Raw genomic sequence first — 57,671 nt, 5'->3', positions numbered from 1 at the left:
AGTACAGAACCAGACCGGCCGGGAACCACAGGAAGAAGATGGTGAAGATAATTGGCATAAACTGCATCACCCGCGCCTGCATCGGATCTGGCGGTGTTGGGTTAAGCTTCATCTGAATAAACATCGAAGCACCCATGATCAGTGGCAGGATAAAGTAAGGATCCATCACCGACATATCTTCAATCCACAGGAAGAACGGCGCCTGACGCAGCTCTACCGATTCCATCAGTACCCAATACAGAGCGATAAATACCGGCATCTGTACCAGGATCGGTAAACAACCACCCAGCGGATTGATCTTCTCTTCTTTATAGAGCTTCATCATTTCCTGGCCGAGCTTTTCACGGTTATCACCGTACTTCTCTTTAATTTCCTGCATCTTCGGCGCCACTTTACGCATGTTCGCCATCGAACGGTACGAGGTCGCCGACAGTTTAAAGAACGCCAGTTTGATCAGGATGGTCAGGAAGATAATCGCCACACCCCAGTTACCAACAAAGCCGTGGATAAAATCGAGTAACCAGAACAACGGCTGTGCCACCCACCATAACCAGCCGTAGTCGATGGTCAGATCCAGATGTTCGGCAATGTCGGCCAGGCGATCCTGAATTTTCGGACCGACATACAGGGAAGCACCCACTTCACCCACCGAGCCCGGTGCCACGGTGGTTGCACCACTGTAGAAACCAAACACATTATTGCCTTTCACCACACGGCCGTTATAGGTGTGTGGCTGATCCTGAGCCGGAATCCAGGCCGCCAGGAAGTAATGCTGCAACATCGCCGCCCAGCCACCTTGCTGCACGGACTTGTAAGGGCCGTCCTGCAGGTCGTCAAAACCGACTTTTTCGTAACGGTTTTCTTTGGTGGTTAACGCCGCACCCAGGTAAGACTGCATGCCCATGCTGTTACCGGCAGACGGATCAGCGGAATTATCTCGCTTCAGCTGAGCGTAGAACACACCCTGCCAGTTCTCGGCGGAGGTATTACGGATGCGGAAGTTCACATCCATCAGATAATCACCACGACGGAAGGTAAATACTTTTTCCACCACGGCTTTATCTGTGGTGGTGGTTAACACCACCTGCAGACTGTCGCTGCCATCCGCCAGCTGATATTGCGTTTTTTCCGCGCGATATAACGCCGGGCCGCTGGCATCCACACCGTCTTTACCCAATAAGCCGCTCTGGGCCACGTAGGTGCGGCGGCTGTTGTTTTCCATCATCACAAAAGGCACATCCTTCTGTTCGATAGATGCCGGGTAAGCCGGTAACAATACCTGTACCACTTCACCACCACGTGGATCGATGGTGACCTGCAGCACATCGGTGTTTACCTGGATCAGTTCGGTGCCCGGTTTCGCCACATCAATGGCATCCGGTGCCACTTCCGGGGTATCGACCATTGGCTGATCACCGCTGTCAGCGGTTGTCGCCGGCGAACTGGCGACGGCAGCAGTCAGCGGCGCATCCTGAGTATCGGATACAGCGGCAATCGGGGTGTTCACCTGGGTTTTCTGACCGTAGTCATCGTTCCAGGCAAGAATCAGAAAATAAGTACTAATGGCTAAGCCAATAAATATAACCGTACGGCGGATATCCATGATCAGGCTTTCCGTTGACAACAGTTGGATTGAGGGTTGGGTAAATCGGGTACCGGGTCCACACCGTGAGAGCCCAAGGGGTGGCACCGGGATAATCGCTGCAAGGCTAACTTACCACCACGCAAAGCACCATAGCGACGAATGGCTTCATCAGCATAAGCGGAACAGGTGGGATAATAGCGGCAACGACTGGGAAATAGCGGACTGATTGCGTAGCGATAAACAGCAACACCGGCCAACATCATACGGGCGATAGGATTAACGCCGTTTTTTGCGTTTGCCGTTGGGTGCTCTGCCATGGGTAGGACGCTTCAATCTGAACCAAAGGGCGTCAATCATCTCACGTATCTGCTGGTTGTCCAGCTCAGTGATACCGGAACGGGCCAGAATAACAAAGTCAGCAGCTGGCAGCTGATGCTGATGTAACCGGAACGACTCGCGAACAAGTCGTTTCACCCGGTTACGCTGCACCGCATGCTTTATCTGCTTTTTTGCTAAAACAAAGCCAATTCGCGGATGATCCTGCCCATTAGCTGATGCAAGCACCAGCATGTGGGGAGTGCTCCCGCGCAACTCTGTATGATCGAATACCCGCTTGAACTCGGCTGGTTTTAATAACCGCAGACGCCGGGAAAACTCAAACTCAGACATCAATCGTCAGTTTTCGGGAGCGAATGGTCGATCAAGCAGTCAGTACGTGACGGCCTTTAGCACGACGACGCGCCAGGACCTGACGACCATTTTTAGTAGCCATACGAGCACGGAAACCGTGAGTACGTTTGCGCTTTAATACGCTTGGTTGGAAAGTACGTTTCATAACACCGTCACTCTGTTAAGTGAATAGTCAAATTTTTAAGGGCGGCAATTGTATGAGAAAGAACCATCAATAGCAATGGCGAATTTTTGTTCAGTTTTTTTACTCTGTTCTGAATAAAAAAATATGAATGAATAGGTATTGAAGAAAAGAAGAGAAGTAGTTCGTTATTTTTATTTTATAGTCCGTCAAAATCTGTGGAAAACACAAAAAAATCCTTTAAAAACAATGGATTGAAGAAAAGACAAGTCAGGTATTAATTGCGTTTAACCGGGGTATTAACTGGGCAAAGCCGGTGTATGGAATGTTGCTTTACACACAGCCCGGAAAAAGCGCAGCAGGTTGTCCCCACTCATCCGCACCTTGTTAGTGCCGTTATCCACAAGGTTCGCCGCTCATACGAGAAATTAATTGTCTGATCTGTGGATAACCCGGCTGCGCTTGGGTACACTATGCGGCTCGCTTAAATATCGTTTGTTATGAGGTAGCCGTGACAGGTTTGTGGCAAGAGTGCCTGGGTCAGTTACAACATGAATTACCCGCACAGCAATACAACACATGGATACGCCCTTTGGTTGCCAGTACTGACGACAATGGTCAGCTCAGCCTGAGTGCTCCCAATCGCTTTGTAAAAGACTGGGTAAAAGATAAGTATCTGCAACGTATCCAGGAAATTCTTTCTGAGCTGAACGGTGGCCGCATTACCCACGCTGATGTGGTGGTGGGCGAATCGCGGCCGATGTTTCAGCGGCCGGCGGCTGCACCTGCCCGAGCGCGTCAGCCTGTGGCAGAAGCGCCGCCAGCGGAAGAGCTGACGTTTGCCCGGCCAACCGAAGATGCCGGCTTTAATGCGCAGGATTTTTCCCAGGTTGATAGTACCCCGTCAATGGCCGATAACGCGCCACGCCAGGGAGAACTGCTGGCGGCAGAACCAGGCGCTGAGTTTGCTCAGCCGGGTTTTAATAACGCTGGTTTTTCCCCTTTTAATGCGGATATGCGGGCACCGGCTCAGCGGCCAGCGGCCAAGCCGAAGCGTGAAGTTCAGGTAGAAGGGGGGCTGCAACATCAGAGCTTCCTGAATAACAACTTTACCTTTCAGAGTTTTGTGGAAGGTAAGTCCAACCAGCTGGCCCATGCGGCGGCGCGTCAGGTGGCAGAAAATGCCGGTGGCTCGTACAACCCACTGTTTATATATGGTGGCGTGGGCTTAGGTAAAACTCACTTAATGCACGCTGTGGGTAACTACCTGCAAAGTAAAAATCCGAATGCCAAGGTGTTATACGTGCATTCGGAGCGCTTTGTGCAGGACATGGTAAAGGCGCTGCAGCTGAATGCGATTAACGAATTCAAACGTTTTTATCGTGGTCTGGATGCCTTATTAATCGATGACATCCAGTTTTTTGCCGGTAAAGAGCGCTCCCAGGAAGAATTTTTCCACACCTTTAATGCCTTATTAGAAGGTGGTCAGCAGATGATTCTGACCTGTGACCGCTATCCGAAAGAGATTAATGGTCTGGAAGAGCGGCTGAAAAGCCGTTTTGGCTGGGGCTTAACGGTGGCGGTGGAGCCGCCGGAGCTGGAAACCCGGGTGGCGATCTTAATGAAGAAGGCAGAGCAGAGTAATGTTCACCTGCCGGATGATGCCGCGTTTTTTATCGCTCAGAAGATCCGCTCTAACGTGCGTGAGCTGGAAGGGGCGCTAAAACGGGTGATCGCCAACTCACATTTCACTGGCAGTGATATCACGCTGCCGTTTATCAAAGAATCCTTAAAAGACCTGTTGGCTCTGCAGGATAAACAAGTCAGTATCGACAATATTCAGCGAATTGTGGCTGAGTATTACAAACTGAAGTTGTCTGATTTATTATCTAAGCGCCGCACGCGTTCCATCGCCCGCCCCCGCCAGGTAGCGATGGCTTTGAGCAAAGAACTGACCAATCACAGCCTGCCGGAAATCGGTGCTGCGTTTGGTGGCCGAGACCACACGACAGTTTTGCACGCATGCCGTAAAATCAAAGAGTTACAGGAAACGACTGCAGACGTTCGTGAAGATTACAAGAACTTACTGCGTTCACTGACAACTTAGGGTCTGTTGACCCGAATAATACCCGGGCCTGCTGAGAGCCAGTTTTATCTCAGAACAAGGTGAGAGGAATGACATTTAGCTAGCTAAATGAATGACGAACAACGTAGTTAATGAGGAAAACTGTCCTCAGCCCGAAGGGTTATGGTTAAAAACCCTTCATGCTATGTTGCTAATCTCTCGCTTAACCCGTTAGGCAACGTGATTAGGCGCCTTGCCTGAAAGATTTTTAACCGATAACAAGCCGAGTTTGATTCGAGTCAACAGGCCCCTGATCTGAGTGGAGAACCATGAAATTCGTTATCTCTAGGGAAGCCCTTCTGCGCCCATTGCAACTGGTAGCCGGCGTGGTGGAAAAACGCCAGACTTTACCGGTACTGTCCAACGTGTTGTTGGAAGTTCAGGGTCAGCAACTGTCACTGACGGGCACAGATCTGGAAGTTGAACTGGTGGGTCGTGTGACGCTTGACGAAGTTGGTCAGGAAGGAGAAATCACGGTCCCGGCGAAAAAGCTGATGGATATCTGCCGCTCGTTACCAGACGGTGCAGAAATCACCATCGAGCAGGACGACCAGCGCGTTAATGTACGTTCCGGCCGCTCCCGTTTTACCTTGTCGACTCTGCCTTCGACGGAATTCCCGAACGTCGACAACATCTCTGGTGAACAACATTTTGTCCTGGAGCAAAGCAAACTGCGCCGTGTTATCGACCGCACCAGCTTTGCCATGGCGCAGCAGGACGTTCGTTATTACCTCAATGGTATGTTGTTTGAGGTAACGGCCAATGGTCTGCGTACTGTGTCTACCGACGGCCACCGCCTGGCCACCGCTCATGTGGAAATTGCCGGCCCGGATAGCGCGCAGCAGATTATTCTGCCGCGTAAAGGTGTACTGGAACTGGCCAAGTTATTAACCGATGGTGAAGCCAGTGTGTCGCTGGCGCTGAGTGCCAACCACCTGCGTGCCACCACTGAAAACTTCACTTTCACCTCCAAACTGGTGGACGGTAAGTTCCCGGATTATGGTCGTGTGATTCCGAAAAACGGCAGCAACGTTATGTTGGCGGATCGTCAGGAATTACGTTCGGTATTTGCTCGTACCGCCATTCTGTCGAACGAGAAGTACCGCGGTGTACGCCTGGTGCTGGAGCCTGAGCTGCTGAAAGTGTTCGCTAATAACCCGGAACAGGAAGAAGCGGAAGAATCGGTTGGTGTGGATTACAACGGCGATTCTCTGGAAATGGGCTTTAACGTCTCTTACCTGCAGGACGTCATGAGCGTACTGGATACTCAGCAGGTGAAAATGACATTGTCCGACGCTAACTCTTCCGCATTGCTGGAAGAGCCGGAAGGTGGTGATGCGATGTACGTTGTAATGCCTATGAGACTATAGATGTCCATCCGGCAACTTAAAGTCAGCGGCGTGCGCAACCTGCAGCCGCTGGAAATAACGCCCCATGCGGGCGTTAATTTTATTTACGGCGACAATGGTTGCGGTAAAACCAGTATTCTTGAAGCCATCGCCCTGATGGCGTCCGGGAAATCCTTCCGCACGACTAAAATCCAGCATGTGTTAAACCACGAAGCCGACCGTATCGAGATGTTTCTCGAAGTGGATGATGAAGAGCGGGGTGTCTGCACCATGGACAGCCTGCGGTTAAAAAACGGCGACACTCTGCTGAAGCTGAATGGCTCTGTGCTGACCTCTCAGGCCGAAGCCGCACACTGGCTGCCGGTTCAGATTATCGATCCCAATACCTTTAAGTTGTTATCCGGCTCTCCGGAAGAGCGTCGCCAGTTTATCGACTGGGGTGTGTTCCACGTGGAACACAAATTTATGGAACAGTGGAAAACCTTCCGTAAACAGCTGAAACAACGCAACGCGGTGCTGAAACAAAAAGAGCTGGAATGGTTACCAACCTGGACAGCGGGTTTTATTGAAAGTGCTGAGGTCATCGACCAGCATCGTCAGGCCTATCTGAAACGCTTCAAACCGGAATTTGAAAAAATTCTTAGTCAGCTGGATGAATCCATTGATGTGCAGCTGGCTTATTATCGTGGCTGGGATAAAGACACTCCTCTGGTCGATGTGCTGGAGAAACAGCAGGAGCGTGATTTAGTCATCGGTTATACCCAATCAGGGCCACACAGAGCGGAGTTACGCATTAAGGTAGGCAAACTGCCGGCGGCGGAGATTTTGTCCCGTGGGCAGCAAAAGACGGTGGTTTCCGCACTGAAGATTGCCCAGGGTGCGTTGTTCCAGCAGGAAAGCCAGCGTCGTACTATTTATCTGGTGGATGACCTGGCGTCTGAGCTGGATGAAAAACACCGTCATGCGTTATGCAAATTGCTGGAAAGCCTCGACTGCCAGGTCTTTATCACCAGCATCGATAAAGAGAAACTCACCGACGTTTGGCAACCCAGCGCCAGTAAAATGTTCCACGTGGAACAGGGTGTGATTGTTGAGGAGTAAACGCTCCTCACGCCGCCTTATGCCTGCCTGAAACCTGCTTTAGATAAGCACACTCCCTGCAAATTTGTTACAATACAGTGCATTTCTTGTGTCTGATTTCTATGGCCGAAAATAGCGATCAGAAGACTTAAAAGAACAGAGGAATACCAATGTCAGAGCAGAGTTACGACTCGTCGAGTATTAAGGTCCTGAAAGGCCTGGATGCCGTACGGAAACGCCCCGGTATGTATATCGGTGACACCGACGATGGCACCGGCCTGCACCACATGGTATTTGAAGTGGTGGATAACTCCATCGACGAAGCCCTGGCAGGTCATTGTGATACCGTAACCGCCGTTATCCACCCGGATAACTCGGTATCGGTTTCCGATAACGGCCGTGGTATTCCTACCGAACTGCACCCGGAAGAGGGGCGTTCGGCTGCTGAAGTGATTCTGACCGTATTACACGCAGGCGGTAAGTTCGACGACAACTCCTATAAAGTCTCCGGTGGTTTGCACGGTGTAGGCGTGTCGGTGGTGAATGCGTTGTCAGAAAAGCTGAAGCTGACCATTCGCCGCGGCGGCAAAATCTACGAGCAGGAATACACCCACGGTGAACCGGATTATCCGCTGAAAGAAGTGGGTGTTTCCGAAACGACCGGTACTATGGTGACTTTCCTGCCATCCAAGGAAACCTTCACCAAAACCGAATTTTCTTACGATTACCTGGCCAAGCGCCTGCGTGAGCTATCTTTCCTGAACTCCGGTGTAAAAATTCACCTGAAAGACGAGCGTGTCGCTGATAAAGAAGACATCTTCGAATTTGAAGGTGGCCTGAAGTCGTTCGTTGAATTCCTCAATGAAGGTAAAAACGCCATTAATGAAGTGTTCCACTTCAATTCCGAACGTGAAGACGGTATGTCGGTGGAAGTGGCAATGCAGTGGAACGACAGCTTCCAGGAAAGCATTCATTGTTACACCAACAATATCCCTCAGCGTGATGGTGGTACTCACTTAGCCGGCTTCCGTGCGGCGCTGACCCGCTCTCTGAACGGTTATATCACCGCTGAAGGCCTCGACAAGAAGAACAAGGTTTCGACCACCGGTGACGACGCTCGTGAAGGCCTGACCGCCATTATCTCGGTTAAGGTACCGGACCCTAAGTTCAGCTCCCAGACCAAAGACAAACTGGTTTCCTCTGAAGTGAAACCCGCGGTTGAGCAGGAAATGGGGCGCTTGTTTAAAGAATACCTGGATGAGAATCCGCAGGCCGCCAAAGAGCTGGTTGGCAAAATGATCGATGCTGCCCGTGCCCGTGAAGCGGCCCGTAAAGCGCGTGAGATGACCCGTCGTAAAGGCGCACTGGATATCGCTGGTTTGCCCGGCAAACTGGCCGACTGTCAGGAAAAAGACCCGGCATTGTCTGAAGTGTACCTGGTGGAGGGTGACTCGGCCGGCGGTTCCGCCAAGCAGGGCCGAGACCGTCGTACCCAGGCGATTCTGCCGCTGAAAGGTAAAATCCTGAACGTTGAAAAAGCCCGTTTCGATAAGATGTTATCGTCTGCCGAAGTCGGCACCCTGATTACCGCTCTGGGGTGTGGCATTGGCCGCGAAGAATTTAACCCCGACAAGCTGCGTTACCACTCCATCATCATCATGACTGATGCCGACGTCGACGGTGCGCACATCCGTACGCTGCTGTTGACCTTCTTCTTCCGTCAGATGCCGGAAATCATCGAACGTGGCCATGTGTATATTGCTCAGCCGCCGCTGTACAAAATCAAACGTGGCAAGCAAGAGCAATACATTAAAGATGAAGCGGCACTGGAGAGTTACCTGACTCATGTGGCGCTGGAAAAATCGGCCTTGTACCCAAGCGCGGATGCGCCGGCTATTACCGATGAAGCCTTTGCCACACTGGTTGAAGAGTACCGCGCGGCACAGGACACGGTTGATCGTATGAGCAACCTTGTTCCACGTGAAGCACTGCATTACATGATCTCCATGCCACGCTTAACCGTGGACGATCTGAGCGATGCCGCTAAGGTTGAAGCCTGGGCGACACAGCTGAGCGAAAATTTGCCGGATGCCGGTCGCAGTGGCTCTCACTTTGAGGTGAAATCCGTTACCGACAACGAGCGTGGCACCAGCCTGGTGGCGATCAATGTGATCACCCACGGTATGGCAAAAGAATACCTGCTGGATCAGGAATTCTTCGCCGGTTCCGGTTACCAGAAACTGGCTTCCATGAGCGAAAAGCTGACTGCCACCCTGGATGACGGTGCTTATATCCAGCGCGGTGAAGGTGAACGCAACCGCCATGAAATCGAAGATTTCTGGGACGCGGTACAGTGGCTGCTGAACGAAGCGAAAAAAGGCTTCGGTATCCAGCGCTACAAAGGTCTGGGTGAGATGAACCCGGATCAGCTGTGGGAAACCACCATGGATCCGGAAGCGCGTCGTATGTTGCAGGTCAGCATCGAAGACGCCATCGGCGCTGATAAGATGTTTACCACCCTGATGGGGGATGACGTTGAACCACGTCGGGCGTTTATTGAAGCCAACGCGTTGAATGTATCGAACTTGGATTTCTGATTCAGGGCGGTATTTCTTAAGCGAAAGCTGAGTATTAAAAGGGAGCCAATGGCTCCCTTTTTAATACAATTTGGAGGTAACTATTTCCGAGAAAAGGAAATATATTGACTAGCAATGGGATCGAGAGCTATATTCTAATTCGGCCTCGAACAGCGCCTACCCAAATAGTTAGAGGGTAGCCGTGGTTCGAGGCTTTTTTGTTTGTGGAGATAAAATGAAGAAAATTGCATTCTTAGTTGATGGTGGTTATTTCATTCGGAGAGTTAAATACTTCCATCGAACGTATTTCAATAGCCATCAGCTAACAGTGCGAAATTGTAATGACCTTCTGTACCAACTGGTACAAGGACACCAGACTGAGTTAAATCGAAACGAGCTCTATCGGATTTATTATTACGATGCCCCACCTTTGGATAAGCAACTACGTTATCCGCTGCCTCTCGCTGGTCAGCAGACGCCTCCTACTCGAAATTGTAAAAGTGAAGAAAGTTATAAATTTCAAACTCAGCTTCACAAGACTTTGGCTAAAAGCAGAAAGCTGGCATTGAGAATGGGAAAACTCTCTAATCATGGGGAGTGGCAAATAAACAGCTTGGTTTTAAAAGATTTACTCAAAGGTGATCGTAATTTTGAAGATTTAACGAATGATGATTTTCACTATCAGTGCCAGCAAAAAGCGGTTGATACAAAAATTGGTGTGGACATCACAACAATTACTTTGAATAAACATGCTGATACGATTGTTCTTATCGCGAGTGATGCAGACTTTGTTCCTGCTGCAAAGTTGGCTCGAACCCATGGTGTCGATGTCGTGCTTGACCCTCTATGGGGAAATGTAGATGCAGATTTAGAGACTCATATTGATGGAAAAAAGTCTTTTGATATAGTCAGTAAATTGAAATCTGTTATCGGTAGCGAGCCAGACTCTCCACCTAGCTGGTGGCAAAATAGCTAAGCGTTTAGTGGCGAATTTGGCCATCAGTCATATCCCACTCCTTTGAGTTATGCGATTTCGGCCAGCTCATCCAGAGCTTCAGTGCGTTTGGCATCGGTTGCATGTTTGTAGGCGATCACATCTTTTTCCAACACTCGCCGATGTGTTCCAACCTTAGTAAAACCGATCTCACCATTTTCCAGCAATTGCACCAGATGCGGACGGCTGACATTCAGTAAATTGGCTACTTCCTAAGTGCTGAGTTCAGCATGAACTGGCATCACGTTAACCGCATTACTCTGGGAAATTTCGCCCAGAATATTCAGCAACAGATCCAGTGCCGGGCCAGGAAGGATAAGTTCATCCTTTCCCTGAGCCCTTATGAAATTCAGCTCACATCCCACCACCACCAAATCACCAGCCGCTGTACTGTCTCTTAATTACAAAACTGTCTCTTAACCAGAACAGTCTGCTCGGGTACAGTGCAGGCTGTCTTATCGTCTGTTTTTGTTGTGGAGCTGTTATGGCCTTAGAGTTGTTCCTGGCGTTTCTCGCCGCCGCTATCCTGATTTCGCTATCACCCGGTGCCGGTGCAGTAAATACCATGAGTACCGGGTTGCGTTACGGTGTAAAAGGGGCGTTGCCGGCGATTATGGGGTTACAGCTGGGTTACGGCTTACAGGTGGTGTTGGTGGGGGTTGGCTTAGGCGCGTTGTTGTCGCAGTCGCAACTGGCGTTCGAGCTGATCAAGTGGTTTGGTGTGTTGTATCTGGTGTACCTCGGTTATCAGAAGTGGACCCAGGCAACGCTCAATCTGGAAGTGCAGGCCGGTGTGAATGAAAGCCGCAGCCGCCAGTTCTGGCAGGCGGCGTTTGTGAATCTGACCAACCCGAAAGCGACGGTCTTTCTGCTGGCATTGTTCCCGCAGTTTGTTGATCCTCTGGCCGCGAATCAGGCGTTGCAGTACAGCATCATGGGCAGCACGCTGATTGTGGTCGATATCCTGGTGATGGTGGGCTACGCCAGCCTGGCCTCGGTGCTGTCGCGCTGGATGAAAAGCGAACGTCACCAGAAACTGCAAAACCGCATCTTTGGCGCTATGTTCGTCGCGGCAGCGGGCCTGATGGCCAGTTACAGCCATAAAACGGCCTGATTTTTATCTCTTTTTCAGAAAGCACGGCAATGACCCCTCCTGCAATTCATTCCTACGGTGCCAGCGCCTGGCGTCTGGCCAGCCGCCACAATCAGTTGTTTCACAGCGCTGATGATCGTTACCTGTTGTGTTATGCCAGCGCCTGGCAGTTTGTCGAGCTGATCGACCTCAGCACTGGCCAGCCGGCGGCGCAGCAATATCCCTACGACGAGCGCTGTAAGCACCGGCAAACCTTTGATCCACACAGCGGCGAACCCCATCCTCATCGCTTTATGGCCTTTGCCGAAGCCAATAATCAGCTGGCTGTGGTACAGGCCGAGCGGCTGACGCTGGCGCCGCTAAACCAGCTGCATCAGGGCCGCAGTTGTGAGCTGCTTGCCCCGGCCTGTGCGCTGGCGATCAGTGCTTGTGGCAGCCGTATCGCGGTGGCGCTGGAGAACGGCTTATTGCTGTTGTTCGACCAGGCGCTGAACGAGGTACAGCGTCATCAGCTGGAGTTACCTGCGCTGCAACTGAGTTTTAATCCACACGCCGGGCAGCTGGCCATATATGCCGCAGCCGGGCGCAGTCAGCGTATCTGGCTGCTGGAGGAACCGTCGCAACTGACGCGGCTGAGTGGTGCGCGGGGTTCGTTGGCGGGCTGGTGCTGGTATCAGCATGAATTACTGCTGGCTTGTGGTAAGCAACTGTACCGCTGGCAATCCGGCTCCTCCCGGTTACAGCTCTGGTATCAGGCCGACAGCGCTGTTGGCCTGATTGGTGCCGATCAGCAGCGGCTGATTTTTACCCAACAACAGCAATTAGTGGCGCTCGACTGGCATACGGCTGAGCCGCTGTGGCAACGGGATTACGATCCGGCGGTGGGTGTGGCGTTGCAGAGCGGCCGCCTGGCTTATGTCGAAAACGGCTTGTTGCAGGTGCTGGATATCGTCAGCCAACAGCAGCTGGCCTGCTTCCGTTCTCCGGCCCGGGCGTTTGATGAGTTGTCGCTCAGCCACGATGGTCGCTCTCTGTGTGCTTCCAGCTGGGATCGGGCTTTGTATCGCTGGTCGCTGGAGCAGGGCGATTCCAGTCATCCGCTGGCCGCGGCGGATTCGCTGCAGCAGTGGTATCCGCTGGCGGATTCTCAGCAGTGGCTGACGCAGCATCCACAACAGTTGTTGTTATGGCAGGCCGGTCAGCGCTATCCGCTGCGCCAGTTGCCACTGGCGGATTGCCGTTTGCTGGTTGTCGATGACACACAGCAACAATTCTGGGCTGTGGAGGGTGAGCAGCTGGGCTGTTATTCGCTGACAGACGGTACGTTACTGCGCAGGCTGACAGTCACCTTGCCGCCCGGTGACCCGGCTTGTCTGTTATTGGCGGATGAGCAGCGGCTGCTGTATATCTCAGCCTGCGATTTCCTCAAACACGGTCAGCTGTTGCTGATACAGCGTGACAGCGGCGAGCGGTTAAACCAGCTGGCGCTGCCGCCGGATATCGTTGCCGCCTGTCTGGCGGAGCAACAGTTATGGCTGCAAAGCGCTAATGGTGATCGTTATCGCGTCTGTCTGCAGAGCCTGCAGCTGATTCAGGCGTCGCATTATCAGCGCCACTACGATGCGACCATGCAGCCGGGTGTGGTGACGGTGAATTCGTTGTCGCCGTGCCACCGTTTACTGCTGGAATATGGCGATCTGCAACCGGCTGCCGAACAGTCGTGTGGGTTGTGTTGGTTGCGGGTGGTGGATCTGCACAATAACCAGCAGTTAGTGCTGGAAAAGCAGTACCCGAGTGAGATTCTGCTGGCTTGTTTCAGCGCCGATGAAAGCCGGGTGCTGACCGTCCATAAGGATGCTGCTGGCGGTTATCAGTTGTGTATCACCGGGTTGAACGATGTTTGCACCGCTGAACTCTCAGACCTGCCACTGGCACAAGGGCCTCAGCCGCTCGGTTATCTGGCACCACGGCCTGATTTTATCCGCCCGCTGGCGCACAACCAGGCTGTGATCGTCGGCTTTGATGACGGCCGCTTTGTGCAGCTTGATCTGAATCTGTGACGTGACGCGCAGGTCGCTGGCGTGCTTTATTGTAGTGTTATTGATTAACCTAACTATTGAATTCTTTATCAGATAAAAGTTTATGACAACCCCTTCTGTATCCGTATACGGCGCCAGCGGATGGCGCCTGGCTAACGACCGCAGCCAGATTTTTCACAGTGACGACGATCGTTATCTGATTTCTTTTGAAGATCGCTGGCGCCAGCGGATCGAGGTGATTGATCTGCAAACCGGTCTGCCGCTGGCGGCTCAGTACCCGGGAAAAGTACGGGCGTTTGCCCAGCGTGATAACCAGCTGGTGATTATCAACGACAATCAGCTGACGCTGACCTGCCTGTCACAGCTGGATCAGGGTCACAGTGTGTTGTTAGATACCGACACCTGTGCGGTAGCGATCAGCCCGGATGGCAGCCGGATCGCCGTGGGGTTAAAAAATAAACAGCTGCTAGTGCTGGATAACGAGCTGAATCAGTGCCATCAGAGTGAGCTGGAGGTGCCGGCGGCATTATTACGCTTCAGCCCGGACGGCAGTCAGCTGGCGATTTATGCCACGCAGGATAAAACCCAGCGCCTGTGGTTGCAGGATTGTGATACTAACCAGCTGACTCAGCTGAAGGGCAGTCGGGGTGCCATTAAGGCGCTGTGTTGGGCTGCTGAAGCGGATTCGGCCGATACCTTAGTGGCGGCCAGCGGCAAGGTGTTGTATCGCTGGCCGGCTGGTGTTGTGAAAGCCGTGCCGCTGTATAAAAGTGACGCTGACATGACCTTGCTGGGCGTTCACAGCGGCCGGGCAGTGATTAAACTGGCAAATGACATTGTGGTGTTAGATGCCAGCGCCGGCGACGAAGTGTGGCGCTGGCAATGGGATAACGTGGTGGTCGCCAGTATGACCGCCGGCCATGTGGCGTATGGCGAAAACCGTGAACTGTGTGTACGCGACATCGTAACCGGGGAGCAGCGCCTGAGTGTTGCTTCACCGGATGAGTGGTTTCAGTTTGTTTCGCTCAGTCACGATGGTGGCAGCGTGTGTTGCAGTGACTGGAATCACGCGCTGTACCGCTGGCAGCTGGCTGATGGTATGGCAAGTCACCCGCTGGCACCATTCAGTAAGGCACAGCAGCTGATACCGCTGACCGCTGCCGGCCAGTGGCTGACGTTAAACAGCAATCAGGCATTTGTCTGGCAGCAGGATCAGCCAACAGCGCTGCAGCGTTATTTTGTCCCCGGAGCCGATGTCATCGCGCTGGATGAAGAGGCCGGTGAACTCTGGCACTGTGGTTTCCGCCTCAGCTGTGTGTCGTTGGCATCGGGTAAACGCATTAAGAAGTTAGCCACCGGCCTGCCCGGTGATGCGGCCTGTTTGTGTGTGATTGATACCCGCCGGCTGTTGTATATCTCCGCCAGTGGCCGCCGCCATTATGGTCATCTGGTGCAGCTGGACCGGGATAGTGGTGAGGTTCTCAGTGATCACAAAATTGACTTCACTGTGATTGCCGCTGAGCTGATCGACGGCGCGGTGTTACTGCAGAGTCGCGGTGGTGACCGTTATCGCTACGACCTGGCCAGTCATGAAGTCACGCCACTGAGCCATTACTCAATGCGTTACAGCTGTGGTTTACATCCATTACATGACCCGGTGGTCTCGGTTTCTCCCAGCCATTCGCTGATCCTCGAATACGGTGATATCGATGACGCGCCGAGCCGGCAGAAGGGTGGCAACTTTATGCTGGCGGTGACGGATGCCAATCATCCGGAAGAAACCCTGCTGGTGAAAGAATATCCGCTGGAAATTGATTGTGCCGCCCTCAGTGCCGATCAGAGTCAGGTGCTGACCTGCCATAAAACGCCGCAAGGCGGCTATTGCCTGACCCTGACGGCGCTGACCGGCGGCGCGGCGGAACAACATATTGAACTGCCGCTGCAACAGGATCACCTGTTATTAGGGAACGCGGCGCCAAAAGTGACCAAGCTCCACTCGTTGGCGGACCAGAGTGTGGTGGTTGGCTTTTCGGACGGTCAGCTGCTGCGGGTGGTGCCGCGATAACGGCCAATGCCGCATTCAGGCTGTGACTGCCCTGACATTGGTCAGGCAATTGCTGTGTGGTTGTGATACCTTGCGCGCCGTTCTGTCCGGGCGGTCAGTTATTGTACGGCGCGCGGGTGTGTCCAACTCCGGAGAATTAAAATGAATGCAGTAATTATTGCCGTGGTGCTGATGCTGGCGCTGAGCCTGGCACGGATGCATGTCATGCTGTCGATGATTGTCGCAGCGTTTGTAGGTGGCTGGATTGGTGGTCTGGATATGCAGACCACGCTGAAAGCCTTTAACAGCGGCATTGGTGGTGGTGCGGGGATCGCACTGAGTTACGCCTTGCTGGGTGGTTTTGCCGTGGCCATTTCGTTATCGGGTTTGCCCCATCTGCTGGCGGATAAAATCCTCAGCCGGATTGGCAAAAGTGACGAACAGACCAGTCACTGGCTCGGCCAGGGGCTGTTGTTTCTGCTGATGTTGGTGGCCATTTCTTCCCAGAACCTGATTCCGATCCATATCGCCTTTATTCCGATTCTGATTCCGCCACTGTTATTAGTGATGACTCGCTTACAGATGGACCGCCGAATGGTCGCCTGTGTTTTAACCTTTGGTCTGGTGACGCCGTATATGTTCCTGCCGGTGGGTTTTGGTGGCATCTACCTGAACGAAATTCTGCTCGGTAAAGTGGCCGCTGCCGGGCTGGATGTCGAAGGTCTGTCGGTGGTGAAAGCCATGGCGATTCCGGCACTGGGTATGGTGGCAGGCTTGTTGATTGCGGTGTTATTCAGCTACCGCGGTAAGCGCAGTTACGATATGCAGGCGGTTGAACGAACCGAACATACCGAGCAGGGCTACAACGCCAAATCACTGTGGGTTGCCGGTGCGGCGATTGTTGCGGCGTTTGTCACCCAGCTGTACACCGATTCGATGGTACTGGGGGCGATGGCCGGCTTTTTATTGTTCTCCGCCACCGGTGTGATTCGCTGGCACGAGTCTGACGGTGTGCTGGTTGATGGTATGAAAATGATGGCGTCGATCGGTTTTATCATGATTGCGGCATCGGGTTTTTCCGAGGTATTAAAAACCACCGGCCATATCGATACTCTGGTGAATGGCGCTTCCGACTGGCTGGCCGGCAATAAAGCGCTGGCAGCATTGATGTTGCTGGTGGTGGGTCTGTTGTTGACCATGGGCATTGGTTCTTCGTTTTCCACCATTCCGATTATTGCGGCCATTTATGTGCCGTTATGCCTGCAGATGGGCTTCAGCCCGCTGGCGATTATTGCCCTGGTTGGTACTGCCGGAGCTCTGGGCGATGCCGGTTCACCGGCGTCGGATTCCACCCTGGGGCCAACCGCAGGTCTGAATGCGGATGGCCAGCATAACCATATGCGTGACACTGTGATCCCGACCTTTCTGCACTTTAACCTGCCGTTATTAGCGGCCGGTTGGGTTGCAGCGATGGTGCTGTAACGTCAGATATTCTGGTTTGCTGTTGCCGGGCTGGTAATACTGAACGTCCGGTTATTAGAGGTACTGGGGTACCAGTACCTCGTTCTGGCCCGCAATGCCATGTGGCCCGTGCGGCAGCACTTTTATACTGCCGTACTTCAATAAAAATAAAAAACAGGCATACCATGAAAAAATCACTATCCAAGCGGTTAGCGGCCGGACTGCTGGCGGCCTCCTCGGTTATCGCACTCAATGCGCAGGCGATGTCACAACAACCTGAACCATCTGGCTACACCGAGACCCAACACCCGATCATGCTGGTACAGGGTATTTTGGCGTTTGATTCCATCGCCGGTGTTGAATACTGGTACAAGATCGCGGAAAAACTGGAGAGCGAAGGTGCGACTGTGTTCCGTGCGCATATCAATGCCTTTAACGATTCAATCGATCGCGGCGAACAGTTAATTACCGAGCTGGAAACCATTCGTGCCAGTCATCCCGGTATCGAAAAATTTAATCTGGTGGCACACAGCCAGGGTGGACTGACGTCGCGTTATGTGATGAATGTGCGCCCGGATCTGGTGGCATCCGTGACTACCATGGGTTCTCCTCATACCGGTGCGCCAATCGCCGATCTGCTGAACAATGCTTTTCCGCAGGACTCGCTGCTGGGCGGGGTATACGAAACCGTGGTCGATGCTGCAGGCAGCCTGATTGATGCCTTATCCGGTGACGATGTTGGCAAGGGCGATGCCCGGGCGCTGACCGCTGAATTTACCACCGCCGGTGCCGCGGCGTTTAACGCTCAGTTTCCGGCGGGTCTGCCGCAGAGTTACTGTGGAGAAGGGCCAGCGTCGGTCACCCTGAATGGTCATGATATCCGGCTGTATTCCTGGGCCGGCAGCGATCCGTTTACCAACGCTGCTGATCCGCTGGATTACCTGTTCGGCAGTACCAGTCTGCTGTTTCTCGGCGGTAAAAGCGACGGCATTACCGGCCAGTGTGCCAGCCATTTTGGTCAGGTGATTCGTGATGATTACAAAATGAACCATGGCGATCTGATCAATCAGGTGTTGGGGCTGCACTCGCTGTTCAGTACCGATCCGCTGTCTCTGTATCGCAGCCATGCGAATCGTCTGAAGCAGGCCGGGCTGTAACTGCAGTTATGCCCTGGCGTGTAAGCTTCAGTCTGGCCGCGGCCACATTGGTGGTCGCGGCGGCCGGTTACTTATGGCATGAGCCGGAGGTCGAGGTGCAGCCCGAGGTGCAGACGATGCGCTCTTCGGTTGTGGTATCTGACGTATTGACGGCTCAGCCGGCCGCTGCGGGCTCGACATTACTGAAGCCCGTCTTACCGCAACCAGCATCGCTGCAAGGCAGCAGCCATGGCGTGCGATTGCTGAGTCTGGGCGGTGAGTTAGTACTCACATCCGGGCTGCGGGATCTGTTCGACTATTACCTGTCGACACTGGGCGAGTTATCGCTGCATGATATTCGCCTTCTGGTTGAGCAGGCACTGGCACAGCAGCTGGCCAGCGCGCCACTGGCCCAGGCGCTGCAGATATACGACAACTATTTGCGTTACCGTGAAGCGTTGCAGTCATTTGACGATGAATATATGGCAGACCGGGAGGCATCGAAAGCGCAGCAGCTCATGCAACTGCAACAACGCCAACAGGCGTTGATCCTGTTGCAGGACCAGATGCTTGGGGCTGAGGTTGCACAAGTCCTGTTTGCTCAGGATCGTCAGCTTGATAATTACACTCTGGAGAAAGCACGGCTGCTGCAAGCCGATATTAGCGCCGAGCAACGCGCTCAGGCTCTGGCGAATCTGCAGGCCAGCTTGCCCGCTGAGGTCGTTGAGCACCAGCAGCGCAATCTGCGGCAGAGTGCTTTGATGGCAATCGGTGAGGCGCAGCTGACGCCGGACGAACGGTATCAACGCCGGGCGGAGGTGGCCGGAGAAGCGGTGGCGCAACGACTGGCGCAACTTGATGCCGAACAGTTGCACTGGCAGCAGCGTCTCGATGAGGCGGCGCTGGCGCTGGCTGAGATGCAGCAAGCCGGGCTTTCAGGGAACGATTATCAGCAGGCGTTTGACCAGTTGCTACAACAGCAATTCAGCGCGGCCGAGCGCTTGCGTGCACGGGTGTTACTCAACCGTCGGCACAACCATTAGAAACGTTTGCCACTGCTGTTGGCATCGACTTTACGGCCGCTGAATTTCTGCTGTGAAATGCGTTCGACTGTGGCGTTGATCCATTCTTCGGCCCACTGATTAACTTCCGCGGTGCTGAGGTCGCTGGTTTCAATCACCGGGCTGATCACCACCCGGATGGTACCGGGCTTTTTCACCCAGTGGTCATTGGGCCAGAATTCACCGGAGTTATGAGCGATGGCCAGCACCGGGGCTTTGGCTTTACTGGCCAGCATCGCTGCACCTTTGGAAAAATCTTTACGCTGCCCCGGCGGAATACGGGTGCCTTCCGGAAACACCAGTACATGGACCCCATCCTGCAGCCGTTCACTGCCTTGCTGAATCACCTGCTTCAGGGCATTGGACTTCTGGTTACGGTCGATAAAAATCGGATGGATCAGATTTAACGCCCAGCCAAAAAACGGCAGATACAGCAGCTCTTTTTTGACCACCTGAACGTGTGGGGCAATGGCGGTGGGCAGAAAAAACGTTTCCCAGGTGCTTTGGTGTTTACTCAGTAATACGTAACCGCGGCCGTCTTGCGGGATGTTTTCACCACCTTCCAGCTGCCATTTCACACCACAAATCAGCCGCGCTGACCAGACCGCGACGTAGCAATAAAATACCAGCACAAAATAGTTGCGGGCTTTCAGTGGCAGGAAAATCCCCACGATAAAACTGAGCAGGCACCAGAACACAGTAAAGCCAGCCAGCCAGCAGTAGAACAACAGGGTTCTTAACGGGTTCAGTATCGAAGCTGCTTGCATAGGGATTCCGCTGACTGTCTGGTTATTCTTCAGACAGGGTTTATACCACTTTGGTCAGGGGAATCCGTTGCCGCAGATTCTTAGCAGTGTTTCCTGAAAGCAGTTCAGGCCAGAATAAAATCCACAAACGCCGATAAGTCGGCAAAGACGTTGCTGTTTTTCAGCGCGTCATCGGCTGCTAACTTAGGCAGCGTTTTTTCACCCTTACCGGTCTTGACCAGTGCCACCTGGCAGCCTGCCGCCGCACCCGCCTGTAAATCCCGTAATGAGTCGCCCACCATCCACGCACCAGCAGCCGAAACATGCAATGCTTTCTCAATCTGATGGATTAAGCCAGGCAGGGGCTTGCGGCAATCACAATGGTCGTCCGGGCCATGGGGGCACCAGGCGATATGAGCGAATTCTCCTCCTTCAGCTTTTACCAATGCCGCCATTTTATCGTGCATGGCATCAAGATCAGCCTGCGAAAAATACCCTCGCGCCAGGCCACTCTGGTTGGTCGCTACCGCCACCTGAAAGCCCGCTTTACACAGGCGTGCGATGGCTTGGGCACTGCCAGGTATCGGAATCCATTCATCGACGGATTTTACGTAGTCGTCGGAGTCCTGATTAATAACGCCGTCGCGGTCGAGGATGATTAGTTTGTTCATAGAATTTTTTCTGAAAAAAAAGCCTCTGGCAGAGATCTGGCAGAGGCTTGGTATTAATGACTAGCGATTAACCCTGCTGCAACAACGAAATATCCGCAATGGCAATAAACAAGCCCTGCAGTTGTTTCAGCAGTGCCAGACGGTTGTTTTTAACCGCTTCGTCATCGGCCATGACCATGACGTTATCAAAGAAGGCATCGACTGCATCACGTAAGCCGGCCAGTGAAGCCAGCGCTTCTTGGTATTGAGCATCCGCTAACAATGGCTGAACTTGCGTTTGTTTTTCCGCGATCTGAGCGGCCAGTACTTTTTCAGCGTCTTCGCTTAACAGATCAGCATCAACTTCAGCGACAACAGACTCGCCGCCATTCTTCGCCAGAATATTGGATACCCGCTTATTGGCTGCTGCCAGTGCCTGTGCTTCTTCCATCGCTGAGAAGCTGTTAACCGCCTGCACACGGTTATTAATATCCAGCGCGTTGCTTAACCCTAACGTACGCACCGACTGGAATACTTCCACAGCAATGCCTTCGTCTTTATACCAGGCCGAGAAACGCTCCAGCATATAGTCGATCAGTGTGGCTTTGGTTTCGGCTTTCGGGGCGGTTTCCCAATCGGCCGCAATTGCCCAGTCGATTAACTGGCCTAAATCGATATTGATTTGTTTTTCCACCAGAATACGCAGCACACCCAGAGATGCACGGCGTAAAGCAAACGGATCTTTCGAGCCGGTTGGGATCTGACCTAAACCAAACAGGCCAACCAGGCTGTCGATACGATCGGCCAGTGCCACACACACACCAGCCTGAGTGGCCGGCAGTTCGTCGCCGGCGAAGGCTGGCATATATTGCTCCTGCATCGCTGCGGCAACATCGGCGTGTTCGCCATCGTGCTGAGCGTAATAGGTGCCGGCGATGCCCTGCAGATCGGTGAACTCATACACCATGTCGGTTAATAAGTCGGTTTTACACAGTTTGGCCGCACGTTGTGCCAGAGCGTTGTCGGCACCGATGGCGGTCGCAATGTTATCCGCCAGCGCACCGATACGGTCGGTTTTGTCTTTCAGCGTCCCCAGTTTGTTGACCCAAACCATGCTGGCCAGTTTGTCGTAACGGCTTTCCAGCGATTGTTTGCGGTCGGTATCCCAGAAGAACGCGGCGTCTGCCAGACGTGGACGAATAACCTTTTCGTTACCTTCGATCACCTGTTGCGGATCTTTCGATTCGATATTGGTCAGGGTGATAAAGTTGGGCAACAGCTGGCCGTTGTTATCTTCCACATGAAAATATTTTTGGTGTTCTTTCATGGAAGACACCAGGGCTTCACTGGGTACACGCAGGAAGTCGTCATCGAACTTACCCGCCAGTGCCGTTGGCCATTCGTTCAGGCCGGTCACTTCGTCCAGCAGATCTTCGTCAATGATTGCAACGCCACCCAGCTCTTCGCCTTTGGCCGCGACCTGTTGGCGAATGATGTTTTTGCGCTCCTGGTAGTCTGCGATCACAAACGCATCGCGCATCGCCTGCTGGTAGTCGCCGCTGCTACTGATGGTGATGTTTCTGTTGGCGTGGAAGCGGTGGCCGCGTGACTGGTTGCCGGCTTTGGCACCGAGAATTTCCGCGTCAACCACCTGTTCACCAAACAGCATCACCAGCCACTGTACCGGGCGCACAAATTCGTTCCGGCTGGCGCCCCAGCGCATACGTTTGGCGATGGGTAATTTATCCAGTGAGGTCTGCACAATACCGGCTAACAGATCGGTCGTCGCTTTACCTTCGATACGGCGGGATACTTTTAATTTGCCGTTTTCTTCGCTGGCGTCGGCCAGGTCAATGCCGGCTTTTTTTGCGAAACCTTCAGCGGCTTTGGTCGGTTTGCCGTCGGCATCAAAAGCGATGTTGGCTGGCGGTCCCCACAAAACATCGTCGCGATCGTCCTGCTTTTCTGCCAGATTATTTACCACCACAGCCAGGCGGCGGGGCGAGGCAAACGACACCACTTCGATGCCGTTTGCCAGACCGGCGTCCTGCAGACCCGCTTCGATGCCAGCGGTGAAAGCAGCGGATAATGTCTGAAGTTGTGTTGGTGGTAATTCTTCTGTGCCTAATTCCACCAGAAAGTTTTTAGTCGTCATGATTTATCCCCTTATGCCTGTGCTTTCTTGGCTTCTTTGGCCGCTTTTTTGGCGGCCTTCTCAGCGGCTTCTTTTTCTGCGGCGGCGGCTAATGCCAGCACTTCTTTGCGCAGATCTTCAGGTGCCAGAGGAAACTCTAAGCTGCGGCGGGACTGGAAATACGCCTCGGCAACGGAGCGGGCCAGGGTGCGTACACGCAGGATATAGCCCTGACGTTCAGTCACCGAAATCGCATGACGGGCGTCCAGCATATTAAATGCGTGAGATGCTTTTAATACCTGTTCATAAGCGGGTAAGGGCAGGCCGGCGTCAATCAGACGGGCACAGTCTTTTTCATGCTGGCTGAACGCCTGGAATAAAAAGTCGACATCGGCATGTTCGAAGTTATAGGCCGACATTTCCACTTCGTTCTGATGGAATACGTCGCCGTAGGTGACTGCGCTGCCGTCCGGGCCGTAGGTCCAGACCAGATCATAAATAGAATCCACTTCCTGCAGATACATGGCAATCCGTTCCAGACCATAAGTGATCTCACCGGTGACCGGGTAACACTCCAGGCCACCGACCTGCTGGAAGTAGGTGAACTGAGTGACTTCCATACCGTTTAACCAGACTTCCCAGCCCAGACCCCAGGCGCCCAGGGTAGGCGATTCCCAGTTGTCTTCGACGAACCGGATGTCGTGGACGTTGGTATCGATTCCCATAACCCGCAGCGACTCCAGGTATTTGTCCTGAATATCCAGCGGTGACGGCTTCAGTACTACCTGAAACTGATAGTAATGCTGTAAACGGTTCGGATTTTCGCCATAACGGCCATCCGTCGGGCGACGACACGGCTGAACATAAGCCGAGTTCCAGGACTCCGGGCCAATCGCACGTAAGAAGGTCGCGGTGTGAAAGGTGCCGGCACCTACTTCCATATCGATCGGTTGGTTAATCACACATCCCTGTTCGGACCAGAACTCTTGCAGGGCAGCAATCAGGCCCTGGAAGGTTTTAATATCGTGGCGGCTTTGTTCAGACACTGCTCGACCTTCTCTGTGTTGCGGAATTAGTGGGTTGTTCTGCCCAATCGGCTGCTGTTATAGCCGGATTGTGTGGCAGAAAAACGAAAGGCGGGGATTATAGCCTTATCTGGCCCGGCCTCATAGGGCTGGCAGCGGGCCGCTGGCACAGTGCAGCGGTGTCGTAGTCAGGGTAAATACAGTTTTACCTGAGCGCCGCCGATCTGCTGGTTCATCAGCTTGCGGTTGCCGATGGTGACGGAACCACAGCGCTGATGTTGCTGGTGGTGTTGTGCGATCAGTTCAACAAAATACAGTCCCAGGCCACCCGGACCGGCTTTGGTGGTTTCGGCTTCGCCGCTGAGGATGTCGTCAGCAAAGCCGGGGCCGTTATCGTTCACTTCCAGTAACAGCTGGTCACCACTGTCGTCGGCGCTGATTTTGATTTCGGTGGCGCCGGCCTGGGCGCTGTTGGTGATCAGGGTAACCAGTGCCAGTTGCACCAGGGTTTCGCTGTAAAACCCCTGGCAGTCGTCGCTGGCCAGGTTATGAAAACGTATGGTCGGGAACTGCAGGCTGGTGGCTTCGATGGCGTCGCTGATGGTGTCTTTGGGCCAGGCGTCGTCCATCGGGAAACGGCCGTCTTCGTGAAAGCGATATAGGGTGATCAGCTGCAGTGAATCATTTTTCAGGCGATTAGTGCGTTGCAGTATCGGCCACAGCTCCTGATGGTATTGTGCCGGAATACGGCTCAGCGCATCCTGCTCAAAATCCAGCAGGGATTGCAGCTGGTTTTTCAGGTCGTGTACCACCGCCGCCAGCAGTTGCTCAAATTTCATATGCCCGCAGCCCGTTTCATGCGTGAATAACTTTGCCGCAGGCGGTTGTAGCGCTCAAATCTTTCATCGCTGTCACCCACCGGACCGATACGTTTAAACAACAGATAACAGTCTTTCAGTTGTGCCACGTCCACCTGAGTGTCTTCCATAAAACTGATTTTTGCCTGAATGGCATTGAGCAACACGCTGACCCCGGCTTCGTCGTAGCTGGTGGCGTTGTCGAAGGCTTCAATGGCTTCAACAAATAAACCTTTTTCATAGGCGGCGACCCCGCGGCTGTTCAGCTCTGCGGTGTATTCCCGGATGGCTACCTGATTCAGGCTGTTTTCCAGTGTGGTCAGCTGCTGACTGGCGGCTTCGTCCAGCCCGGCTTTTTTCAGCGTTTGCAGCAGTTGTTTGGCTTTTACGTGCTGGCCGGTGTCGATATAGGCTTCGGTCATCTGCAATTGTTGACTGACCTGGGGTGTTTCTATCTGGGCTAGCAATTCTTCCGCCCGTTTGGCCGACTGACGGGCGCCATCTTCATTGGCGGTTTGCAGGTGGGTTTTGCCCTCGACGATGCTGGTTTCAAACATCACATCACTCTGGCCTGCGTAATCCTGACGCAGTTCCTCAATAGCACGGAAGGCTTTATCAACCCGGTTACGGTTGTTACGGCTGGCCTCCGGAGTAACCCCGTGTTGTACCGCATTGACAAACTGCAGGTAGTTATCGGACGTTTTGTAACAGGAGTTACGGCCCAGCCGAATGGCCTGTTCAAAGGCGCTTTCGGCAACGGCATAGTCCTGGTTCTGTAATGCCAGCTGGCCCAGCTCCATCTGCCGTAATACCGCTTTGGGGGAAATTTCCACCGCTTGTTGGAGCTGTTGTTGCGCTTCTTCCGCTTTCCCCTGAGACAGCAGAATGCGCGCGCGCCAGTCATAACACTGGACGTACAACGGGTGTTTCAGCAGATTCTGCTCCAGTAACGCCAGCGCACTGAGGGAGTCACCGAGGTAATGCATACAAATCGCCTGACCCAGCCGCGCCCAGGCGACGGAACGCTGATTCAGCAGGCGGGAATACACACCGATGGCATCCTGATAACGTTGGGCGTTGATATACAGCTTGCCGAGAATCCGGGTGATGGGCAGCTGTAATTTCGGCTGCGCCTCGAGCAGTTGTTCGGCCAGTGTAATGGCCTGCTGTTGTTCTCCGGCATCCAGCGCCTGGTTGACGGCTGCCAGTTGTTCTTTGATGCTGAAGATACGCGTCAGCCGCTCACGCAACATGTTCAGGGTGAAGGGTTTGGTGATGTAAGCATCGGGTTCATATTCCAGTGCGCCCATCACCATATCGACGGCATTTTCGCCGGTAACCAGAATAAATAACGAGCTGGCATTCAGGCTTTTGCTGTAGCGGGCTTCTTCCAGAATCTGCTGGCCGTCTTTGCCTTTGCCGAGGTTGTAATCGGAAAACACGATGTCGTAATGACGTTCGTTCAGCAGCTCAGAGGCTTCCCGGCCATCGGTGGCGGTATCGATGTCCTGGGCACCCAAAACGGTGATCATCTTCTTCAGCGAACTGCGCGCTTCCACCAGATCATCAACAATAAGAATGCGCTTGTGTTTGAGGGTATTTTCCAGATCGATCATAAGGCACCTGAGATGTGTCTGTAGAGTTTAGCAAAGCCGGGCAAAAGCGCTGCCTGCTTAGCGCTTTCTGCCGGCCTGTCCGCGCTGGCAATGATGTTTGCACTTGCGTGCCCGGCCGCAGGCCGTAAACTGCGGCGAGAAAAAAGAACTGAGGTGTGTTGTGAAAACAGTGTTAGGTTATCTGGCGATTGGTCTGATTAAGTTGCTCGGCAAGGTGTCGTTGTCACGGGCGCAGAATCTTGGTGCCCGCATTGGCAAGCTGTTACTGGCGCGTCGTACCCGCAGTCGTGAGGTGGCACGGGTGAATCTGGAGCTGGTGTACCCGCAAAAAACAGCGCAGCAACGCGAACAGCTACTGCGTGACACGCTGATTGAAAATGGCAAAACCATGGCCGAAACCGGGCCGATGTGGGGCTACCAGCCTCAGCAAACTGTGGGGCTGATTCGTCAGGTCCATGGCGAAGCGCTGTATGATGAGCTGATGCAATACGACGGCGGTAAGATTCTGCTGGCTCCTCATCTGGGTAACTGGGAAATCATCAATAACTACGTTGCCAAGCGTCAGCACGACATCACGATCATGTATCGCCCTGCGAAAATGCCGAGCTTTAATAACTGGATGGTCAGTCGCCGGGAAGCGATTGGTTGTAAACTGGTGCCGACTACCCGTGCCGGCGTCATGGGGCTGTTCAAGACATTAAAAGATGGTCAGCTGGTGGGTTTTCTGCCCGACCAGGAACCACGTCGCCCCAGCGGTGTGTTTGCCGATTTTATGGGACATCCGACGCTGACGCCGAAACTGCCGCATGAGATGCTGAAAAAAACCGGTGCCAAAGCCATTTATGCTTTTGCCCGGCGTTTGCCGGATGCCGCAGGCTTTGACCTGTACTTTTTGCCAGCTGATGACGAGCTATATTCCGACGATGCCGAAGTCTCGGCGGCGTCCATGAACCGTGGGATTGCGCAGTGCATCGAGATTTGTCCGGAGCAATACCAGTGGACCTATAAACGCTTTAAGCGCCAGCCTGAAGGCATGCCAAACCCTTACAAGGCGGCCAAGGTACCGTAACTGAGGGGGGCGCGCTGGGTATAAAAAAACCGGGCAGTTGCCCGGTTTTTTGTTACCTGGTTGTTTGTTGGCTGATCGCATGACCGGAACGCCATCGGTGTCAGCGGTCTGAGCGTCAATAGTGTCCGAACGTCAGCTGCGCCAGAATGCCGGGCTGACCAGTACCAGCAACGTGAAAATCTCAAGCCGTCCCAACAGCATCGTCAGCGACAAAATCCACTTGGCGGTATCGCTGATATTGCCATAGTGGCTAGCGACTTCACCCAATCCGGGGCCGAGATTGTTTAAGCAGGCACCAACGGCGGAGAAAGCCGTTACATGGTCCAGGCCGGTAGCCAGCAGCGCCAGCATCATGACCATGTAGGTCAGTACATACACGGCAAAAAAGCCCCACACCGCTTCCAGCACCCGCTCGGACACCGGGCGCTTGCCGACCTTTACCGGAATGATGGCGTTGGGATGGATCAGACGATGAATCTCGCGGATGCCCTGTTTGTAGATCAGCATGATACGGATGACCTTCATGCCGCCGCCGGTTGAGCCAGCACAACCACCAATAAATGCCATCATAAACAGCAGCACCGGCAGAAACACTGGCCACAAAGAGAAGTCCGCGGTACTGAACCCGGTAGTCGTAGCGACAGTCACCAGCTCGAAAATACCGTAGCGGACTGACTCCTGCCAACTGTAGGTGTTGGTCAGATAGAGCGCCGGAATGGTCAGCAGGATGCCGCCACCGATGACCATGAAAAAGAATTTCAGTTCGGAATCGCGGATAAAATGAGCCAGGCTCCGATTGCGCCAGGCGTAAAAATGAAGGCCGAAATTCAGCGATGACACCAGCATAAAGAACACGGCAATCATCTCAATAGCGGCACTGTCAAAGTAACCCAGTGAGGCATCGTGGGTAGAGAACCCGCCGATAGCGACGGTGGAAAAACTATGGCCAATGGCATCAAACACCGACATACCGGCCAGCCAATAACCGACAGCACAAGCGATGGTTAACATCAGGTAGATGTACCACAACGCTTTGGCGGTTTCGGTGATTCTGGGTGTCAGTTTGGAGTCTTTCATCGGCCCGGGAATCTCGGCCCGGAACAGCTGCATCCCACCAATGCCCAACATTGGCAGTACCGCGACCGCCAGAACAATAATGCCCATACCACCCAGCCATTGCAGCTGCTGGCGATACCAGAGAATGGATTGTGGCAAATGGTCCAGGCCGGTCATGACCGTCGCCCCGGTGGTCGTCCAGCCAGACAGGGATTCAAAAAAAGCATCGGTGAAGCTCAGGCCCGGGTTCTCCGCCAGCATAAACGGAAAAGTGCCGGAGAAGGCCAGTACCAACCAAAACAAGACAGTGATGATAAAACCATCGCGAGTGCGTAATTCATGACGCACATGACGCACAGGTAGCCAACTGATAAAACCGATGCCAAATGTCAGCAGCAGAGCGGAAGCAAATGCCTGGGTGGCGCCATCGGCATACCACATAGAAACCAGCAACGGCGGCAGAGTGGTCAGGCTGAACAGCATCAGCAGAATGCCTAACACTCTGGCGATCACATTAAAATGCATCAGAAGAACCCTAACCCCACCTGGAACAGACGCTCAACATCGGGAATATGACGCTTGTCCATCACAAACAGGATGACGTGATCATTCGATTCGACCACCAGTTTCGAGGTCGCCATAATCACTTCATCGCCACGCACGATCGCTCCGATGGTGGTCGCGGGCGGCAGCGGGATGTCGTGAATCGGACGACCCACGACTTTTGAGGAACTACTGTCTCCATGAGCAATGGCTTCGATCGCCTCAGCAGCGCCACGACGTAACGAATGTACGTTAACCACATCACCGCGCCGCACATGGGTAAGCAATGAACCAATGGTGGCCTGTTGTGGTGATATCGCCACATCGATCATGCCACCCTGAACCAGATCGACATAGGCCGATTTGTTAATCAGGGTCATGACCTTACGCGCGCCGGAGCGTTTGGCCAGTAACGACGACATAATATTGACTTCATCGTCGTTGGTCAGAGCGCAGAACACGTCGGTGTTTTCGATGTTTTCTTCTTCCAGCAGAGCCTTGTCGGTGGCTGATCCCATCAATACCACGGTACGGCTGAGGTTTTCGCTGAGGAACTGAGCGCGCTCTTTGTTGTATTCGATCAGTTTGACCTGATAATCCTTTTCCAGCTGTTTCGCCAGCCGGAAGCCAATATTACCGCCACCGGCGATGATAATACGCTTATAGGAATCTTCGGCGCGGCGCAGCTCGCTCATTACCCGTTTGATGTGGTGTTTGGCGGCGACAAAAAATACTTCGTCGTCGGCTTCCACGACGGTCGAACCGGTTGGTTCAATCGCCTGGCCGCGGCGGAAAATTGCTGCCACCCGGGCATTGGTATCCGGCAGGTGGGTTTTTAGTGTTTTGACATCCTGACCCACCAGCGGCCCGCCGTAATAGGCTTTTACCGCCACCAGCTGCACTTTTTTATCGGCAAAATCGAGTACCTGTAGCGCCCCCGGGTACTGCAACAGGCGGCTGATGTAGTTGGTGACCACTTTTTCCGGTGAAATTAACACATCGATCGGGAAGGCGTCGTTGCGGAACAGGTCGGCCTGTTTCAGGTAGGCGGCAGAGCGGATACGGGAAATTTTGGTGGGGGTGCGGAACAAGGTGTACGCCACCTGACAGGCCACCATATTGGTTTCGTCAGAGTTGGTAACCGCCACCAGCATATCCGCGTCATCGGCTCCGGCATCGGCCATGATCTGGGGATAAGAGCCGCGGCCTTTCACTGTTTTGATATCGATGCGATCCTGCAGTTCACGTAACCGGGCGGCATCGGTATCAATCACGGTAATATCGTTTTGCTCATTGGCCAGGTTCTCGGCAAGCGTACCGCCAACCTGGCCTGCGCCTAAGATAATAATTTTCATAAAGCACATCCCTGTGCTTTACCCTGACGGGCAGCCTGCGGCTGTGCAAAACAGCTATCCTGCTGTTTTGTCATAAAGTCACGTTTCCCAGCGTCAACCCTATGGGCAGCCTGCGGCTGTGCAAAACAGCTATCCTGCTGTTTTGTCATAAAGTCACGTTCCCCAGCATCAACCCTATGGGCAGCCTGCGGCTGTGCAAAACAGCTATCCTGCGAGTGTTCGGTGCTAGTCAGCATTGCACTCTTTACCTTTAATCAACAACGCATAAAAGAAACCATCGTGGCCATTCTCCTGCGGGAACAGCTGCCGCCCGGCATTACAGGCCACTCCCCAGCTATTGTCCAGCGTCTGCAGCTGAATATTCTGCCCTTGCTCAAGTTTTTGCCGGATAAAGTTTTCAATCTGGTCGTTATTTTCCTGGGGTAGTACTGAGCAGGTGGCGTACAACAGGCGGCCACCGGGTTTTAACAGTTCCCAGGCGCGTTCCAGTAAGCGCGCCTGAACATCCGCCAGCTGCTGAATATCACCACGCCGGCGCAACAGTTTGATGTCCGGGTGACGGCGGATCACCCCGGTAGCCGAGCAGGGGGCATCAAGCAGAATGGCGTCGAATAATTCCCCCTGCCACCAGTCGTCCGGTTCCGCCATATCGCCACAGGCAACACTGGCTGATAGCCCTGAGCTGCTGGAAAACAGACCCAGACGCTCGAGATTTTCTTCCACCCGCTCCAGCCGCGTGGCATCGATATCCAGGGCAGTAACGTCGCAGTCGGCGCTTTCCAGTATGGCGCAGGTTTTACCGCCGGGAGCGGCACAGGCGTCGAGAATTTTATCGCCGGGTTGTGCGGCCAGAATAACAGAGGCGAGTTGCGCAGCTTCGTCCTGGACGCTGATGTCGCCGTCGTCAAAACCGGGTAATTGCGTGACATCACAGGAATCGCTGAGGTAAATAGCAAACGGTGCAAAATCCGCCGCCCGGGCATCAATGCCGGCCTGCTGCAGCCGTTGCAGGTATTCGTCACGGCTGCCATGGCGCTGATTAACCCGCAGACATAACGGTGGCCGCTGATTATTTTGTGTGAAAATCGACAGCCATTGTTCCGGCCAGGCTTTTTGCATCATTTTCATCAGCCATTTGGGGTGGCTGGTGGCGGTTACCGGATTGTCGGCCAGCGGTGCGGTCAGGCTTTCGTATTCCCGGCCATAACGGCGCAGACAGGCATTCACCACCGATTTGGCGTAGCCTTTGCCCATCTCATCACAGACATCCACCGTGGCATGCACCGCCGCGTGAGGTGCTTTTTTCTGGATTTCCAGCTGATACAGGCCAACGATCAGCAGCGCGTGCAGATCCTGATCTTCGTCGGCAAAGGCGGTTTTTAACAACATTTTGGCGATGGCATTCAGGCGCTGGTAATAACGGCAACTGCCGAGTGCCATATCGCGCAGAAAGCCACGGTCGTCTTCTGCCACCCGGGCTTCCAGTGGTGGTAGCGCCTGATTCAGTGATTGCCCCAGCATCACCTGATGCAATGCCTGACTGGCGGCATAGCGGGCTGTGAGTGGCTGGCTGCTGGCCCGGCCGTACAATGAAGCGCTCACAAGGATGCCGCCAGGACGTAGTTCGGCTGGAATAATTCCGGCTGACCGTTAATTACATCGGCTACGGCCATGGCCTTTTTACCGGCCAGCTGAATTTGCTGCAGGCGCAATATCCCCTCGTGACAGGCGACATCAATCCCTGCGGCGCTGACCTGAGCAATGGTGCCAGGCTGCAGCTGAGTGACCTGATCGATGGCACTGGCCTTTAACACCCGGATACGCTCGTTGCCTAACAGGGTAAAGGCCACCGGAAAGGGGTTAAATGCCCGGACTCTGAGTGCCAGCTGTGCGGCCGGTAATGACCAGTCGAGCAAGGCTTCTTCTTTCTTCAGCTTATGGGCGTAGTTGGCTAATGCATCGTTCTGGATTTCCGGCTGCAGGGTGCCGGCTTCCAGTTGTGCCAGGGTGGTGAGCAACGACGCCGGGCCCATGTCAGCCAGCCGGTCGTGCAGGCTGCCGCCGGTATCATCGTTGCTGATGCCGGTTTCGACCTTGTGCAACATATCACCGGTATCCAGTCCGGCGTCCATCTGCATAATGGTGATGCCAGTTACTTTATCGCCGGCTTCAATACAGCGCTGAATCGGCGCCGCTCCGCGCCAGCGCGGTAATAACGAGGCATGGACGTTAAGGCAGCCATATTTGGGTGCATCCAGTACCGCCTGTGGTAATAACAGGCCATAGGCCACCACAATCATGACGTCGGCTTCCAGTGCCTGCAGCTGTTCAACCTCTGCCACCGCTTTAAAGTTGAGTGGCTGGTAGACGTCGATGCCATGTTCCAGTGCCAGTTGTTTTACCGGACTGGGCTGCAGCTTTTTGCCGCGTCCTGCCGGTCGGTCGGGCTGGCTGTAAACCCCTACGACCTGATGTTCACTGTCGATCAGGGCGCGCAGGTGAACGGCGGCGAATTCCGGGGTACCGGCAAAAACGATGCGTAATGACATGGGGCTTCCTGATTACTGGCGGCGGGCTTCGAGTTTGTGTTTTTTATCGAGCTTATCTTTGATGCGCTTACGCTTCAGCGGTGAGATGTAATCAACCATCAGTTTGCCTTCCAGGTGGTCGACCTCGTGCTGAATGCAGACCGCTAACAGGCCACGACATTCCATCTCAAACTCATTGCCATCACGGTCCAGTGCTTTCACCAGGCAATGTTCGATACGGGTGACTTCTTCGTAGAAGCCCGGTACTGACAAACATCCTTCCTGCATGCTTTCCGGATCACCTTCTAGTACGGTGATTTCCGGGTTGATAAACACCAGAGGTTCACTTTTGTCTTCTGACACATCGATGGTGATGATGCGCTCGTGAATATTTACCTGCGTCGCTGCCAGGCCAATGCCCGGGGCGTCGTACATAGTGTCGAACATATCGTCGATGATCTGCCGTACGCGGTCGTCCACTTGCGCCACTGGTTGGGCGACGGTACGTAAACGCTGGTCCGGATATTCTAAAATTGGGAGTAAAGCCATAAAAATTCTGTACTATTTGAATCGCTGAAGTTATAGAACTGGTTCTAGATAATAATGGCCTTCACTTGCTACACTGCGGTTTACAAGTCGCCAACGGCTAATGATAAAGGGAATACAGGATGAGCAAAACCTTCAAGCGCCTTCTCCTTTGCGGATTAGCAGCGTTTTCTGCTGCAACAACGGCTCTGGAAGTTAAATCGGGTGCTCCGGAACGTTATGTGGTTCAGGAAGGTGATACCTTGTGGGACATTGCAGAGCGTTATGCCGATGACGCCTGGCAATGGCCGGAAATCTGGTATCAGAACAATCAGATCGAAAATCCGCACCTGATTTTCCCGGGTGATGAGATTGGTCTGGTCAACATTGACGGTGAAACCAAAGCGACGGTTGTCAAGCGTGGTGCGGCCAGCCGTACGGTCAAGCTGTCGCCGGGCGTGGTGAAAATGCAGCCGGTTGCCCGGGTGGAACCGATTGAATCCGCCATTCCGGCAATTCCGCTGGATGCCATTCGTGGTTTCCTGCGCGAACACCGGGTGGTCGACAGCGACGTGTTACGTAAAGCACCGCGTATTTTATCCGGTACCGATAACCGCATCCTGATGGGGGCCGGTAATAAGGTGTACGCCCGTGGTGATTTCAGTGAAGAGCCTGCGGCCGCTTATGGCGTGTTCCGTCAGAGCCAGGTCTACCGTGATCCGGAAACCAAAGAAGTGCTGGGTCTGGAAGCGCTGGATATCGGCCTGGCGCGGGTGCTGGAGATCGATGACGAAATCATGACCCTCAATCTGGAGCGCACCAATCAGCAGGTAGCCGTGGGCGACCGTCTGTTACCAACCGAAGATCGTGAGCTGATCGCCCGTTATTACCCTAAGCCACCGGCTGAGGATATTCGTGGCCAGATCCTGGCCGTATCCGGAGGTGTCAGCCAGGTTGGCCAATACGATGTGGTGGTGCTGAATCGCGGTGAACGGGATCAGCTGGAACCGGGCGCCGTACTGGTGATCGAAAAAGCCGGTAATGTGATCTACGACCGGGTGGCGGGCGAAAAAGTCCGGTTACCGAATACCCGTGCCGGTACCCTGATGGTGTTCCGTACCTTCGATAAATTGTCTTACGCACTGGTGATGCGTGCTACCAGCCCGCTGCGTGTCGGCGATCAGTTTGTTACGCCGTAACAACTTAATCTGCACCAGCCAGGAGGGCTGCTGATGATGCTCAGGGAAGAGCTGCTGAAAGCCTGGTGGAAGTTAGCTAATTTGCCCGGGGTCGGGCGGGTAACGCTTAATGAAATCCGCCAGCAATTATCCCATCCTAATGATCTGCTGCAGTGCTCCGTCGAGCAGCTGGTGGCACTCGGCCTGAAACCACAAGCGGCGCAACGCTGGAAAACCGATAACACCCTGCTGCAGGGCTTTGATGTGGTGCAGAACTGGTGCCGTTTTAAAGGTTATGGCGTGTTACTGGCCGGGGTGGATCCCTATCCCGCGGCACTGGCAACATTACGCGATGCGCCGATCCTTCTGTATTACCACGGCGATATCAATTGTCTGAATAAGCCGATGGTGGCCATGGTTGGCAGCCGTAACCCCACGGATTACGGCGCCCGCTGGGCGCAACAAACGGCGCAGGAACTGGCTGAAGCCGGCGTCACTGTGGTCAGTGGTCTGGCGATTGGTATCGACGGTTTTGTTCATCAGGGGGCGATTGCTGCTGGCAGCACTATTGCGGTGATGGGCAGTGGCCCGGACGTGATTTATCCTCAGCGTCATCTGGGGCTGGCACAGATGGTGACCCAGCAGGGTCTGTTATTGTCGGAATTTGCCCCGGGAACAGCAGCGCAGTCACGCCAGTTTCCGTCTCGTAACCGCATTATCAGTGGTCTGAGTCTGGCGACCGTAGTGGTGGAAGCAGCTATCAAGAGTGGCTCGTTAATCACTGCCCATCAGGCAGCAGAGCAGGGGCGCGAAGTGTTTGCTCTGCCTGGTCTGGTGAATAATCCGGTCAGCCAGGGCTGTCATCAGCTGATTCGCGACGGTGCTTATCTGGTACAAAGCGCAGATGACATTCTGACCGAACTGGGACTCAGGGGAGCTCCTCAGGGGATTCAGGACAGTCTTGATTTTGGCGCTCCGGCTGAGGAGAACAAACAGCCATCATCGGCGCTGAAAGTGCCGCCCTTGCCACCGCTGGTGACTCATATCGACTTTTCTGCCACCAGTGCGGATCTGATTGCGATTCGCAGCGGACTGGCAATGGAACAGTTATTACCCGGGCTGATGGAACTGGAACTGGCCGGCTGGATCACTCAGCTGCCGGGTGGTTACCAGCGGTTAAAATAACCGCATGCGCTGTGGGCTTGTCGGAATTCTGTGCATGGGTTAGTGTTCCCGCTTCCCTCTTATTATTGTCCGTTTTTTAAACACCGAGAATATTTTGAATACCTGGCATTTACAGCAGGCGCGCCGTTGCGTCGAACAGGGCGGCGTTATCGCTTACCCGACCGAAGCGGTTTGGGGGTTGGGCTGTGACCCGACCAACGAGGATGCAATACAACGTATCCTGGCGATTAAACAACGGCCGTGGCAAAAAGGCATGTTAGTGGTCGCGGCGTCACTCGATCAGCTGGACGACTACCTGCTGCCTCTGTCTGCCGAAGATTTCCGGCAACTGGATGCCACCTGGCCCGGGCCGGTGACCTGGGTGTTGCCGTGTGAACAGCATGTGCCGCCACTGTTACGTGGTGAGCACCAGACCCTGGCGGTGCGTATCAGTGCGCACCCGCTGGTGAAAGCCTTATGTGAAGTGGCAGGCCCGCTGGTATCAACCTCGGCCAATCCGGCCGGACACGAGCCGGCGCGTTCGCTGGTGCAGTTACGGCAATACTTCAGCCCGGCAAGCGGCCATAGCCACAGCCCGGACTTTATTTTGCCGGGCCAGCTCGGCGATCAGAAACAACCTTCAGAAATACGCACCCTGGATGGCCAGCGGCTGCGTTAAGGAATCAAGATGAGTCAATCTAACAGCGTCGATGTTGCGGCGGTTAAAGCGTATTTACTGGATCTGCAGGATCGCATCTGTGCCGCTCTGGAGGCTCAGGATGGCGCAGCCACTTTTGTTGAAGATGCCTGGGAACGTGATCCGAACGACAGTTCGCTGGCGTTAACCGGCGGTGGCCGTACCCGGGTGATTGCCAATGGTGCGGTGATTGAGAAAGGTGGTGTGAACTTTTCTCACGTTCAGGGCCCGGAGTTGCCGGCATCGGCGACCGCCAGTCGGCCGGAACTGGCTGGTCGCAGCTTTCAGGCACTGGGGGTTTCGCTGGTGATTCATCCGGGTAATCCGATGGTGCCAACCTCACACGCCAATGTACGTTTGTTTGTTGCAGAAAAAGACGGCGAAGAGCCGGTGTGGTGGATGGGTGGCGGTTTTGATTTGACGCCGTTTTATCCTTACGAGGAGGACGTGATTCACTGGCATCAGACCGCCAAAGACCTGTGTGCACCGTTTGGTGATGAGGTCTTCCCGAGTTACAAAAAGTGGTGCGACGATTATTTCTTCCTCAAGCACCGTAATGAAACCCGCGGGGTTGGCGGGTTGTTCTTCGATGATCTGAACAGCTGGGATGGCGAACTGAATTTCGATAAAAGTTTTGCCTTTATGCAGGCTGTGGGCGATGGCTATATCGATGCTTATGTGCCGATTGTGGCGCGGCGCAAGGACGAAACCTACGGCGAGCGTGAACGTAAATTTCAGCTTTATCGTCGTGGGCGTTATGTGGAATTTAATCTGGTATTCGACCGCGGCACCATTTTTGGTTTGCAGACCGGTGGTCGTACTGAGTCCATTCTGATGTCGCTGCCGCCCGTAGCACACTGGGATTACGACTGGCAGCCACAGCCGGGGTCGCCGGAAGCCCGGTTATACGATGAATTTTTACCACACAAAGACTGGGTTTAATAAGGCGGACTCGCATGACCGATTTATACGCCGTGATGGGCAATCCGATAGGCCACAGTAAATCACCTCAGATTCATACCGCATTTGCCAAAATTACTGATCAGGAGATGCTGTACTCAGCCATCCTGGTGCCGTTAGATGGATTTGATACGGCAGTGGATGACTTCTTTCGTCGCGGTGGCAAAGGCCTGAATATCACTGTGCCGTTTAAAGAAAATGCCTGGCGTTATGCCGATCAGTTCAGTGCCCGTGCGCAGCGTGCTCAGGCGGTGAATACGCTGATGAAGTTGCAGGACGGCAGCATACTGGCCGATAACACCGACGGTGTAGGCATGGTGCGCGATATTGTGGTGAATCAGAAGGTTGCTATCGAAGGTAAACGCGTTCTGATTCTTGGTGCTGGTGGAGCAGTTCGTGGGGTATTGCAGCCGCTGCTGGAACAGAAGCCAGCCAATGTTACTCTGGCCAACCGTACCGTCAGCAAAGCCGAAGCCTTAGCCCGGGATTTTGCCGATCTGGGCGAAATCGCAGCCTGTGGTTTTGCTGACGTGTGTGGCGAGTTTGATCTGATTATTAACGGTACCTCTGCCAGTCTGGCGGGTGAGTTGCCTCCGATCCCTGCCTCCTGTGTCACTGCGGAAACCGTCAGTTACGACATGATGTACAGCAACGAAACGACCGTGTTTAACCAGTGGGCGCTGGATCAGGGTGCGCTGAAAACCATTGATGGTTTAGGCATGCTGGTGGAACAGGCGGCAGAAGCCTTTTTATTATGGCGCGACGTGCGGCCCGACACGGAAGGTGTGATGAATGCCATCCGGGAAGATTGTCGAAGGTAAGAGCTATCGCGCTCAGTTAACGCGGCGATTTTATTGAGTTGCTCTATCGTTTGTTCTTCCAGGCGAAGAGATACACCTTTTGCAGCCATTATTCTGTCTCCGGCAGGTCTGTATTACGATTGCGGGTTAAGTCCAGCACTGGGAGTTTCCATATATTGCCCTGAAATGGTGCAATCTCTATTGTGGGAGCGGACCCTGTCCGCGATAGGCTGTACGCCCGTGTGTCGCGGACAGGGTCCGCTCCTACAGCTATATCGTTAAAGAACAGAATGACAGCCACAAAAAAGGCCGCTTTCGCGACCTTCTTTGTGCCGTAAGCGTGAGCTTACAGGCTGTAGTACATGTCGAACTCTTCTGGGCCGAATTGGATGTGTGTGCCGAGAAGCACACACTGGCCCGGAAGAACTCTGCTGTAAGTAACCTTACAGGCTGTAGTACATGTCGAACTCTTCTGGGTGAGTCGTGTGCTCTACGCGGTACACGTCTTCCATTTTCAGTTCAACGTAAGCGTCGATCATGTCTTTGGTGAACACGCCACCTTCAACCAGGAAGTCGCTGTCTGCTTGCAGGGATTCCAGCGCTTCACGCAGGCTGCCGGCAACCTGAGGAATCGCTGCTGCTTCTTCTGCTGGCAGGTCGTACAGGTCTTTATCCGCTGCATCACCAGGGTGGATTTTGTTTTTAATACCGTCGATACCTGCCATCAGCATGGCAGCGAATGCCAGGTATGGGTTTGCCATCGGATCAGGGAAACGTGCTTCAACACGCTTACCTTTAGGCGAAGCAACGTATGGGATACGGATAGAAGCCGAACGGTTACGGGCAGAGTATGCCAGCATTACCGGTGCTTCGAAGCCCGGGATCAGACGCTTGTACGAGTTGGTTGACGGGTTAGTGAAAGCATTCAGCGCTTTCGCGTGTTTGATGATACCGCCAATGTAGTACAGTGCCATTTCGCTCAGGCCTGCATAGCCGTCACCAGCGAATTGGTTCTCGCCGTCTTTCCAGAAAGACTGGTGAACGTGCATGCCGGAACCGTTATCGCCAACCACTGGCTTAGGCATAAAGGTTGCGGTTTTGCCGTAAGCGGCTGCGACGTTGTGGACGATGTATTTCATCATCTGTACTTCGTCCGCTTTTTTAACCAGGGTGTTGAACTTAACACCGATTTCGTTCTGACCGGCGTTGGCCACTTCGTGGTGGTGAACTTCTACGTCCAGACCAATCGCTTCCATGGTGTTACACATAGCCGCACGGATGTCGTGGTGGCTGTCTACTGGTGGAACCGGGAAGTAACCGCCTTTAACGCGAGGACGGTGACCCAGGTTACCGCCATCCATCACGGCTTCGTTGTTCCAGGCACCTTCGTCAGAGTTGATTTTGTAGAAACAACCCGACATGTCCGCGCCCCAGCGAACGTCGTCAAACAGGAAGAATTCTGGCTCAGGACCGAAGAAAGCGGTGTCGCCCAGGCCGGTGGACTTCAGGAATTCTTCAGCGCGCTTGGCAACAGAACGTGGGTCACGCTCGTAACCTTGCATGGTCGCTGGTTCGATGATGTCACAACGCAGGATCAGAGTGGCATCTTCAGTGAAAGGATCCAGGTAAGGAGTGCTGTCGTCTGGCATCAGGATCATGTCGGATTCGTTAATGCCTTTCCAGCCAGCGATGGAGGAACCATCAAACATCTGACCGGTTTCGAAGAATTCTTCGTCGACGTAACGAGCAGGGATAGAAACGTGCTGCTCTTTACCTTTGGTATCGGTGAAACGCAGGTCAACCCAGCGTACATCGTTTTCTTTGATCAAGTTCAGAGTGTTCTCTGACATCTTCATTTCTCCAGATGCTGGTTCAATTTGATACGAGGCTGCTGCCCCGGCAGTTATGCTTAATTTCGATAAATCTACAGGAGCAATTAGTGTGCCACTCAATAAAAGCGCTGAAATCGCACAGAATCAGGGCTTTATTGAATGTTGCGCAAATAAACTGCACCAAATTTAAACATTGCGCCGTTGGTGTGAACCAATATGGTGCAAACTGCAGATGAGGGCAGTAATTTCCCGTAATCGCCTGCACATTATAGGTTCACGCTCTGTTTTCGTATATGGATAAAAGCCAGGATATTCCGGGAAAAAGACAGTGTAGTAGGCCGGGGAACTCGGGTATAATCGCGCCTCATTTTTTATGGTGTTGATGCCTGACGATAGCGCAGCACCGCCCTCATTCTATTTAAGAAAGGCCCGTGCTGTGATCGAAAATCTCAGAAATATCGCCATCATTGCCCACGTTGACCATGGTAAAACCACACTGGTAGACAAGCTGCTGGAGCAATCCGGTACGCTGGATCGTAACCAGGGTGGCGAACGAGTTATGGACTCGAACGACCAGGAAAAAGAACGTGGTATTACCATTCTGGCGAAGAACACCGCCATTAAGTGGAACGACTATCGTATCAACATCGTAGACACCCCTGGACACGCCGACTTCGGTGGTGAGGTTGAGCGGGTGATGTCGATGGTGGATTCTGTATGTCTGCTGGTCGATGCGGTAGACGGCCCTATGCCTCAGACCCGCTTTGTCACTCAGAAAGCGTTCGAGCGTGGCCTGCGCCCAATCGTTGTAATCAACAAAATCGACCGTCCGGGCGCACGCCCTGACTGGGTCATGGACGAAATCTTCGATCTGTTTGACCGCCTGGGTGCGACAGATGAGCAGCTCGACTTCCCGGTGATTTACGCCTCTGCGCTGAATGGTATTGCCGGTGATGATCCGGACAATATGGCTGAAGATATGTCGCCGCTGTTCCAGATGATTGTGGATCATGTTGAAGCGCCTAAAGTCGAAGTGGATGGCCCCTTCCAGATGCAGGTGTCGGCGCTCGATTACGACAGTTTTGTTGGTGTTATCGGTGTTGGCCGTATTACCCGCGGTAAACTGAAGCCAGGTACGGATATCCAGCTGATCACCGCTGAAGGCAATACCCGTAAAGGCCGTATTCAGCAGGTGAAAGGTTTCCACGGCCTGAACCGTGTTGACGTGGCCGAAGCGGCCGCCGGTGACATCGTTTGTATTTCCGGTATCGACGGTCTGAACATCTCTGACACTCTGTGTGAGCCAAACAATGTGGAAGCATTGCCACCGCTGAGCGTTGATGAGCCAACGGTTTCCATGACCTTCCAGGTGAACGACTCACCGTTCGCCGGTAAAGAAGGTAAATACGTCACCTCGCGTAATATCAAAGACCGTCTGGATCAGGAGCTGATCCACAACGTGGCGTTGCGGGTTGAACAGGGTGACAGTCCGGAGAAATTTAAAGTTTCCGGTCGTGGTGAACTGCACTTGTCGGTACTGATTGAAACCATGCGTCGTGAAGGTTTCGAGATGGCGATTGGTAAGCCGGAAGTGGTCCAGAAAGAAGTCGACGGTGAGTTGCAGGAGCCGTACGAGCAGGTGGTGATCGATATCGAAGACGAACACCAGGGTTCAGTGATGGAAGAGATGGGTAACCGTCGTGCCGAAATGACCAACATGGTTCCGGATGGCAAAGGCCGTACCCGCCTTGAATTCATTATGCCGGCTCGTGGCCTGATTGGTTTCCGTAACCAGTTTATGACCATGACTTCCGGCTCCGGTATTCTGACCAACGTCTTTGATCATTATGGTCCGGTACAAACCGGCCTGGGCTCCACCCGTCATAATGGTGTACTGGTGTCTATGGTCGCCGGTAAAGTGCTGGGTTATGCGTTGTTCACGCTGCAGGATCGTGGTCGGTTATTCGTTGAGCCGGCAGTTGAGGTTTACGAAGGCATGATTGTCGGTCTGCACTCGCGTGATAACGACCTGGTGGTGAATCCAACCAAAGCCAAGCAGCTGACCAACGTTCGTGCCTCAGGTACCGACGAAGCGATCAACCTGACACCGCCGGTGCGTCATACGCTGGAGCAGGCGCTGGAATTTATCGAAGATGATGAGCTGGTTGAAGTGACACCAGAAAGCATTCGTCTGCGTAAGAAGCTGCTGAAAGAAAACGAACGTAAGCGTGCGAAGAGCAAATAAGCGACCGTTTGTCTGAAAAAGCCCTGACGGCCTGGTCGTCAGGGCTTTTTTATTGCCCGGAATAAGACCGTGGCGAACGGGCAGTGAATTCCTCGTCTAGGATAACAGGGGGATATTCTGGAGATGCATTTATGATCCGGCTTTTGTTATTGCTGGTCTGGCCATTAACCCTGCTGGCGGATCAAACCATTACCCTGGGTTCGGGTATATCCATGCCACCGTATGTGATCGCCGACAAAGACCGGGGAATCGTAGTGGATGTTTTCCGCGCGGCGTTGGCGGAAGAAAATATTCAGGTGGTATTACGCTATGGTGACAATGACAAAGTGTTGCAGGCGTTTATGGATAAAAGTGTGGATGCTGTGTTTGTTGGCAAGGCGGAACAATTTCCAGCGGCGTATTTCTCCGCTCTGCCACTGATCGTTTTTCATAATCAGGCGATTACCTTACGCGCCGACAATTACACCATCGACACGGTTGAGGCTCTGCAGCCATACCGGTTGGGCGCCTTCCGGCTGGCGACAAAACTGATGCCGGAACCTTATCCGGAGGTGGCAGCGGCCATTACGGATTATCGCGAATACACGCTGCAGGTTGAGCAGGTACAGGATTTGTTCCGGCGTGAGCGTCAGGTATTGGTGATGGATCGCACCATCTTCCGTTATTTTCTCAGCCAGCTGCGGCGGCAAAACCCAGCCAGTGAGTTGTATCGCCAGGAACAGCAATATCACGATATTTTCGCACGCTCACAGTATTACGCGGTGTTTCATAGTGAGATGTTACGCGACAGCTTTGATCGTGGCTTCCAGAAAATCCGTGATAACGGTCGTTATGAACGTATCCTGACGGTGTATCAGGCGTTATTGTCAGATTATTTATTCCGCTGATCAGGCATAAAAAAACCGCGTCGTTACCTGAGTAACGCGCGGTTTTCTGAAGTCGGCGGTAACGCCGGACGCTTATCGCTTAGATATCATCCAGAGACTTCAGTGGGTAGTTCGCAGGCAGAGGGCCAGCAGCTACACCGGTATCGATCGCTGCCTGAGCAACGGCAGTCGATACTGCACCCAGCAGGCGGGAATCGGTGGCTTTCGGGATGATGTACTCTTTACCGAATGCCATAGAGTCAACGCCGTAAGCGTCCAGAACTTCCTGAGTAACCGGTTCTTTCGCCAGGTTAGCCAGTGCTTTGGCTGCGGCCAGTTTCATTTCTTCGTTGATGCGCTTGGCACGTACGTCCAGAGCACCACGGAAAATGAACGGGAAGCCTAATACGTTGTTCACCTGGTTCGGGAAGTCAGAACGACCTGTCGCCATGATGGCATCCGGGCGTACTTCCTTAACGATTTCAGGCATGATTTCCGGAACCGGGTTAGCGCAGGCAAAGACGATGGCGTTGTCAGCCATGGTTGCGATTTGTTCGCCGGTAACCATGTTCGGGCCAGACAGACCCAGGAAGATGTCGGCACCGTTCAGAGCGTCATCAACAGTACGTTTGTCAGTATCCACTGCGAACGCCTGCTTGTATTGGTTCAGGTCTTCACGGCCTGAGTGGATCACGCCTTTACGGTCACACATAAAGATGTTCTGTGGGTTCATGCCTGCCAGGATCAGCAGTTTAGAACATGAGATCGCGGCAGCGCCGGCACCCAGAACAGCCATTTTGGCGTCTTCGATTTTCTTGCCCTGAATTTCCAGCGCGTTCAGAACACCGGCAACGGTTACGATTGCAGTACCGTGCTGGTCATCGTGGAATACCGGAATATCACACTGCTCGATCAGAGTGCGTTCAATTTCAAAACACTCTGGTGCTTTGATGTCTTCCAGGTTGATACCACCAAAAGTGATAGCGATGCGACGTACGGTGTCGATGAAAGCCTGTGGGCTTTCAGATTCAACTTCCAGGTCGATGGAGTCAACGCCCGCGAAACGTTTGAACAGCAGAGATTTACCTTCCATAACCGGCTTGGATGCCAGCGGACCCAGATCACCCAGACCCAGAATCGCAGTACCGTCAGAGATAACCGCTACCAGGTTACCTTTAGAGGTGTATTTGTAAGCGTTCTCAGGATCGGCTGCAATTTCTTTTACCGGCTCAGCAACACCCGGGCTGTAAGCCAGAGACAGGTCGCGAGAGGAGTTAGCAGGCTTGGTCAGCTCAACACTGATTTTACCTGGCTTTGGATTCGCGTGGTAATCGAGAGCAGCTTGTTTAAAATCTTCTGACATAGTACTCGTCCAGTCTTGTCGCGTTGTAAAAAACCCTGTGTGTATCTTCCATCCAGTCGACACTCAGAGTTAAGGGGCCGTATTTAATACCAAAATCTAACCCCTGTTTCCACTAAAACCCGGGTTTTTACCGGTAATTGTCAGACATAATCAGCGAAAACTCTTGCGCGGTAACCGCATTGTGATACGTAAACCGGGGGATTGGTTGCAGGCTTCAATGATTCCATCGTGCAGCTCAACAATGCGATAAACCAGTGCCAGGCCGATACCATAACCGCCGCTGGCATGGTCGCGGGCGGAGTCGACCTGAGTGAAGGGATTGAAAATGCGCTGCAGATCTTCCTCCGGTACGCCGGGGCCTTCGTCCTGGATGGCGATTTCGATCTGGCCATCGCTGGTCAGATGAGCGCTGACATCCAGTTTGCCGCCCTCCGGGGAAAAACGAATCGCATTACGCAGGATGTTATCCACCGCCCGCTCCACCAGAATCCAGTCCCAGTGGCACTGAATGTTTTCATCCGGCAGACGGCTCTGCAGCACAATCTGTTTTTCGTCCATTTCGATTTCGGCATCCTGCACCCAGTTGTCCAGCTGATTCGCCAGTGAGCGGTATTCCAGCTGCAGGTTCTGGCTGTCCTGTTGTTGCAGGCGCGCCAGATCAAGAATCTGACTGACCAGACCATCAACCTGGCCAACAGCCCGTTCGATGCGGTTATGCTCGGCATCCAGCAGACCGTCCGGATCTTTTTTGCGGGCGATACCCAGCGCGATTTGCAGCCGGGTTAATGGTGAACGGAGTTCATGGGAAACATCCCGCAGCAGCTGCTGGTGACTCTGCAACAGACGGTTAAGTGCATCCGCCATTTCCACCACATCGCTGGATAATTCACCAATTTCATCATAACGATTGGCGTCGGAGCGGATTTCCGAGACGTCGAAGTTGCCTTTACCCAGCTGGCGGACCGTGCGTTGTAAGCGGCGGATCGGCCGGGTCAGGCTCCATACCAGGCCCATACATAACAGCGTAATCACGCCAAAAAAGGCGATCGGAATCATCCAGCGTTGTTCGTCATCCCAGACACTGCTCCAGTGTTTGCGGGTGATGGCGACGTACAGATAATCGCCGCGCTGAATCGGGCCTATCATCAGCCAGCCGTCGTCCTGGCCCCATAAAACATCACGGGCTTCGGCAGCCAGGTCAACAAACTCTTCAACATCGTGGGGCAAATGGCTGATGGAATCGACTGGCACAGCCACCAGGTTCCAGTCGGGACGTAACTTACGCCATAACTTACGGCCTTCGGCCATAATCGGGCGTTTACGTTCCATCAGGCGTAACAGGTGGATGCGTTCACTCTGGGATGCTTTGCGGACGTAGTCGTCATCAATCCAGTTGCTGGTGGTGACGGCCGCCACCATCGCCAGAAAAATTGCGGCCCAGAACCAGAAGAAAACTTTAAAAAAGAGGGTGCGGAACAGCGGCATAAGCAGCGCAGTACTCAGCCGTTGACCAGCTGATAACCGCGGCCACGAACGGTTTTGATCCAGTCGGAATCGTCCTCACGTTTGCCCAGTTTTTTGCGCAGATTACTGACGTGCATATCGATTGAGCGGTCGTAGGCCATTAATGGCCGGCCCAGCGCGGCAATCGACAGGGTGTCTTTATCGACCAGTTCACCGACGTGTTCCATCAGGCACTGCAGGACACCGAACTCAGCACCGGTGAGTGCCAGTTCTTCATCGTTGCAACTGGCTACCCGGGTTGCCGGATCCAGTTTTAATGCACCAACTTCGTAATTCGGTGAGCTTTTATCGTTGCTTTCAGTGCTGATTTCGATGCGGCGGAACAAGGCCCGGATGCGTGCCAGCAATTCATGGTGGTGATACGGTTTGGGAATATAGTCGTCGGCACCGTGTTCCAGGCCTAATACCCGGTCGACGCTTTCACCGCGGGCAGTCAGCATGATGACCGGGATCGACGACTTTTCACGCACGGCTTTCAGAACTTCGAAGCCATTCATTTTGGGCAGCATGACGTCCAGCAGCACCAGGTCATAGTCACCGCTCAGTGCTGCCTGTAAGCCGGATTCACCGTCCTGGCGCGTGGTCAGCTCAAAGCCTTCCATGCCGAGGTATTCCTGCAACAGCTCACCCAGCTCATAGTCATCATCAATTAAAAGAATCTGGTACATACGGTCTCCCACATAACAGCAGGGAGATTAGCGCCAGAAAGTGCGCCATAACAACTGTTTTGACCCTTCCTTACGATGCTTGCCGGGTTGTGTCGGTTAGTCATGGTCGAGCAGCGTGGCGATCCAGCGAGACTGTGGCCGGGTTTCCAGCGCTATTTTCATCACCATGGTCAGCGGAATCGACAATAACATGCCAACCGGGCCAAGCACCCAGCCCCAGAACACCAGAGAAACAAATACCACCAGGGTCGATAATCCCAGCGAGCGGCCCATCAGGCGGGGTTCCACCATATTGCCGAATACTGTGTTGACCACCACGTAAGACGCGCCGGTTAAGATGGCTTCACCAATGCCGAGCTGAATCAGAGCGATCAGTACCGCCGGAATCGCCGCGATGATGGAACCTATGTTAGGGATATAATTCAGCAGAAAGGCAACCAGTGCCCACAATGGCGCGTAATCGACGCCGATGATCCACAAGATCAGGCCAATGCAGCAGCCGGTGCCGAGGCTGACCAGTGTTTTGATCGCCAGATATTGCTGTACTGAGCTGCTGAAGCGCTCAAAATGAGCAAACGCGGTGGTTTGTTCGCCAAACGCGCGTTTCAGTTTGGCCGGGAAGCTGCTGGCTTCCAGCAGAATAAAGACCACGGTGAATAAAATCAGGAAAGTGTTGGTTAATACGCCGCCCAGGCCATTAAACACACTGGCGACCATTTTCATCACCGCGCCCGGATTAACGTATTCGGTAACGATATTATCCGCCACTTCCAGTCCCAGGCTGCGCAGCCTGGTCACGCCGTCCTGCACCAGTGATCCCAGTTGCTGTTCGTACACTGGCACATCTTTATAGAAGTCGTTCAGCGTGCTGCCGACAAACGTCGCCAGCAGGGTGCCGATCAGAATAAAACCACTCAGCAGCAATAATACCGCTAACACCTCCGGGATCCGGCGGTTGGTCAGCCAGCGTACCAGAGGGGCGCTGACCACGGCGATAAAGGTCGCCAACAGAAAAGGCACCAGCATGGTGGCAGCGCTTTTTACTCCGGCAATGACAATCACGGCAGCGGCGGAGGTCAACATAATATTACTGGCGAGCAGCGTGCGTTCCTGCGACATAAAAGAGTCCTGAATCATTCTGAGAGCGGTGGCAGCGGCCAACCTTAGCAGAGACTTTATGACGCTGCAGTGTTTTCCGACAGCAGAGTTTTCTGATAATCCGCTCCACAGGGCTTGGCAAACGCGTCCGGCTTTTATAAGATGCGCGCCCTGTCATGCGGAAGTGGTGGAATTGGTAGACACGCCAGATTTAGGTTCTGGTGCCGCAAGGTGTGAGAGTTCAAGTCTCTCCTTCCGCACCATTCTTTACCGGGCCTTCTTGTCCCGGAATCAGCAGATCAATTTGCAGGAGTGCAAATGCCTGGTCTTCTTACCTTACTTGTTTTTCTGATTGTTGGTGGCTTATTACAGGGCCAGTTTGCCTTGCCGGTGCCGGCGGCCATTATTGGTATGTTGCTGCTGCTGGTGTTTCTGATTATCCGCGGCAAAACCCCGTCGTCTTTGCAGCAGATCACCACTACCTTATCGCCGTTATTGCCATTATTTCTGATCCCGGTCAGCAGTGGCATCACCACCCAGAAAAGTATCATCAGCGAGTATGGCCCGGAGCTGGTCACTATCCTGGCAGTCAGCCTGGTTCCCGGCATTCTGGTGTGTGGCTGGATTATGGCCGCTGGTAAAAAGGGCAAAGGGCATGATTTCTGAACTGTTTGCGACGCCGTTATTCTGGGCGGCGGTAACCATTGCTGCTTTTGTTGCCGGACAAATATTGTATAACGCCACCGGTAACAGCCCGTTTCTGCCACCGATTTTGTCCGGCGTGGCGCTGGTGGTCGGAACGCTGGAGCTGACCAATACGCCATACGTTACCTATATGCAGGGTGGCGAACTGATTCATCTGATGCTGGGCCCGGTTATTGTTATGCTGGCGGTGCCGCTGTACCAGTTTCTGCATACCATGCGCTCCCAGTGGCAGCGTATTGTGATGGCGGTAATTGCCGGCAGCGGAGTGACGGTGGCTTGTGCGGCGTTATTAACCTGGTGGTGGATCGGCGATGAAATACTGGCCCGCACACTGGCAACCAAATCCATTACCACGCCGGTGGCCGTTGCCATTGCCGAGCAGGTTGGCGGTATTGCAGCACTGGCGTCGGCATCGGTGATTGTCACCGGTATTCTGGGTGCGGCGATGGCGCCAGCCTTGTTAAAACTGGTTAAGAAAGACGATGCCCAGACCGTTGGTCTGACGCTGGGGGTCTGTGCCCATGCGATCGGTACCAGCCGGGCACTGGAGCTGGGTAAACAGCAGGCGGCTTATTCCGCCATGGCGATGACATTGACGGCGACCCTGCACGCACTGGTGTTGCCCTGGGTGCTGCCATGGATAGTTTAAACAACAGACGCTATTGTTAAGGAACCGGGCCCGATAACCCTGCCCACAAAGGATTTTTCATGGGGCGTAAAGCCGTTTCTCTCTGGTTACTGATCTTTGTTGTGATGACCTTGCTGGTGCTGATCAGTGGCGCTCTGGGTTATCAGCGGCTGAAGGATCAGCAACACGACCATCTGCACCGCTGGGGTGACTATTACGTCAGTCAGTTGCGTTCCGCTGACAACTTCCGCTTTGACCCCGAACAGCTGGCGCTGCAGGGGTACCTGCTGCGTTATGCCCGCCAGGGGCCGGACGGGCTGGAAATCATCTGGGAAAATGACAGTCGCCTGCCGGTATCGCTGCTTGATCATGCCTTGCGTGGACAACGTCACCACACGGATTTACCGGTGGGTGAGCAACAATATTACGTGCTGGCCTTACCGGTTGGATCGAGTACCAGCCTGGTGCTGGCGGTGCCGGAACCCGAAGCACTGACCGTTATTATTGAGCAGACGCTCTGGGAGCTAGCTGCGGTGCTGGGGTTGTTGTTTGTGGTGCTGGCTTTTTCCCAGCACCGTGCGCGAATGGCCGAATTGCCCAGCGTGCAGGAGTCGCTGTCCTGGGAGCATATGCCGGGTATTGCTTTTCTGGTGAGTCAGAGTCGTTTCCTCAGTGAAGTGAACCCCCAGTTCCAGGCGGTGTTTGGTGAGGAGGACTGTCGCAAGCTGGATGACCTGTTGCCGGATGATGAACTGGCGCGGGTGGTGGGCTTTATCGATCAGGCACTCGACAGTAATGTCATGATCGATTTTGAATGCAGCCTGCGCGATCAGTATGGTGAAGCCGGACGCTGGGCCCTGCATGCCAAACCCTGGGGTGGCCCGGAGCAGCGCACTCTGCTGCTGACCGGTGAAGACATCAGCAAGCGTCATTATATGGAGCAGGAGCTGCGCAGCGAGCAGCAACGTGTGGCGGCTTATTTTGATGCCATGCAAACCCTGCTGGTGATCTGTGATCAGTACGGCAACATTGAGCGTATTAATCACCGGACCCAGATGATGCTGGATATGACCGAGGAGCAACTGATTGGTTCGCCGGTGCGCAATATGTTGCCAAAAAGCCAGCTGGAACGATTATTGGGGTCGTGGCAGCAGCTGATTGGTACCGATCAGGAAACCCTGTCACTGGAATGTCCGATGGTGTCTGCCTCCGGCAAAGAAGCGATCGTCAGCTGGCGCATCACTAAGGTGGAAGATGACCGCGGCCGGCTGGAAGTGGTGTTAGCGGGTCTGGATATCACCGAATCGGTAGCCAACCGGGAAGCGCTGGAAAAGGCCAATGATCAGATTCGTGAAGCACTGAATCAGGCGAAAAACGCGAACCGCAGCAAGTCCGTTTTTCTGGCCAATATGAGTCATGAGATCCGTACCCCGATGAACGGCATTCTGGGGGCGGCCGAGCTGTTGCTTGATAGCCATATGACCGATGATCAGCGTAATTATCTGGAAATCATTCACAGTTCATCCCATGTGCTGCTCGATATTATTAACGACATTCTGGATCTGTCGAAAATTGAATCCGGCAAACTGGAAATCGAAACCATCGATTTCGATCTGAATAAGCTGCTGGCCGAGCTGCATCAGTTGTTCCGTGAGCCGGCGCGGCGCAAAGGGCTGGGGCTGGTGTATTTTTATTCCTCGGATATTCCTACCCGCTGGCGCGGTGATCCGAAACGTATTCGTCAGATCATCACGAACCTGCTGAGCAATGCGCTGAAATTTACCGAAAATGGCCGTATCGAATTGCGGGTGGATGCGCGCGAGTGTGACCGTGGCCTGCAGCTGGCGATTCAGGTGAAAGACTCCGGCATTGGCATATCGGCTGAAAAAATTCAGCGGGTGTTTACCGCGTTCCGCCAGGCCGACAGCAGTACCAGCCGTAAATACGGTGGTACTGGCCTGGGGCTGACCATCAGCCGTCACCTGGCGCAGGCGATGAGTGGCGATATTCTGGTTGAATCTGAACTGGGGCGTGGCAGCTGCTTTACGCTGCAGATGTTATTGCAACCAGCCCGGATTCAGGCAGCGGAGAAAGACAAAGCGGCGGTGACAACTCCGCAGCCGGCGTCAAAACCTGAAACAAAAGCGCTGCACGGTAACGTGCTGCTGGCGGAAGACAATCAGGTTAACCAGCGTATTGCCGAAAAAATGCTGCAGCGTCTGGGGCTGCGCTGCCACATTGTGGAAAACGGCGAACAGGCCGTCAGTGAAGTCTTGCAGAAAGACTATGACCTGATCCTGATGGATGTAAATATGCCGGTGCTGGACGGTATTTCAGCGACGGAACGGATTCGTGATTTATCGTATCCGAAGAATCAGGTGCCGATTCTGGCGCTGACGGCCAATGCCATGATGGAAGACAAGGACCGCTGCCTGAGCGCTGGCATGAATGGTTTTGTCAGTAAACCGATCAGGCTGGATGCGCTGGGAGAGGCTATTGCCGCCATTCTGCAGCGCAGAGACGGCTCGCCAGCCTCAGAATAATGCACTTACAGCGGAGTACCCGGATAACGGCCGGCCAGATATTCCTGGGCTACAGCCAGTGCGGCAATGGCGCGTCCTTCGGTGCAGTCCTGGTGGGCATACAGCTCGTGTATTTTCGCCAGAGGCCACTTCACCAGCTCCAGTGGCTCGGGCTCGTCACCTTCCAGTTGTGACGGGTATAAATCGCGGACCAGCACCACATCAATACCACCACTCATATAACTGGGTGACAGGCTCATTTTTTTCAGGTGGATAAACTCGCGCGCAGCAAAGCCGATTTCTTCCTGTAGCTCACGGTTACAGGCGTCGCGCATGGTTTCTCCCAGGTCAATCGCCCCTTTGGGCAGGGTCAGGGTGTAATCCTCAATACCACCACCGTATTCACGGATCAGAGCCAGGTGTTCATTATCCAGCAGGGCGACCATCATGACCGCTCCGGTGCCGCCGGGCACCAGTCGTTCATAGGTACGTTCAACACCATTGCTGAAACGTAAATCAAAGGATTCAATGCGGAACAGGCGGCTTTGTGCCACCATAGAGCGGTGCAGAATTTCGGGTTTTTTAGGCATAACGGACCCTGAATAAACTTCTTTGTCAGAGCGAGTATAACCTTATGAGCCTGCCGGATTGGCAACAAATTGACACCGTGCTGCTGGATATGGACGGCACGCTGCTGGATTTGCACTTTGATACGTATTTCTGGCTCACTCATATGCCCCGGGCTTACGCCGCTCATCACGGCCTGAGTGAAGAAGCTGCGCTGGCAGAGCTGAATAAAAGTTTCAGCGGCTTAAAAGGTACTCTGAACTGGTATTGCCTCGATCACTGGAGCGAATTAACCGGCTTAGCCATCGCAGAACTGAAGCGGGACGTACAGCATAAAATTGGTTTTCGTCCCCATGTGAAAGATTTTTTGCAGCTGTTACGTGACAAAGGTAAACGCAGCGTGATTGTCACCAACGCTCATCGCGACAGTGTTGAGCTGAAGATGGCGCGTACCGGGCTGGATCAGCTGGTCGACCGGGTAATCTCGTCGCACGACTATCAGGAGCCCAAAGAAAGCCAGGCTTTCTGGGATCATCTGCTGCGTGAGGAGCCGTTTGATAAACACCGCACCCTGCTGGTGGATGACAGTGAAGCGGTACTGCAATCGGCCGCAACCTGGGGCATCCGCTGGTTATTAACCATCTATCATCCCGACAGTCAGCAACCACCGCGCAGTGACAGTAACTTTCCTGGTATCCATCATTTTAACGAACTCGATTTATAACCGCTGACTGCACCGCAGCGTTGCAGCAACAGCAACCGGCCAGGGCGCCGGTTATGGTAAACTGGCGGCTTTCTTATTGATGATTCCGGACCGATGTCAGAGAACCAGAAAGTCCGCCTGGACAAATGGTTGTGGGCGGCGCGTTTTTATAAAACCCGCGCCCTGGCCAAAGGCGCTATCGAAGGCGGCAAAGTGCATTACGATGGCCAGCGTTGCAAGGTCAGCAAAACCGTTGATCTGGGTGCCAGAATTACCCTGCGTCAGGGGTTTGATGAAAAAACCGTGGTGGTGAAGGCGATTTCCGATCAGCGCCGTGGTGCGCCGGAAGCCCAGAAACTGTACGAAGAGACCGTCGAAAGCATTAAGCAACGTATGGACGAGGCCGAGCGCCGGCGGGTGATGAAATCGTCGATGTTGACCCCGGATCATAAACCGAACAAAAAAGAGCGCCGCGATATGAAGCGCTTCAGGCAAGAGCAGGATTATTAAGTTATGTCACAAGCCCAATCTTCATCGGCCAACAGCGCCGACCAGTTACAGCGTTTCAGCTTTGATAACACCGATATTCGTGGCGAAATCACCCACCTGAATGCCAGTTATCGGGCAGTGATGACGCGCCACCAGTACCCAAAGGTTATTGCGGTGGAGCTGGGTCAGCTGATGGCTGCCACTGCGCTGCTGAGTGCCAGTCTGAAGTTTGCCGGGCGGCTGACTTTACAGGTACGGTTGCCGGGCAATGTGTCGTTACTGCAGGCGGAGACCAGCGACAAAGGTGAATTGCGTGCTATTGCCCGCTATGACGCCGGGCTGGCTGAACAGGAGTTGTCATTCGATAACGGCCAGCTGGTGATTACCATCGAACCGGAACAAGGTCAGAAATATCAGGGTATTACCGCTATCGATGGCGGCAATATTGCTGCGGCGATGGAAAATTACTTTGAACAGTCGGAGCAACTGGCCAGCCGTTTCTGGCTTGAATGTGACGGCGACAATGCCGCCGGATTTATGTTGCAGAAAATGCCGGCGATGGACAGCTCGGATGCTGATGCCTGGAATCGTCTGACCCAGCTGGCCGACACAATCAAACCGGAAGAGTTATTGCTGCTGAATAATGAGGTGTTGTTACATCGGTTGTATCACGACGAAGCCATCCGGATTTATCAGCCATCTGAGCTGAAGTTCTTCTGTACCTGCTCCAAAGCCCGGTTGGCCACGGCGCTGACGCAGCTGGGTTACGACGAACTCGACGATATTCTTAAACAAAGTGGCAAAATCGACGTCAGTTGTGAGTTTTGCCAGCAACATTACAGCTTTGACCGGCCACAGGTGGATGCGCTGTTCCCGCAGCGAAATCCTCATTGATCGAAGACTGAGATATCGGTGAATAACGAATATTCGCGCTGTTTATAGTGATTGATTTTCCCCGTTTTTTTCATGAATAACGGGTGACCAATCAGGACATCCGGGCGGACGCTAAAAGACAAGGCTTATCGTTTAAGCGATTTTCTGCCATAATCGCGCGCCTGATTTTGGGATTCGCCCCTGTTTTCACACCCTCTGATGATAGGGCGGGGACGGTACAGACTTTGTTATGGCCAAAAGCCGTACAGCACACACGAGGACCCTCAGGGCATCGATATGACCACTGTTTACACTAACTTATCTTCTGCTCAACTGGTGGAACACGCTCTGCAACGCGGCGAAGGTCGTCTGCAGGACACTGGCGCACTGGTTGTGACCACTGGCAAGCGTACCGGTCGTTCTCCAATGGATCGTTTTATCGTTGAAGAGCCAAGCAGCAAAGATGCAATCGACTGGGGCAACATCAACCGCCCATTCGATGCCGACAAGTTTGATGCGCTGTGGGAGCGTGTTGAAGAGTACCTGGCGCAGCACGACAGCTTCGTATCTTATGTTCATGTGGGCTCTGATCCTCAGCACTACCTGCCGGTTAAAATGACCACTCAGACTGCCTGGCAGAACCTGTTTGGCCGTAACCTGTTTATCCGTCCTGAGTCTTATAATGGTTCTGATAAAGAAGAGTGGCAGATCCTGAACTGCGCCGGTTTCGAATGTGATCCGGAGCGTGACGGTACCAACTCTGATGGCTGTGTGATCATCAACTTCGCACAACGCAAAGTACTGCTGGCGGGTATGCGTTACGCCGGCGAAATGAAAAAAGCCATGTTCTCAGTACAGAACTTCCTGCTGCCGGAAAAAGACGTGCTGCCAATGCACTGTTCTGCCAACGTTGGTGAAGACGGCGACACTTGTCTGTTCTTCGGCCTGTCCGGTACCGGTAAAACCACCCTGTCTGCTGACCCTGAGCGTTACCTGATTGGTGACGACGAGCACGGCTGGGGCAAAGGCACAGTATTCAACATCGAAGGTGGCTGCTACGCCAAAACCATCGATCTGTCGAAGAAAAACGAACCCATTATCTGGGACGCGATTAAGTTCGGCGCCATCGTAGAAAACGTCGTGATCGGTGACGACAACCGCACTGCGGATTACGCCGACACCAGCCTGACGGAAAACGGCCGTTGTGCTTACCCGCTGGAGCACGTTGAGAAGCGTGTTGCCGAAAACAAAGGTGGCGAGCCAAAAGCCGTTATCTTCCTGACCTGTGACATGACCGGCGTTCTGCCTCCGGTATCGATCCTGAGCAAAGAACAGGCGGCGTACCACTTCCTGTCTGGCTACACCGCTCTGGTTGGTTCTACTGAAATGGGTGGTTCCAAAGGTCTGAAGTCCACCTTCTCTACTTGTTTCGGCGCACCATTCTTCCCACGTCCAGCGGGTGAATACGCGGAACTGCTGATGAAGCGTGTGACTGAATTCGACTCTCAGGTTTACCTGGTCAACACTGGTTGGACCGGTGGCGCTAACGGTAACGGTGGTGAGCGTTTCTCTATCCCGACTACCCGTGCTGTCATCAGTGCGATTCAGAGCGGTGCTCTGCGTAATGCAGAGACCGAAACTCTGCCAGTATTCGGTCTGAACGTACCTAAGTCTGTAGACGGTGTTGACGCTAAACTGCTGAACCCAATCGCAGCATGGGGTGACGAAGCGGCCTGGACTGAATCAGCGAAAAACCTGGCGGCTCAGTTCGTGGAAAACTTCAAGAAATACGATGTTTCTGAAGGCATTCAGGCTGCAGCGCCTAAGCTGTAATCACAACGCTGTGTCGACACAAAAACGGGCGCCACAGCGCCCGTTTTTGTGTCTGAGGTTTAATTAATCTAATCCATATAAACCATAAAACCTCAGCAACTACGGGCGTTACAGCCCGATTTTTACAGAAAATTCTGCCCAACTACTAATTTTTGAAAAATTAGTAGTAAATTTCAAAAGCCTTCATATACTAATTTCTCAAAAATTAGTATGTGATACTTCCTATGAAGCTTCCACAAACACCTCCCGTTCTTGAAAGCTATCTTGCTCAGCTGGATTCTGATCAGGCGTTAGATAAGCTTGAAAAAATATTCTCCGCCAGCCTCGGCCCTTATGACAGCAAAGGACGCTACCTGCATTGGGATAAGCTACGTCATTTGATACCGCCAGAGGGATATGACTCAGAATTATTCTGGTTATCCATCAAGCAGGCCCGGACTCAGCTCAGTAAAGCTCTGTCCTTCAAAGATAAGTCCGGAAAGCCATTTTTATTTTGTATGCCGGCCGGAGTCGTCAGAGATCTGTTATGGATTGAGAAAAACAGTACCGGAGCCATTGTTGTCGATGAGCAGATCACCGATGAGAAAACCAAGCAAACTTATCTGATCGGTTCTCTGATTGAGGAAGCCATCAGTTCCAGTCAGTTGGAGGGCGCCTCGACAACCCGGCGGCAGGCGAAGGAAATGCTCAGAAGCGGTCGGGAGCCGCAGGATCATTCGGAGAAAATGATCCGCAATAATCACAATGCCATGCTGTTTATCCGTGAGTATAAGGAAGAAAAGCTGACGCCCTCGCTGGTGTTTGAACTGCACCGGATTCTGACCGAAGGCACGCTTGATCCGGAAGATACCGACAAAGCCGGTATATTCAGAGCAGGCAGCGATGATATCTGTGTGTTTTCAAAAGACGACGTGTTGCTGCACGTTCCGCCCAAAGCCAGTGAGTTGCCAGATCGGCTGCAATTGCTGTGCGACTTTGCCAACCAGAAAGATGAAATGGATAGCCCGGACTATATCCCGACGGTAATCCGGGCAATCGTGGTGCATTTTATGATCGGTTATGACCACCCCTTTGTTGATGGCAATGGCCGTACCGCTAGGGCTTTGTTCTATTGGATGATGGCGAAAGACCATTACTGGCTAATGGAATATATCTCCATTTCGCGGGTGATTAAAAAGGCTCCCGCTAAATATATGCAGGCCTACCTGAATAGTGAAACGGATGCTAACGATGTGACCTATTTCATCATTCACCAATTGGAGGTGATTCGGGAGGCGATCAACGATTTGCACGCGTATCTGAAATACAGATCCCAACGCCTGCAGGAAGCTTCGGCCTTGATTGGTAACTCGCCCCTTCAAAAAGTACTGAATCACCGGCAACTGGCCTTATTGCAACATGCATTACGGCGGCCGGGAGCGGAGTACACGGTTAAAAGTCACCAGGGGTCTCATGGTGTTTCCTATCAAACAGCGAGAAGTGATTTGCTAAAACTATC

The 57,671-nt window shown here is 53.5% G+C and carries 48 protein-coding genes, 1 tRNA gene and 1 pseudogene (2 of these 50 cut by a window edge); 28 read left to right on the top strand and 22 right to left on the bottom strand.

The window, feature by feature from the left end:
- The 4 genes in view from yidC to rpmH are tightly spaced (at most 31 nt apart) and all read right to left on the bottom strand, a layout consistent with a single transcriptional unit that may run on beyond the window.
- Positions 1 to 1,603, bottom strand: partial view of a membrane protein insertase YidC gene (gene yidC, locus ACFOMG_RS04390; RefSeq protein ID WP_376865005.1) — the 5' portion only. 68 nt of this gene lie to the left of the window's left edge; only the first 1,603 of its 1,671 coding nucleotides appear in the window; the start codon lies at positions 1,601 to 1,603; its stop codon lies off the left edge, out of view.
- Positions 1,604 to 1,605: 2 nt separating this feature from the next.
- On the bottom strand, positions 1,606 to 1,845 hold the full coding sequence (gene yidD / locus ACFOMG_RS04385; RefSeq protein WP_376865082.1) for a membrane protein insertion efficiency factor YidD: 240 nt from the start codon (positions 1,843 to 1,845) through the stop codon (positions 1,606 to 1,608).
- 16 nt (positions 1,846 to 1,861) lie between these two features.
- A complete protein-coding gene (rnpA, locus tag ACFOMG_RS04380; protein ID WP_376865003.1) occupies positions 1,862 to 2,254 on the bottom strand; it encodes a ribonuclease P protein component in 393 nt (130 codons plus the stop codon).
- Between the two features lie 31 nt (positions 2,255 to 2,285).
- Positions 2,286 to 2,420, bottom strand: a complete 135-nt coding sequence (rpmH, locus tag ACFOMG_RS04375) for a 50S ribosomal protein L34 (protein WP_068657478.1) — start codon at positions 2,418 to 2,420, stop codon at positions 2,286 to 2,288.
- Between the two features lie 487 nt (positions 2,421 to 2,907).
- On the opposite strand from rpmH, the gene dnaA reads away from it, so the two are divergent.
- The 5 genes from dnaA to ACFOMG_RS04350 all read left to right on the top strand — a co-directional run bounded on the left by dnaA (position 2,908) and on the right by ACFOMG_RS04350 (position 10,502).
- Positions 2,908 to 4,503 carry a chromosomal replication initiator protein DnaA gene (dnaA, locus tag ACFOMG_RS04370; RefSeq protein WP_376865001.1) on the top strand — a complete coding sequence of 532 codons (1,596 nt, stop codon included), beginning with the start codon at positions 2,908 to 2,910 and terminating at the stop codon, positions 4,501 to 4,503.
- A gap of 287 nt (positions 4,504 to 4,790) precedes the next feature.
- The gene (dnaN, locus tag ACFOMG_RS04365; RefSeq protein WP_376865000.1) at positions 4,791 to 5,891 is read left to right on the top strand and encodes a DNA polymerase III subunit beta; all 1,101 of its coding nucleotides are present in this window, start codon (positions 4,791 to 4,793) and stop codon (positions 5,889 to 5,891) included.
- Positions 5,892 to 6,971, top strand: a complete 1,080-nt coding sequence (gene recF / locus ACFOMG_RS04360) for a DNA replication/repair protein RecF (RefSeq protein ID WP_376864999.1) — start codon at positions 5,892 to 5,894, stop codon at positions 6,969 to 6,971.
- A 149-nt stretch (positions 6,972 to 7,120) separates the two neighbouring features.
- Positions 7,121 to 9,547: a DNA topoisomerase (ATP-hydrolyzing) subunit B gene (gyrB, locus tag ACFOMG_RS04355; protein ID WP_376864998.1), complete on the top strand. Its 2,427-nt coding sequence runs from the start codon at positions 7,121 to 7,123 to the stop codon at positions 9,545 to 9,547.
- A gap of 214 nt (positions 9,548 to 9,761) precedes the next feature.
- Entirely contained in the window at positions 9,762 to 10,502 is a 741-nt protein-coding gene (locus tag ACFOMG_RS04350; protein WP_376864997.1) for an NYN domain-containing protein, read from the top strand.
- A 47-nt stretch (positions 10,503 to 10,549) separates the two neighbouring features.
- Here ACFOMG_RS04350 and ACFOMG_RS04345 read toward each other — a convergent pair.
- Positions 10,550 to 10,720: pseudogene (locus ACFOMG_RS04345) on the bottom strand (excisionase family DNA-binding protein); the annotation flags it as partial.
- Positions 10,721 to 11,004: 284 nt separating this feature from the next.
- On the opposite strand from ACFOMG_RS04345, the gene rhtB reads away from it, so the two are divergent.
- The 6 genes from rhtB to ACFOMG_RS04315 all read left to right on the top strand — a co-directional run bounded on the left by rhtB (position 11,005) and on the right by ACFOMG_RS04315 (position 19,336).
- On the top strand, positions 11,005 to 11,634 hold the full coding sequence (rhtB, locus tag ACFOMG_RS04340; protein WP_376864996.1) for a homoserine/homoserine lactone efflux protein: 630 nt from the start codon (positions 11,005 to 11,007) through the stop codon (positions 11,632 to 11,634).
- A 29-nt stretch (positions 11,635 to 11,663) separates the two neighbouring features.
- Positions 11,664 to 13,673: a hypothetical protein gene (locus tag ACFOMG_RS04335; protein ID WP_376864995.1), complete on the top strand. Its 2,010-nt coding sequence runs from the start codon at positions 11,664 to 11,666 to the stop codon at positions 13,671 to 13,673.
- A gap of 82 nt (positions 13,674 to 13,755) precedes the next feature.
- Positions 13,756 to 15,717 carry a WD40 repeat domain-containing protein gene (locus ACFOMG_RS04330; protein ID WP_376864994.1) on the top strand — a complete coding sequence of 654 codons (1,962 nt, stop codon included), beginning with the start codon at positions 13,756 to 13,758 and terminating at the stop codon, positions 15,715 to 15,717.
- A gap of 141 nt (positions 15,718 to 15,858) precedes the next feature.
- Complete coding sequence (locus ACFOMG_RS04325; protein WP_376864993.1) at positions 15,859 to 17,178, top strand: Na+/H+ antiporter family protein; 1,320 nt, start codon at positions 15,859 to 15,861, stop codon at positions 17,176 to 17,178.
- A gap of 164 nt (positions 17,179 to 17,342) precedes the next feature.
- Positions 17,343 to 18,314 carry an esterase/lipase family protein gene (locus ACFOMG_RS04320; RefSeq protein ID WP_376864992.1) on the top strand — a complete coding sequence of 324 codons (972 nt, stop codon included), beginning with the start codon at positions 17,343 to 17,345 and terminating at the stop codon, positions 18,312 to 18,314.
- An 8-nt stretch (positions 18,315 to 18,322) separates the two neighbouring features.
- The gene (locus tag ACFOMG_RS04315; RefSeq protein WP_376864991.1) at positions 18,323 to 19,336 is read left to right on the top strand and encodes a lipase secretion chaperone; all 1,014 of its coding nucleotides are present in this window, start codon (positions 18,323 to 18,325) and stop codon (positions 19,334 to 19,336) included.
- Here ACFOMG_RS04315 and ACFOMG_RS04310 read toward each other — a convergent pair.
- The 6 genes from ACFOMG_RS04310 to ACFOMG_RS04285 all read right to left on the bottom strand — a co-directional run bounded on the left by ACFOMG_RS04310 (position 19,333) and on the right by ACFOMG_RS04285 (position 26,382).
- A complete protein-coding gene (locus ACFOMG_RS04310) occupies positions 19,333 to 20,121 on the bottom strand; it encodes a lysophospholipid acyltransferase family protein (protein ID WP_376864990.1) in 789 nt (262 codons plus the stop codon). The two genes, ACFOMG_RS04315 and ACFOMG_RS04310, sit on opposite strands and share 4 nt — an antisense overlap.
- 104 nt (positions 20,122 to 20,225) lie before the next feature.
- Positions 20,226 to 20,771, bottom strand: a complete 546-nt coding sequence (gmhB, locus tag ACFOMG_RS04305) for a D-glycero-beta-D-manno-heptose 1,7-bisphosphate 7-phosphatase (protein ID WP_376864989.1) — start codon at positions 20,769 to 20,771, stop codon at positions 20,226 to 20,228.
- A 67-nt stretch (positions 20,772 to 20,838) separates the two neighbouring features.
- Positions 20,839 to 22,905 (bottom strand): glycine--tRNA ligase subunit beta, encoded by a 2,067-nt coding sequence (gene glyS, locus ACFOMG_RS04300; protein WP_376864988.1) that lies wholly within the window; start codon positions 22,903 to 22,905, stop codon positions 20,839 to 20,841.
- An 11-nt stretch (positions 22,906 to 22,916) separates the two neighbouring features.
- A complete protein-coding gene (gene glyQ, locus ACFOMG_RS04295; RefSeq protein ID WP_376864987.1) occupies positions 22,917 to 23,930 on the bottom strand; it encodes a glycine--tRNA ligase subunit alpha in 1,014 nt (337 codons plus the stop codon).
- A 167-nt stretch (positions 23,931 to 24,097) separates the two neighbouring features.
- Positions 24,098 to 24,748, bottom strand: a complete 651-nt coding sequence (locus ACFOMG_RS04290) for a sensor histidine kinase (RefSeq protein ID WP_376864986.1) — start codon at positions 24,746 to 24,748, stop codon at positions 24,098 to 24,100.
- Positions 24,745 to 26,382 carry a response regulator gene (locus ACFOMG_RS04285; RefSeq protein ID WP_376864985.1) on the bottom strand — a complete coding sequence of 546 codons (1,638 nt, stop codon included), beginning with the start codon at positions 26,380 to 26,382 and terminating at the stop codon, positions 24,745 to 24,747. The genes ACFOMG_RS04290 and ACFOMG_RS04285 overlap by 4 nt, the downstream gene beginning before the upstream one ends.
- 97 nt (positions 26,383 to 26,479) lie before the next feature.
- On the opposite strand from ACFOMG_RS04285, the gene ACFOMG_RS04280 reads away from it, so the two are divergent.
- Positions 26,480 to 27,451 (top strand): lysophospholipid acyltransferase family protein, encoded by a 972-nt coding sequence (locus tag ACFOMG_RS04280; protein WP_376864984.1) that lies wholly within the window; start codon positions 26,480 to 26,482, stop codon positions 27,449 to 27,451.
- A gap of 132 nt (positions 27,452 to 27,583) precedes the next feature.
- On the opposite strand, the gene ACFOMG_RS04275 is transcribed toward ACFOMG_RS04280, so the two are convergent.
- The 5 genes from ACFOMG_RS04275 to def form a co-directional block, all read right to left on the bottom strand.
- A complete protein-coding gene (locus tag ACFOMG_RS04275; protein ID WP_376864983.1) occupies positions 27,584 to 29,032 on the bottom strand; it encodes a TrkH family potassium uptake protein in 1,449 nt (482 codons plus the stop codon).
- Positions 29,032 to 30,405 (bottom strand): Trk system potassium transporter TrkA, encoded by a 1,374-nt coding sequence (gene trkA, locus ACFOMG_RS04270; protein ID WP_376864982.1) that lies wholly within the window; start codon positions 30,403 to 30,405, stop codon positions 29,032 to 29,034. Before trkA ends, ACFOMG_RS04275 begins: the two co-directional genes overlap by 1 nt.
- Before the next feature lie 225 nt (positions 30,406 to 30,630).
- Complete coding sequence (gene rsmB, locus ACFOMG_RS04265; RefSeq protein WP_376864981.1) at positions 30,631 to 32,007, bottom strand: 16S rRNA (cytosine(967)-C(5))-methyltransferase RsmB; 1,377 nt, start codon at positions 32,005 to 32,007, stop codon at positions 30,631 to 30,633.
- Positions 32,004 to 32,954 carry a methionyl-tRNA formyltransferase gene (gene fmt / locus ACFOMG_RS04260; RefSeq protein ID WP_376864980.1) on the bottom strand — a complete coding sequence of 317 codons (951 nt, stop codon included), beginning with the start codon at positions 32,952 to 32,954 and terminating at the stop codon, positions 32,004 to 32,006. The genes rsmB and fmt overlap by 4 nt, the downstream gene beginning before the upstream one ends.
- A 12-nt stretch (positions 32,955 to 32,966) precedes the next feature.
- On the bottom strand, positions 32,967 to 33,482 hold the full coding sequence (gene def, locus ACFOMG_RS04255; RefSeq protein ID WP_376864979.1) for a peptide deformylase: 516 nt from the start codon (positions 33,480 to 33,482) through the stop codon (positions 32,967 to 32,969).
- Between the two features lie 119 nt (positions 33,483 to 33,601).
- Here def and ACFOMG_RS04250 point away from each other — a divergent pair, with 119 nt between their 5' ends.
- The 5 genes from ACFOMG_RS04250 (at position 33,602) to aroE (ending at position 38,278) form a co-directional block, all read left to right on the top strand.
- Positions 33,602 to 34,657, top strand: coding sequence for a LysM peptidoglycan-binding domain-containing protein (locus ACFOMG_RS04250; RefSeq protein WP_376864978.1), 1,056 nt, complete (start codon positions 33,602 to 33,604; stop codon positions 34,655 to 34,657).
- A 33-nt stretch (positions 34,658 to 34,690) separates the two neighbouring features.
- Positions 34,691 to 35,821, top strand: coding sequence for a DNA-processing protein DprA (dprA, locus tag ACFOMG_RS04245; RefSeq protein ID WP_376864977.1), 1,131 nt, complete (start codon positions 34,691 to 34,693; stop codon positions 35,819 to 35,821).
- 94 nt (positions 35,822 to 35,915) lie between these two features.
- Positions 35,916 to 36,479, top strand: coding sequence for an L-threonylcarbamoyladenylate synthase (locus ACFOMG_RS04240; RefSeq protein ID WP_376864976.1), 564 nt, complete (start codon positions 35,916 to 35,918; stop codon positions 36,477 to 36,479).
- Between the two features lie 9 nt (positions 36,480 to 36,488).
- Positions 36,489 to 37,439 (top strand): oxygen-dependent coproporphyrinogen oxidase, encoded by a 951-nt coding sequence (gene hemF, locus ACFOMG_RS04235; RefSeq protein ID WP_376864975.1) that lies wholly within the window; start codon positions 36,489 to 36,491, stop codon positions 37,437 to 37,439.
- Between the two features lie 14 nt (positions 37,440 to 37,453).
- Positions 37,454 to 38,278: a shikimate dehydrogenase gene (aroE, locus tag ACFOMG_RS04230; protein ID WP_376864974.1), complete on the top strand. Its 825-nt coding sequence runs from the start codon at positions 37,454 to 37,456 to the stop codon at positions 38,276 to 38,278.
- Positions 38,279 to 38,700: 422 nt separating this feature from the next.
- Here aroE and glnA read toward each other — a convergent pair whose 3' ends face one another.
- Positions 38,701 to 40,107 carry a glutamate--ammonia ligase gene (gene glnA / locus ACFOMG_RS04225; protein ID WP_376864973.1) on the bottom strand — a complete coding sequence of 469 codons (1,407 nt, stop codon included), beginning with the start codon at positions 40,105 to 40,107 and terminating at the stop codon, positions 38,701 to 38,703.
- 418 nt (positions 40,108 to 40,525) lie between these two features.
- Between glnA and typA the strand changes: the two genes are divergently transcribed.
- Complete coding sequence (typA, locus tag ACFOMG_RS04220) at positions 40,526 to 42,334, top strand: translational GTPase TypA (protein WP_376864972.1); 1,809 nt, start codon at positions 40,526 to 40,528, stop codon at positions 42,332 to 42,334.
- A 131-nt stretch (positions 42,335 to 42,465) separates the two neighbouring features.
- A complete protein-coding gene (locus ACFOMG_RS04215; protein ID WP_376864971.1) occupies positions 42,466 to 43,221 on the top strand; it encodes a substrate-binding periplasmic protein in 756 nt (251 codons plus the stop codon).
- A 79-nt stretch (positions 43,222 to 43,300) separates the two neighbouring features.
- On the opposite strand, the gene ACFOMG_RS04210 is transcribed toward ACFOMG_RS04215, so the two are convergent.
- The 4 genes from ACFOMG_RS04210 to ACFOMG_RS04195 all read right to left on the bottom strand — a co-directional run bounded on the left by ACFOMG_RS04210 (position 43,301) and on the right by ACFOMG_RS04195 (position 47,874).
- Positions 43,301 to 44,563 carry a malic enzyme-like NAD(P)-binding protein gene (locus ACFOMG_RS04210; protein WP_376864970.1) on the bottom strand — a complete coding sequence of 421 codons (1,263 nt, stop codon included), beginning with the start codon at positions 44,561 to 44,563 and terminating at the stop codon, positions 43,301 to 43,303.
- Positions 44,564 to 44,713: 150 nt separating this feature from the next.
- A complete protein-coding gene (locus ACFOMG_RS04205) occupies positions 44,714 to 46,048 on the bottom strand; it encodes a HAMP domain-containing sensor histidine kinase (protein WP_376864969.1) in 1,335 nt (444 codons plus the stop codon).
- Positions 46,049 to 46,062: 14 nt separating this feature from the next.
- Positions 46,063 to 46,755, bottom strand: a complete 693-nt coding sequence (locus tag ACFOMG_RS04200) for a response regulator (protein WP_376864968.1) — start codon at positions 46,753 to 46,755, stop codon at positions 46,063 to 46,065.
- Between the two features lie 96 nt (positions 46,756 to 46,851).
- On the bottom strand, positions 46,852 to 47,874 hold the full coding sequence (locus ACFOMG_RS04195) for an AI-2E family transporter (protein WP_376864967.1): 1,023 nt from the start codon (positions 47,872 to 47,874) through the stop codon (positions 46,852 to 46,854).
- A gap of 157 nt (positions 47,875 to 48,031) precedes the next feature.
- On the opposite strand from ACFOMG_RS04195, the gene ACFOMG_RS04190 reads away from it, so the two are divergent.
- The 4 genes from ACFOMG_RS04190 to ACFOMG_RS04175 all read left to right on the top strand — a co-directional run bounded on the left by ACFOMG_RS04190 (position 48,032) and on the right by ACFOMG_RS04175 (position 51,729).
- Positions 48,032 to 48,116, top strand: a tRNA-Leu gene (locus ACFOMG_RS04190).
- Positions 48,117 to 48,171: 55 nt separating this feature from the next.
- Positions 48,172 to 48,519, top strand: coding sequence for a CidA/LrgA family protein (locus tag ACFOMG_RS04185; RefSeq protein ID WP_376864966.1), 348 nt, complete (start codon positions 48,172 to 48,174; stop codon positions 48,517 to 48,519).
- The gene (locus tag ACFOMG_RS04180) at positions 48,509 to 49,207 is read left to right on the top strand and encodes an LrgB family protein (RefSeq protein ID WP_376864965.1); all 699 of its coding nucleotides are present in this window, start codon (positions 48,509 to 48,511) and stop codon (positions 49,205 to 49,207) included. Before ACFOMG_RS04185 ends, ACFOMG_RS04180 begins: the two co-directional genes overlap by 11 nt.
- A gap of 59 nt (positions 49,208 to 49,266) precedes the next feature.
- Positions 49,267 to 51,729 carry a PAS domain-containing hybrid sensor histidine kinase/response regulator gene (locus ACFOMG_RS04175; RefSeq protein WP_376864964.1) on the top strand — a complete coding sequence of 821 codons (2,463 nt, stop codon included), beginning with the start codon at positions 49,267 to 49,269 and terminating at the stop codon, positions 51,727 to 51,729.
- A 5-nt stretch (positions 51,730 to 51,734) separates the two neighbouring features.
- On the opposite strand, the gene nudE is transcribed toward ACFOMG_RS04175, so the two are convergent.
- The gene (gene nudE / locus ACFOMG_RS04170; protein WP_376864963.1) at positions 51,735 to 52,298 is read right to left on the bottom strand and encodes an ADP compounds hydrolase NudE; all 564 of its coding nucleotides are present in this window, start codon (positions 52,296 to 52,298) and stop codon (positions 51,735 to 51,737) included.
- A 44-nt stretch (positions 52,299 to 52,342) separates the two neighbouring features.
- On the opposite strand from nudE, the gene yrfG reads away from it, so the two are divergent.
- The 5 genes from yrfG to ACFOMG_RS04145 all read left to right on the top strand — a co-directional run.
- On the top strand, positions 52,343 to 52,999 hold the full coding sequence (gene yrfG / locus ACFOMG_RS04165; protein WP_376864962.1) for a GMP/IMP nucleotidase: 657 nt from the start codon (positions 52,343 to 52,345) through the stop codon (positions 52,997 to 52,999).
- Positions 53,000 to 53,092: 93 nt separating this feature from the next.
- Entirely contained in the window at positions 53,093 to 53,488 is a 396-nt protein-coding gene (gene hslR, locus ACFOMG_RS04160) for a ribosome-associated heat shock protein Hsp15 (RefSeq protein ID WP_376864961.1), read from the top strand.
- 3 nt (positions 53,489 to 53,491) lie between these two features.
- Positions 53,492 to 54,361, top strand: coding sequence for an Hsp33 family molecular chaperone HslO (gene hslO, locus ACFOMG_RS04155; RefSeq protein ID WP_376864960.1), 870 nt, complete (start codon positions 53,492 to 53,494; stop codon positions 54,359 to 54,361).
- Positions 54,362 to 54,637: 276 nt separating this feature from the next.
- Positions 54,638 to 56,173 (top strand): phosphoenolpyruvate carboxykinase, encoded by a 1,536-nt coding sequence (locus ACFOMG_RS04150; RefSeq protein ID WP_376864959.1) that lies wholly within the window; start codon positions 54,638 to 54,640, stop codon positions 56,171 to 56,173.
- A 224-nt stretch (positions 56,174 to 56,397) separates the two neighbouring features.
- A protein-coding gene (locus tag ACFOMG_RS04145) for a Fic family protein (RefSeq protein ID WP_376864958.1) crosses the window boundary here: on the top strand, positions 56,398 to 57,671 show its 5' portion. The gene runs 106 nt beyond the window's last position; the window shows 1,274 of its 1,380 coding nt (coding positions 1-1,274); it begins with the start codon at positions 56,398 to 56,400; its stop codon lies beyond the right edge, outside the window.

It is taken from the genome of Bacterioplanoides pacificum, from assembly GCF_042648445.1.
Taxonomy (GTDB): Bacteria; Pseudomonadota; Gammaproteobacteria; order Pseudomonadales; family Oceanobacteraceae; genus Bacterioplanoides; species Bacterioplanoides pacificum.
This window is presented reverse-complemented; position numbering and strand designations above follow the sequence as displayed.

Excerpts from the sequence above, each read along its gene's own strand:
- ACFOMG_RS04205 (WP_376864969.1), bottom strand. The coding sequence starts at position 46,048 with ATGCCGCTGTTCCGCACCCTCTTTTTTAAAGTTTTCTTCTGGTTCTGG.
- ACFOMG_RS04185 (WP_376864966.1), top strand. The coding sequence starts at position 48,172 with ATGCCTGGTCTTCTTACCTTACTTGTTTTTCTGATTGTTGGTGGCTTA.
- gmhB (WP_376864989.1), bottom strand. The coding sequence starts at position 20,771 with ATGAACAAACTAATCATCCTCGACCGCGACGGCGTTATTAATCAGGAC.
- dnaN (WP_376865000.1), top strand. The coding sequence starts at position 4,791 with ATGAAATTCGTTATCTCTAGGGAAGCCCTTCTGCGCCCATTGCAACTG.
- glyS (WP_376864988.1), bottom strand. The coding sequence starts at position 22,905 with ATGACGACTAAAAACTTTCTGGTGGAATTAGGCACAGAAGAATTACCA.
- ACFOMG_RS04175 (WP_376864964.1), top strand. The coding sequence starts at position 49,267 with ATGGGGCGTAAAGCCGTTTCTCTCTGGTTACTGATCTTTGTTGTGATG.
- fmt (WP_376864980.1), bottom strand. The coding sequence starts at position 32,954 with ATGTCATTACGCATCGTTTTTGCCGGTACCCCGGAATTCGCCGCCGTT.
- rpmH (WP_068657478.1), bottom strand. The coding sequence starts at position 2,420 with ATGAAACGTACTTTCCAACCAAGCGTATTAAAGCGCAAACGTACTCAC.
- ACFOMG_RS04330 (WP_376864994.1), top strand. The coding sequence starts at position 13,756 with ATGACAACCCCTTCTGTATCCGTATACGGCGCCAGCGGATGGCGCCTG.
- hemF (WP_376864975.1), top strand. The coding sequence starts at position 36,489 with ATGAGTCAATCTAACAGCGTCGATGTTGCGGCGGTTAAAGCGTATTTA.
- def (WP_376864979.1), bottom strand. The coding sequence starts at position 33,482 with ATGGCTTTACTCCCAATTTTAGAATATCCGGACCAGCGTTTACGTACC.
- hslR (WP_376864961.1), top strand. The coding sequence starts at position 53,093 with ATGTCAGAGAACCAGAAAGTCCGCCTGGACAAATGGTTGTGGGCGGCG.
- rhtB (WP_376864996.1), top strand. The coding sequence starts at position 11,005 with ATGGCCTTAGAGTTGTTCCTGGCGTTTCTCGCCGCCGCTATCCTGATT.
- yidD (WP_376865082.1), bottom strand. The coding sequence starts at position 1,845 with ATGTTGGCCGGTGTTGCTGTTTATCGCTACGCAATCAGTCCGCTATTT.
- ACFOMG_RS04200 (WP_376864968.1), bottom strand. The coding sequence starts at position 46,755 with ATGTACCAGATTCTTTTAATTGATGATGACTATGAGCTGGGTGAGCTG.
- ACFOMG_RS04325 (WP_376864993.1), top strand. The coding sequence starts at position 15,859 with ATGAATGCAGTAATTATTGCCGTGGTGCTGATGCTGGCGCTGAGCCTG.
- ACFOMG_RS04195 (WP_376864967.1), bottom strand. The coding sequence starts at position 47,874 with ATGTCGCAGGAACGCACGCTGCTCGCCAGTAATATTATGTTGACCTCC.
- ACFOMG_RS04350 (WP_376864997.1), top strand. The coding sequence starts at position 9,762 with ATGAAGAAAATTGCATTCTTAGTTGATGGTGGTTATTTCATTCGGAGA.
- nudE (WP_376864963.1), bottom strand. The coding sequence starts at position 52,298 with ATGCCTAAAAAACCCGAAATTCTGCACCGCTCTATGGTGGCACAAAGC.
- trkA (WP_376864982.1), bottom strand. The coding sequence starts at position 30,405 with ATGAAAATTATTATCTTAGGCGCAGGCCAGGTTGGCGGTACGCTTGCC.
- ACFOMG_RS04215 (WP_376864971.1), top strand. The coding sequence starts at position 42,466 with ATGATCCGGCTTTTGTTATTGCTGGTCTGGCCATTAACCCTGCTGGCG.
- glnA (WP_376864973.1), bottom strand. The coding sequence starts at position 40,107 with ATGTCAGAGAACACTCTGAACTTGATCAAAGAAAACGATGTACGCTGG.
- yrfG (WP_376864962.1), top strand. The coding sequence starts at position 52,343 with ATGAGCCTGCCGGATTGGCAACAAATTGACACCGTGCTGCTGGATATG.
- ACFOMG_RS04290 (WP_376864986.1), bottom strand. The coding sequence starts at position 24,748 with ATGAAATTTGAGCAACTGCTGGCGGCGGTGGTACACGACCTGAAAAAC.
- ACFOMG_RS04150 (WP_376864959.1), top strand. The coding sequence starts at position 54,638 with ATGACCACTGTTTACACTAACTTATCTTCTGCTCAACTGGTGGAACAC.
- ACFOMG_RS04210 (WP_376864970.1), bottom strand. The coding sequence starts at position 44,563 with ATGTCAGAAGATTTTAAACAAGCTGCTCTCGATTACCACGCGAATCCA.
- hslO (WP_376864960.1), top strand. The coding sequence starts at position 53,492 with ATGTCACAAGCCCAATCTTCATCGGCCAACAGCGCCGACCAGTTACAG.
- ACFOMG_RS04180 (WP_376864965.1), top strand. The coding sequence starts at position 48,509 with ATGATTTCTGAACTGTTTGCGACGCCGTTATTCTGGGCGGCGGTAACC.
- aroE (WP_376864974.1), top strand. The coding sequence starts at position 37,454 with ATGACCGATTTATACGCCGTGATGGGCAATCCGATAGGCCACAGTAAA.
- ACFOMG_RS04310 (WP_376864990.1), bottom strand. The coding sequence starts at position 20,121 with ATGCAAGCAGCTTCGATACTGAACCCGTTAAGAACCCTGTTGTTCTAC.
- ACFOMG_RS04315 (WP_376864991.1), top strand. The coding sequence starts at position 18,323 with ATGCCCTGGCGTGTAAGCTTCAGTCTGGCCGCGGCCACATTGGTGGTC.
- ACFOMG_RS04275 (WP_376864983.1), bottom strand. The coding sequence starts at position 29,032 with ATGCATTTTAATGTGATCGCCAGAGTGTTAGGCATTCTGCTGATGCTG.
- ACFOMG_RS04320 (WP_376864992.1), top strand. The coding sequence starts at position 17,343 with ATGAAAAAATCACTATCCAAGCGGTTAGCGGCCGGACTGCTGGCGGCC.
- recF (WP_376864999.1), top strand. The coding sequence starts at position 5,892 with ATGTCCATCCGGCAACTTAAAGTCAGCGGCGTGCGCAACCTGCAGCCG.
- ACFOMG_RS04335 (WP_376864995.1), top strand. The coding sequence starts at position 11,664 with ATGACCCCTCCTGCAATTCATTCCTACGGTGCCAGCGCCTGGCGTCTG.
- ACFOMG_RS04250 (WP_376864978.1), top strand. The coding sequence starts at position 33,602 with ATGAGCAAAACCTTCAAGCGCCTTCTCCTTTGCGGATTAGCAGCGTTT.
- rnpA (WP_376865003.1), bottom strand. The coding sequence starts at position 2,254 with ATGTCTGAGTTTGAGTTTTCCCGGCGTCTGCGGTTATTAAAACCAGCC.
- gyrB (WP_376864998.1), top strand. The coding sequence starts at position 7,121 with ATGTCAGAGCAGAGTTACGACTCGTCGAGTATTAAGGTCCTGAAAGGC.
- dprA (WP_376864977.1), top strand. The coding sequence starts at position 34,691 with ATGATGCTCAGGGAAGAGCTGCTGAAAGCCTGGTGGAAGTTAGCTAAT.
- ACFOMG_RS04285 (WP_376864985.1), bottom strand. The coding sequence starts at position 26,382 with ATGATCGATCTGGAAAATACCCTCAAACACAAGCGCATTCTTATTGTT.